Source organism: Empedobacter sp. GD03797 (assembly GCF_029842105.1).
GTDB lineage: Bacteria > Bacteroidota > Bacteroidia > Flavobacteriales > Weeksellaceae > Empedobacter > Empedobacter falsenii_C.
Genome location: NZ_JAOCFS010000002.1, coordinates 230,687 through 288,357, shown reverse-complemented (window position 1 = coordinate 288,357; position 57,671 = coordinate 230,687). Strand labels below are relative to the sequence as shown.

The 57,671-nt window shown below is 31.0% G+C and carries 57 protein-coding genes and 1 tRNA gene (2 of these 58 running past the window's edge); 26 read left to right on the top strand and 32 right to left on the bottom strand.

All coding sequences use genetic code 11. From position 1 onward, the window contains the following. A protein-coding gene (locus N5D90_RS03335) for a RagB/SusD family nutrient uptake outer membrane protein (RefSeq protein WP_280061548.1) crosses the window boundary here: on the bottom strand, positions 1–653 show its beginning. 1,171 nt of this gene lie to the left of the window's left edge; the window shows 653 of its 1,824 coding nt (coding positions 1–653); it begins with the start codon at positions 651–653; its stop codon lies beyond the left edge, outside the window. Between the two features lie 18 nt (positions 654–671). Then, positions 672–3,905, bottom strand: a complete 3,234-nt coding sequence (locus N5D90_RS03330; protein WP_280061547.1) for a TonB-dependent receptor — start codon at positions 3,903–3,905, stop codon at positions 672–674. A gap of 460 nt (positions 3,906–4,365) precedes the next feature. Here N5D90_RS03330 and N5D90_RS03325 point away from each other — a divergent pair, with 460 nt between their 5' ends. Continuing rightward, positions 4,366–5,388: a LacI family DNA-binding transcriptional regulator gene (locus N5D90_RS03325; RefSeq protein WP_280061546.1), complete on the top strand. Its 1,023-nt coding sequence runs from the start codon at positions 4,366–4,368 to the stop codon at positions 5,386–5,388. 1 nt (position 5,389) lies between these two features. Here the strand turns inward: N5D90_RS03325 and N5D90_RS03320 are convergent, their stop codons facing one another. The 8 genes from N5D90_RS03320 to kduI are packed head-to-tail and all read right to left on the bottom strand — an operon-like array spanning position 5,390 to position 14,786. After that, on the bottom strand, positions 5,390–7,003 hold the full coding sequence (locus N5D90_RS03320) for an altronate dehydratase family protein (RefSeq protein ID WP_280061545.1): 1,614 nt from the start codon (positions 7,001–7,003) through the stop codon (positions 5,390–5,392). Between the two features lie 9 nt (positions 7,004–7,012). Beyond that, the gene (locus N5D90_RS03315) at positions 7,013–8,470 is read right to left on the bottom strand and encodes a tagaturonate reductase (RefSeq protein ID WP_038330471.1); all 1,458 of its coding nucleotides are present in this window, start codon (positions 8,468–8,470) and stop codon (positions 7,013–7,015) included. A gap of 19 nt (positions 8,471–8,489) precedes the next feature. Beyond that, positions 8,490–10,010 carry an MFS transporter gene (locus tag N5D90_RS03310; RefSeq protein ID WP_280061544.1) on the bottom strand — a complete coding sequence of 507 codons (1,521 nt, stop codon included), beginning with the start codon at positions 10,008–10,010 and terminating at the stop codon, positions 8,490–8,492. Between the two features lie 44 nt (positions 10,011–10,054). Next, positions 10,055–10,729 carry a bifunctional 4-hydroxy-2-oxoglutarate aldolase/2-dehydro-3-deoxy-phosphogluconate aldolase gene (locus N5D90_RS03305; protein WP_280061543.1) on the bottom strand — a complete coding sequence of 225 codons (675 nt, stop codon included), beginning with the start codon at positions 10,727–10,729 and terminating at the stop codon, positions 10,055–10,057. A 2-nt stretch (positions 10,730–10,731) separates the two neighbouring features. After that, the gene (locus N5D90_RS03300) at positions 10,732–11,739 is read right to left on the bottom strand and encodes a sugar kinase (protein WP_115000425.1); all 1,008 of its coding nucleotides are present in this window, start codon (positions 11,737–11,739) and stop codon (positions 10,732–10,734) included. An 8-nt stretch (positions 11,740–11,747) separates the two neighbouring features. After that, a complete protein-coding gene (gene uxaC / locus N5D90_RS03295; protein ID WP_115000424.1) occupies positions 11,748–13,145 on the bottom strand; it encodes a glucuronate isomerase in 1,398 nt (465 codons plus the stop codon). 14 nt (positions 13,146–13,159) lie between these two features. After that, the gene (locus N5D90_RS03290) at positions 13,160–13,942 is read right to left on the bottom strand and encodes a gluconate 5-dehydrogenase (protein WP_280061542.1); all 783 of its coding nucleotides are present in this window, start codon (positions 13,940–13,942) and stop codon (positions 13,160–13,162) included. A gap of 7 nt (positions 13,943–13,949) precedes the next feature. Continuing rightward, positions 13,950–14,786, bottom strand: coding sequence for a 5-dehydro-4-deoxy-D-glucuronate isomerase (kduI, locus tag N5D90_RS03285; RefSeq protein WP_280061541.1), 837 nt, complete (start codon positions 14,784–14,786; stop codon positions 13,950–13,952). Between the two features lie 334 nt (positions 14,787–15,120). Here kduI and N5D90_RS03280 point away from each other — a divergent pair, with 334 nt between their 5' ends. Continuing rightward, entirely contained in the window at positions 15,121–16,845 is a 1,725-nt protein-coding gene (locus N5D90_RS03280) for a glucose transporter (RefSeq protein ID WP_038330483.1), read from the top strand. Positions 16,846–17,126: 281 nt separating this feature from the next. On the opposite strand, the gene N5D90_RS03275 is transcribed toward N5D90_RS03280, so the two are convergent. The 3 genes from N5D90_RS03275 to N5D90_RS03265 form a co-directional block, all read right to left on the bottom strand. Beyond that, positions 17,127–17,759: a response regulator transcription factor gene (locus N5D90_RS03275; protein ID WP_280061540.1), complete on the bottom strand. Its 633-nt coding sequence runs from the start codon at positions 17,757–17,759 to the stop codon at positions 17,127–17,129. Between the two features lie 3 nt (positions 17,760–17,762). Then, positions 17,763–20,033 carry an ATP-binding protein gene (locus tag N5D90_RS03270; RefSeq protein ID WP_280061539.1) on the bottom strand — a complete coding sequence of 757 codons (2,271 nt, stop codon included), beginning with the start codon at positions 20,031–20,033 and terminating at the stop codon, positions 17,763–17,765. A 112-nt stretch (positions 20,034–20,145) separates the two neighbouring features. Next, positions 20,146–20,739, bottom strand: a complete 594-nt coding sequence (locus tag N5D90_RS03265) for a hypothetical protein (RefSeq protein WP_280061538.1) — start codon at positions 20,737–20,739, stop codon at positions 20,146–20,148. A 153-nt stretch (positions 20,740–20,892) separates the two neighbouring features. Here N5D90_RS03265 and N5D90_RS03260 point away from each other — a divergent pair, with 153 nt between their 5' ends. Further along, a complete protein-coding gene (locus tag N5D90_RS03260; RefSeq protein ID WP_115000418.1) occupies positions 20,893–21,366 on the top strand; it encodes a lipocalin family protein in 474 nt (157 codons plus the stop codon). 46 nt (positions 21,367–21,412) lie between these two features. On the opposite strand, the gene N5D90_RS03255 is transcribed toward N5D90_RS03260, so the two are convergent. Genes N5D90_RS03255 through N5D90_RS03235 form a run of 5 tightly spaced genes read right to left on the bottom strand, consistent with a single transcriptional unit; the run spans position 21,413 to position 24,680 of the window. Further along, a complete protein-coding gene (locus N5D90_RS03255; RefSeq protein WP_280061537.1) occupies positions 21,413–21,973 on the bottom strand; it encodes a hypothetical protein in 561 nt (186 codons plus the stop codon). After that, complete coding sequence (locus tag N5D90_RS03250) at positions 21,970–22,152, bottom strand: YqaE/Pmp3 family membrane protein (RefSeq protein ID WP_171622766.1); 183 nt, start codon at positions 22,150–22,152, stop codon at positions 21,970–21,972. Before N5D90_RS03250 ends, N5D90_RS03255 begins: the two co-directional genes overlap by 4 nt. After that, complete coding sequence (locus N5D90_RS03245; protein WP_280061536.1) at positions 22,149–22,820, bottom strand: NAD(P)H-binding protein; 672 nt, start codon at positions 22,818–22,820, stop codon at positions 22,149–22,151. The genes N5D90_RS03250 and N5D90_RS03245 overlap by 4 nt, the downstream gene beginning before the upstream one ends. A 3-nt stretch (positions 22,821–22,823) precedes the next feature. Beyond that, the gene (locus N5D90_RS03240; protein WP_038330496.1) at positions 22,824–23,702 is read right to left on the bottom strand and encodes a flavin reductase family protein; all 879 of its coding nucleotides are present in this window, start codon (positions 23,700–23,702) and stop codon (positions 22,824–22,826) included. Between the two features lie 9 nt (positions 23,703–23,711). After that, positions 23,712–24,680, bottom strand: a complete 969-nt coding sequence (locus tag N5D90_RS03235; RefSeq protein ID WP_115000416.1) for a fumarylacetoacetate hydrolase family protein — start codon at positions 24,678–24,680, stop codon at positions 23,712–23,714. A gap of 439 nt (positions 24,681–25,119) precedes the next feature. On the opposite strand from N5D90_RS03235, the gene N5D90_RS03230 reads away from it, so the two are divergent. Together N5D90_RS03230 and N5D90_RS03225 are read left to right on the top strand one after the other, a co-directional pair. After that, positions 25,120–25,602 carry a hypothetical protein gene (locus tag N5D90_RS03230; RefSeq protein ID WP_115000415.1) on the top strand — a complete coding sequence of 161 codons (483 nt, stop codon included), beginning with the start codon at positions 25,120–25,122 and terminating at the stop codon, positions 25,600–25,602. A gap of 61 nt (positions 25,603–25,663) precedes the next feature. Continuing rightward, positions 25,664–26,482, top strand: a complete 819-nt coding sequence (locus tag N5D90_RS03225; protein ID WP_115000414.1) for a metallophosphoesterase — start codon at positions 25,664–25,666, stop codon at positions 26,480–26,482. Positions 26,483–26,793: 311 nt separating this feature from the next. On the opposite strand, the gene N5D90_RS03220 is transcribed toward N5D90_RS03225, so the two are convergent. Together N5D90_RS03220 and N5D90_RS03215 are read right to left on the bottom strand one after the other, a co-directional pair. Then, positions 26,794–27,435: a DUF6266 family protein gene (locus tag N5D90_RS03220; RefSeq protein ID WP_115000413.1), complete on the bottom strand. Its 642-nt coding sequence runs from the start codon at positions 27,433–27,435 to the stop codon at positions 26,794–26,796. Continuing rightward, entirely contained in the window at positions 27,378–27,536 is a 159-nt protein-coding gene (locus N5D90_RS03215) for a hypothetical protein (protein WP_221408246.1), read from the bottom strand. Before N5D90_RS03215 ends, N5D90_RS03220 begins: the two co-directional genes overlap by 58 nt. A 288-nt stretch (positions 27,537–27,824) precedes the next feature. Between N5D90_RS03215 and N5D90_RS03210 the strand changes: the two genes are divergently transcribed. The 4 genes from N5D90_RS03210 to N5D90_RS03195 all read left to right on the top strand — a co-directional run bounded on the left by N5D90_RS03210 (position 27,825) and on the right by N5D90_RS03195 (position 30,658). Beyond that, entirely contained in the window at positions 27,825–28,295 is a 471-nt protein-coding gene (locus N5D90_RS03210; RefSeq protein WP_115000412.1) for a hypothetical protein, read from the top strand. Between the two features lie 239 nt (positions 28,296–28,534). After that, positions 28,535–28,984, top strand: coding sequence for a hypothetical protein (locus N5D90_RS03205; protein WP_115000411.1), 450 nt, complete (start codon positions 28,535–28,537; stop codon positions 28,982–28,984). 205 nt (positions 28,985–29,189) lie between these two features. Continuing rightward, positions 29,190–29,756: a hypothetical protein gene (locus N5D90_RS03200; RefSeq protein WP_038330508.1), complete on the top strand. Its 567-nt coding sequence runs from the start codon at positions 29,190–29,192 to the stop codon at positions 29,754–29,756. A 266-nt stretch (positions 29,757–30,022) separates the two neighbouring features. Continuing rightward, the gene (locus N5D90_RS03195) at positions 30,023–30,658 is read left to right on the top strand and encodes a hypothetical protein (protein WP_038330509.1); all 636 of its coding nucleotides are present in this window, start codon (positions 30,023–30,025) and stop codon (positions 30,656–30,658) included. A gap of 62 nt (positions 30,659–30,720) precedes the next feature. Here N5D90_RS03195 and N5D90_RS03190 read toward each other — a convergent pair whose 3' ends face one another. Beyond that, a complete protein-coding gene (locus tag N5D90_RS03190; RefSeq protein WP_280061535.1) occupies positions 30,721–31,770 on the bottom strand; it encodes a phytase in 1,050 nt (349 codons plus the stop codon). A gap of 6 nt (positions 31,771–31,776) precedes the next feature. Then, the gene (locus N5D90_RS03185; protein WP_280061534.1) at positions 31,777–34,575 is read right to left on the bottom strand and encodes a TonB-dependent receptor; all 2,799 of its coding nucleotides are present in this window, start codon (positions 34,573–34,575) and stop codon (positions 31,777–31,779) included. A gap of 216 nt (positions 34,576–34,791) precedes the next feature. On the opposite strand from N5D90_RS03185, the gene N5D90_RS03180 reads away from it, so the two are divergent. Further along, complete coding sequence (locus tag N5D90_RS03180; protein WP_280061533.1) at positions 34,792–36,321, top strand: SulP family inorganic anion transporter; 1,530 nt, start codon at positions 34,792–34,794, stop codon at positions 36,319–36,321. A 29-nt stretch (positions 36,322–36,350) separates the two neighbouring features. Here the strand turns inward: N5D90_RS03180 and N5D90_RS03175 are convergent, their stop codons facing one another. After that, on the bottom strand, positions 36,351–36,842 hold the full coding sequence (locus N5D90_RS03175; protein WP_280061532.1) for a DinB family protein: 492 nt from the start codon (positions 36,840–36,842) through the stop codon (positions 36,351–36,353). Positions 36,843–37,060: 218 nt separating this feature from the next. Between N5D90_RS03175 and N5D90_RS03170 the strand changes: the two genes are divergently transcribed. From N5D90_RS03170 to N5D90_RS03150, 5 genes are all read left to right on the top strand, one after another. Next, a complete protein-coding gene (locus N5D90_RS03170) occupies positions 37,061–38,701 on the top strand; it encodes an AMP-binding protein (protein ID WP_280061531.1) in 1,641 nt (546 codons plus the stop codon). Positions 38,702–38,798: 97 nt separating this feature from the next. Beyond that, positions 38,799–39,968: a sigma-54 dependent transcriptional regulator gene (locus N5D90_RS03165; RefSeq protein WP_280061530.1), complete on the top strand. Its 1,170-nt coding sequence runs from the start codon at positions 38,799–38,801 to the stop codon at positions 39,966–39,968. Positions 39,969–39,978: 10 nt separating this feature from the next. Continuing rightward, on the top strand, positions 39,979–40,407 hold the full coding sequence (locus N5D90_RS03160) for a hypothetical protein (RefSeq protein ID WP_280048904.1): 429 nt from the start codon (positions 39,979–39,981) through the stop codon (positions 40,405–40,407). Next, positions 40,404–40,922, top strand: coding sequence for a hypothetical protein (locus N5D90_RS03155; protein WP_280061529.1), 519 nt, complete (start codon positions 40,404–40,406; stop codon positions 40,920–40,922). Before N5D90_RS03160 ends, N5D90_RS03155 begins: the two co-directional genes overlap by 4 nt. 52 nt (positions 40,923–40,974) lie before the next feature. Further along, positions 40,975–41,433: a GNAT family N-acetyltransferase gene (locus N5D90_RS03150; protein ID WP_280061528.1), complete on the top strand. Its 459-nt coding sequence runs from the start codon at positions 40,975–40,977 to the stop codon at positions 41,431–41,433. On the opposite strand, the gene N5D90_RS03145 is transcribed toward N5D90_RS03150, so the two are convergent. Then, positions 41,434–41,889 carry a DUF420 domain-containing protein gene (locus N5D90_RS03145; RefSeq protein ID WP_280061527.1) on the bottom strand — a complete coding sequence of 152 codons (456 nt, stop codon included), beginning with the start codon at positions 41,887–41,889 and terminating at the stop codon, positions 41,434–41,436. Positions 41,890–41,912: 23 nt separating this feature from the next. On the opposite strand from N5D90_RS03145, the gene N5D90_RS03140 reads away from it, so the two are divergent. Beyond that, positions 41,913–43,073 (top strand): histidine kinase, encoded by a 1,161-nt coding sequence (locus N5D90_RS03140; protein WP_280061526.1) that lies wholly within the window; start codon positions 41,913–41,915, stop codon positions 43,071–43,073. Further along, on the top strand, positions 43,070–43,765 hold the full coding sequence (locus tag N5D90_RS03135; protein WP_280061525.1) for a LytTR family DNA-binding domain-containing protein: 696 nt from the start codon (positions 43,070–43,072) through the stop codon (positions 43,763–43,765). Before N5D90_RS03140 ends, N5D90_RS03135 begins: the two co-directional genes overlap by 4 nt. 42 nt (positions 43,766–43,807) lie before the next feature. On the opposite strand, the gene N5D90_RS03130 is transcribed toward N5D90_RS03135, so the two are convergent. Beyond that, positions 43,808–44,857, bottom strand: coding sequence for a nucleoid-associated protein (locus N5D90_RS03130; protein ID WP_280045571.1), 1,050 nt, complete (start codon positions 44,855–44,857; stop codon positions 43,808–43,810). 231 nt (positions 44,858–45,088) lie between these two features. On the opposite strand from N5D90_RS03130, the gene N5D90_RS03125 reads away from it, so the two are divergent. Further along, positions 45,089–45,958, top strand: coding sequence for a DUF6515 family protein (locus N5D90_RS03125; RefSeq protein ID WP_280061524.1), 870 nt, complete (start codon positions 45,089–45,091; stop codon positions 45,956–45,958). Positions 45,959–46,018: 60 nt separating this feature from the next. Here the strand turns inward: N5D90_RS03125 and N5D90_RS03120 are convergent. Beyond that, a tRNA-Met gene (locus tag N5D90_RS03120) sits at positions 46,019–46,092 on the bottom strand. Between the two features lie 115 nt (positions 46,093–46,207). On the opposite strand from N5D90_RS03120, the gene N5D90_RS03115 reads away from it, so the two are divergent. Next, a complete protein-coding gene (locus N5D90_RS03115; RefSeq protein WP_038330532.1) occupies positions 46,208–46,591 on the top strand; it encodes an START-like domain-containing protein in 384 nt (127 codons plus the stop codon). 11 nt (positions 46,592–46,602) lie between these two features. Then, a complete protein-coding gene (locus N5D90_RS03110; RefSeq protein ID WP_280061523.1) occupies positions 46,603–47,412 on the top strand; it encodes an aminotransferase class IV in 810 nt (269 codons plus the stop codon). A gap of 4 nt (positions 47,413–47,416) precedes the next feature. Here N5D90_RS03110 and N5D90_RS03105 read toward each other — a convergent pair whose 3' ends face one another. Further along, complete coding sequence (locus tag N5D90_RS03105; RefSeq protein WP_180904473.1) at positions 47,417–47,968, bottom strand: YqgE/AlgH family protein; 552 nt, start codon at positions 47,966–47,968, stop codon at positions 47,417–47,419. Positions 47,969–48,043: 75 nt separating this feature from the next. Here N5D90_RS03105 and pdxH point away from each other — a divergent pair, with 75 nt between their 5' ends. After that, a complete protein-coding gene (gene pdxH, locus N5D90_RS03100; RefSeq protein WP_280061522.1) occupies positions 48,044–48,691 on the top strand; it encodes a pyridoxamine 5'-phosphate oxidase in 648 nt (215 codons plus the stop codon). 22 nt (positions 48,692–48,713) lie between these two features. On the opposite strand, the gene N5D90_RS03095 is transcribed toward pdxH, so the two are convergent. Together N5D90_RS03095 and N5D90_RS03090 are read right to left on the bottom strand one after the other, a co-directional pair. Then, positions 48,714–50,777: a M48 family metalloprotease gene (locus N5D90_RS03095; protein WP_280061521.1), complete on the bottom strand. Its 2,064-nt coding sequence runs from the start codon at positions 50,775–50,777 to the stop codon at positions 48,714–48,716. 56 nt (positions 50,778–50,833) lie between these two features. Further along, complete coding sequence (locus N5D90_RS03090) at positions 50,834–51,607, bottom strand: helix-turn-helix transcriptional regulator (RefSeq protein ID WP_280061520.1); 774 nt, start codon at positions 51,605–51,607, stop codon at positions 50,834–50,836. A 465-nt stretch (positions 51,608–52,072) separates the two neighbouring features. Between N5D90_RS03090 and N5D90_RS03085 the strand changes: the two genes are divergently transcribed. The 4 genes from N5D90_RS03085 to N5D90_RS03070 all read left to right on the top strand — a co-directional run bounded on the left by N5D90_RS03085 (position 52,073) and on the right by N5D90_RS03070 (position 54,202). Further along, complete coding sequence (locus N5D90_RS03085) at positions 52,073–52,648, top strand: hypothetical protein (RefSeq protein WP_280061519.1); 576 nt, start codon at positions 52,073–52,075, stop codon at positions 52,646–52,648. A 118-nt stretch (positions 52,649–52,766) separates the two neighbouring features. Next, positions 52,767–53,306: a hypothetical protein gene (locus N5D90_RS03080; protein WP_280061518.1), complete on the top strand. Its 540-nt coding sequence runs from the start codon at positions 52,767–52,769 to the stop codon at positions 53,304–53,306. A 16-nt stretch (positions 53,307–53,322) separates the two neighbouring features. Next, positions 53,323–53,562, top strand: coding sequence for a hypothetical protein (locus N5D90_RS03075; RefSeq protein WP_280061517.1), 240 nt, complete (start codon positions 53,323–53,325; stop codon positions 53,560–53,562). A 205-nt stretch (positions 53,563–53,767) separates the two neighbouring features. Continuing rightward, positions 53,768–54,202, top strand: a complete 435-nt coding sequence (locus tag N5D90_RS03070; protein WP_280061516.1) for a hypothetical protein — start codon at positions 53,768–53,770, stop codon at positions 54,200–54,202. Between the two features lie 56 nt (positions 54,203–54,258). Here the strand turns inward: N5D90_RS03070 and rocD are convergent, their stop codons facing one another. The 3 genes from rocD to hemW form a co-directional block, all read right to left on the bottom strand. Next, positions 54,259–55,491: an ornithine--oxo-acid transaminase gene (gene rocD, locus N5D90_RS03065; RefSeq protein WP_280061515.1), complete on the bottom strand. Its 1,233-nt coding sequence runs from the start codon at positions 55,489–55,491 to the stop codon at positions 54,259–54,261. 63 nt (positions 55,492–55,554) lie between these two features. Then, positions 55,555–56,364 carry a glutamate racemase gene (murI, locus tag N5D90_RS03060; protein ID WP_280061514.1) on the bottom strand — a complete coding sequence of 270 codons (810 nt, stop codon included), beginning with the start codon at positions 56,362–56,364 and terminating at the stop codon, positions 55,555–55,557. Between the two features lie 17 nt (positions 56,365–56,381). Further along, positions 56,382–57,509 (bottom strand): radical SAM family heme chaperone HemW, encoded by a 1,128-nt coding sequence (gene hemW / locus N5D90_RS03055; protein ID WP_280061513.1) that lies wholly within the window; start codon positions 57,507–57,509, stop codon positions 56,382–56,384. A 127-nt stretch (positions 57,510–57,636) separates the two neighbouring features. Between hemW and N5D90_RS03050 the strand changes: the two genes are divergently transcribed. Then, on the top strand, positions 57,637–57,671 hold the beginning of the coding sequence (locus tag N5D90_RS03050) for a cold-shock protein (RefSeq protein WP_038330556.1). Its footprint extends 157 nt past the window's final position; the window shows 35 of its 192 coding nt (coding positions 1–35); the start codon lies at positions 57,637–57,639; its stop codon lies beyond the right edge, outside the window.

Here is a 57,671-nt window from a genome sequence, read left to right as displayed (position 1 = left end):
ATACGTGTTGTAGGATCTCCAGATTCGGCTCTCCAAGGAATAACTTTTGAAGCTGTTTCTAAATCATTTAATAAAACCTCATACACTTCATCACGATCAGTTTTCGGAAGGAAAATATGTTCGTATTGAGAAGATGGTTTATCTTGAAATGGAACATCTCCAAAGTTTCGGATTAATTCGTAATAATATTGCGCTCTTAACGTCAATGCTTCTCCGTAATATCTGTCCATTAACTTTTTGTCGCTATCACTTCCAGATTTGTAGATATCAGATGTCGGAATATTATAGATTAATAAATTCGCTCTTTCAATTCCTGTGTATAATTGACGGAAAGGTTTGTCTAATTCTGGATTTGTAGGACAAGCATTATACATACTAATTCCACGACGATCATTACAATTGTAATCACCAGATGTTTTGAAATCATCAGCTGCTTGTCCAATGATAGAAGAAATTCTGTTTCCGTAACCATTGTCACCAGCCAATTGATTGTATACACCAACCAAAGCGGAGTAGGTATAACTTGCATCGTTGTAAACTTCTATTTCGGAAGTGTTGGAAGGGCTACTAACATCCAAATAATCATCACATGATGTTGTTGTTAATAAAACGATGCTAACGCCTAATATTTTTATAAATGTTTTTGTTTTCATTTTTAGTGTGTTTTGAGATTAGAAAGTAACATTAATACCTGTTAAGAAAAATCTGCTTCGTGGATAGGCAGCATAATCAACTCCAGGAGTTAAAGGACTTGTACGTCTTGTATTTGCTTCAGGATCATAACCTGAATAACCAGTAATTGTAAATAAATTATTGATTGTTGCGTAGATTCTTACTTTGCTAATAAATTTCGTTTTTGCTAACATATCTTCTGGTAAAGAATACCCAACTGTAACATTGCTTAATCTTAAATAAGATCCATCTTCGATGGCATAAGAATGTAAAATATAGTTTCCAGAAGGAGGTGACCAAAATGTAGCATTTGCGTTTAAAGCTTCTAATTGTGTAGGATCTGTTACTCGATTTCCGTTGTCGTCAAAATTTCTCCAAGCTCCAGCAACAGCTTTTAACATATTATTGTCGCGGTATAAATATTGTGTTGTAAATTCAACTTTATTGGCATTGTAAACTTTATTTCCAACAGAATAAGTGAAGAACATACTAAGATCGATGTTTTTCCATTGAAATTGTTGATTAAATCCACCATAGAATTTTGGTTGAGCATTTCCTAACACTGTTTTATCATTGTCATCAATTATTCCATCGTTATTTAAATCTTTCAATTTTAAATCTCCAGGTCTAACATCTTTTGAACCTAATGCCGCAGCAGAATTGCTTGCAACACCAGCTTTCAACGTATATTTTTGAGTTGATGGATTGTAATCAAAATCGCTCACTTTGTACCATCCATCTGTTACGTAACCATAGAATTGTCCAATAGGTTTACCTACTTCAACTTTGAAATCTTGCAAATTGTTTACCCATCCAGATGATTGATAATAATATTGTAGACCATCACCAGTTACATCTTTACCTAAAGATTTGATAACATTTTGATTATGAGAAATATTGAAGTTTATATTCCATTTGAAATTTTTAGATTTCGCAATATCAGCACCTATTGTAAACTCAATTCCTTTGTTTTCCGTTTCACCAGAGTTTTGGTATTGGTATTCGTATCCACCTGTTTGAGGAATTTTAGCCAATAATAACAAATCTTTTGTATTTGTTACATAAGCATCAATACTACCATAAACACGTTTATTGAATAAAGTATAATCTAAACCAATATTTTTAGAAATTGTTTTTTCCCATTTCGCACCCGAATTTGCCAACCTTTCATTAGGTGCTAAACCTGGAACTACAGCATTATCAAATGAATATCCCCAGTTACTTGAACTACTAAAGAATGTTGAATATAAGAATGGCTCGATGCGATTATTACCCGAAGTACCATAGCTTAAACGTAATTTTAATTCGTCAATCCAAGAAGAATCTTTTAAGAAATTTTCTCTTGCAACATTCCAAGCAAAAGAAGCAGAAGGGAATGTCGCATAGCGATTATCAGGAGAGAAAACACTCGATCCGTCTGTTCTGACAGAAAGCGTTAACATATATTTTTTATTGAACGAATAATTAACTTGCCCAAAAAACGAAGCCAATCGATCTACATTTACTGATGTCGAAACTGGATCTTGAACCATTCCTGCTGGAGGAACCGCACTTTGTAAATTAGAAAATGCTTGATGAGCCAAAATATTTTTTGGTAACCATTTGATATATGTTCTTGATGTTTCTCCGTCTGTTTTTACAATTTCTTGTCCAATCATCACATCTAATTTATGATTAGAACCTAATTTCGGTGAATATTGTAATGTATTTGAATTAGAGATTCTTCTTGTTTGACTTGCGCGTAGATCAACCACAGGAAGATTAGCGTTTGCCATTGCGACACTTGTGATATTCCCATAAAAGCTATTGTCATTACGATCTGTTTGTACATAACCAAAAACAGATTTGAAGGTTAATCCTTTAACAATTTGCCAAGACAAATAACCATTCATCAAAAGGTTTTGTCTTTCGTCTTCTCTTACTTCATTATTCGCTAACAAAACAGGACTTGTAAGGTTTGTTTGCGCGTAATAATCTGGATCGAAGAAGTCTACGTATGACTCGTTTCCTGGAGCAGCAAAAGGTTGATATCTCACTGAATTACGAAGTCTGTTATTTGATTGAGAACCTGTATTTGATGTACCAGGTCCCATGATTTTATCTTTACTATATCTAAAACTAACGCCAGTTTTTACTTTGTCGCTGATTTTATGATTTAATTTGAAGTTTGCTAAATTTCTTTTGTAACCAGAATTTAGCATAATTCCATCTTCGTTGATGTGATTTAAATTTAAACTGAAATCAGTCGATTTATTTCCACCAACAAGCGAAACGTTATGATTTTGAGAAAAAGCTTTTCTTCCAAAAACTTCTTCTTGCCAATCTCTCGCTTCCATACTTTTATAGATGTCAATATCGCTAAAATCTCCATATCTTTTTCTAAAAGAATTTGCTAATTGTTCATCATTATTAATATTATACAATTCATACTGATAACGTACAAATTCATATGGAGTCATTACTTCTAATTTATTCTGAATTTCTCTAAATCCAGTGTAATTAGAGTAAGTAACTTGTGTAGGCATGTTAAAACCACTTTTTGTCGTAATAAGTACAACACCATTTGCACCACGCGCACCATAAATTGCAGTAGAAGCAGCATCTTTCAGAACATCAATACTTGCAATTTCTTGAGGAGATAAAATAGATAAAGCATTTTCTACTTGTATTCCGTCTACGATATATAGAGGGCTGTTGTCTTGTGTAATCGATGTACCTCCGCGAACTTTAATTGTAACATCAGCTCCTGGCGCACCTTCGGACATACTAACTTGTACACCAGCCAATCGACCTTGTATCGCTTCAGCAGCAGAGTTTACCGCCATATCTTTTATTTGATCTGCATTTACACTTGCCACAGAACCTGTTAATTCATCACGTGTTACAGTTGTATATCCAATTACAACAACTTCATTTAGATTTTGTTGTTCTGTTGCAACAAGATCTTTCAGTTTTATATCGATTATTCCTTTTTTATTAACAGGAATAGTCTGTATTTCATAGCCATCATAGGTAATGGTTAAAGTCGAATTATCTGGAACAACAATTTCATAAAAACCATTTTCATCTGTAATTGTTTCGTATGTGGTCCCATCTACATAAATATCTACTCCATTTAGTGGAGAATTATCAATAGATGATTTAACTGTTCCGGAAACTTTTATTTCTTCCTGCGCAAAACTCGCGATTGGTAGAAGCAAAAGCGTGAATAATTTAATTTTTGATATCCTCATATGTATGGTTTTGTGTTTCTTTTCAAACTGTGTCAATTATTAAGTTGCAATATAATGTAATCGATTGCAATAATAAATTTAAAGGTGTACAGAGAACACTAAAATATAACTATTTTTTTTAAAAAAAATATAAACTTTAAAATTTATAAAAAAAATATTTTAACTTTTGTTAATTGTTGATAATCAAAATTATATATAATATAAATTATCATATATAATGATTGAGTATGCAATAATCAAGAGATGACTTTTTAAAAAATGTATAAATTTGTGTTAGTTTTTTCTAATTCTTTGATTTTAGACTTTTAAATATTTAAATTTGTAATCGATTACAAATGCGTTTTGAACGCTTTTAAATAGTTTTAGAACCATTGTAATTTATACATTACTATATAATACTATTGAGATTTAATTTATATTTACTGCAAATCTTGATAACGAACTTGAATTTTACCTTATTATGAAAAAAAGTGCTACAATATATGATATTTCTGAAAAATTGAATATTAGTGCAGCTACCGTTTCGAGGGCTTTAAATGATCATCCTAAAATTAGTCAGAAAACGAAAGAGTTGGTTATGAAAGCTGCTAAAGAGCTTAATTACAAACAAAATACTTTAGCACAGGCTCTAAAAAGTGGGAAGACAAATAATATTGGGATTATTGTTCCATATATTAATACAAATTTTTTCTCATCTCTAATTCGTGGGATAGAAGAGGAGTTGTCTCCACATGGTTACCATGTTATTATTTGTCAAAGTCACGAAGATGTAGATTTAGAAAGAAAACAACTAAATACATTATTGAATGCACAGGTTGATGGTATTTTTATGTCTGTTTCTAAAACGACAGAAGATATTTCGCATATAGAAGCTGCAAAAGAATCAAAAACTCCCATCATATTTTTTGACCGTAAAAAGGATATTGCGGGAATTAGTACTGTAACAATTGATGATTATAAAGGTGGATATTTGGCGACTGAACATTTGATTAAACAAGGTTGTCGAAAAATTTGTCATTTATCTGGTGATTTGCGTTTAGAGATTTATCAGAATCGTTACAATGGTTATATTGATGCGTTGAAAGATAATAAGTTAACTTTTAAAGAAGAATATGTTTTTCCAATTAAAAGTTCGATAGAAGATGGAGTTGAAGCAATAAAAAAATTGTGGAGTTTGTCTTTGCCACCAGATGGAATTTTCTCAGCCAGTGATTATGCAGCATTGGGTGCTTGTCAACAATTGAAAAAGAAAAATATAAGTATTCCAGAAGATGTTGCAATAATAGGTTTCAGTAATGAACCATTTACGCAATATATGGAATTGCCTATTAGTAGTGTTGATCAGACACCAGATATAATGGGAAAAATTTCCGCTCAAGTATTTCTGGAATATATGAACGAAAATTTTTCAGGGATAAGCATAGAAAAAAAGGTTGTTTTAAATCCTCAAATTCATATTCGAAAATCTTCGAAAAGAAAATAGGTTATAATGAAACACCTCTTTTCCAAGGGATAAAATCGTTTTGATTTAAAATTTTAGCTTTTACTTTGACTTCACCGCTAGCAACTTTTATGATAAATTCTAAAAGTTCGTCAGCGGTTTCTTCAATTGTTTTATTTCCTGTGATGATTTCTCCTGTGTTAAAATCTATAATATCAGGCATTTTTTCTTGTAATGCTGTGTTTGAAGAAATTTTTACAACAGGGGCAACAGGATTTCCAGTAGGCGTTCCTAAACCTGTGGTGAACAAAACAATATTAGATCCAGTTCCGACCAAAGCGGTTGTACATTCTACATCATTTCCTGGTGTGCATAATAAGTTTAATCCAGGTTTTTTGATATATTCTGTATAATCTAACACATCTTGAATAGGAGAGGAACCGCCTTTTTTGGCTGCACCAGCAGATTTCATCGCATCTGTTATTAATCCATCTTTTATATTTCCAGGAGAAGGATTCATGTCAAATCCAGAACCAGCTGCAACAACAGAATCTTCGAAATCTTTCATTAATTGTAAAAATCTTTCGGCATCTTTTTCGTCCACACAACGGTTGATTAATTCTTGTTCAACTCCGCATAATTCAGGAAATTCGGACAAAATTGTTGAACCTCCAATTGCAGCCATAATATCTGATAAATAGCCTAAAGTTGGATTAGCAGAAATACCAGAAAAACCATCTGATCCTCCACATTCTAATCCTAAAACTAATTTAGATAATGGAGCTGGTTTACGTTCAATTTCATTGGCTTTTTTGATTGCTTCGAACGAATCTTTAATAATTCCGTTTAACATATTATCAACCGTTCCAGATTTTTGTTGCTCATAAACGATAATAGGTTTTTGATTATCAGGATTGATTTTATGTAAAGCTTCTTTAAAGATATCAACTTGTAAATTCTGGCAACCAAGGCTCAAAACTGTTGCACCAGCGACATTGGGATTGTTTACATATCCAGCAAGTAATCTTCCCAAAGCTTCAGCATCTTGACGAATTCCACCACAACCTCCTTGATGTGTAACGAATTTAACATCAATATTTTTGAAAACTCTTGTATCTTCTTCATCTATTTCTTGCTCGTTTTCATCAGAATTCTGAATTAACGAACGTAAAAGCAACTGATGTTTTGATGGTTTTTCGAATAATAATTCTTTTTCGAAAATATCTTTCAAAATTTCCACATTTCTGTTTTCACAAAAAACCAAAGGAAAAAATAGCCAAATATTTTCAGTTCCAACCTGTCCGTCTTCCCTGTGATAACCCATAAATGTTCTGTCTTTCCATTTATCGATATTTGGAGCGGTCCATGACGTTGTAGTTGTTTTCTTTTCGACTTTAGAACTTTGATGTTTTACATTTTCAGTCGTAATAACTTCACCTTTTTTTATGTTGCAAACGGCTTTTCCGACAGTAATACCATACATTGTAATCGTATCATTTTCTACAAAATCTATTGCAGCAAATTTGTGTTTCGCATTTGTATCTTTCTGAATTTGATATTCAGCATTATCAACGACCACAATTTCATTTGCTTTTAGGTCAACTAATGCAACAATTACATTATCCGTTGGATTAACTTTTATAGCTTTTTTCTGCATTTTTCTCTCTTAAATCGTTTGGTTGCTATACATTTCATAAGATTTTTCAATCCCATATTCATCAATCAGTCGAAGAGCTTTTTCAACTTCATTCTCTAATTGATTAACCTTTGTCAAATCTTGTTCCCAAAAATTTATATTTTTCAAAACAGAATGACTTATTTGTTGATAATCATTGTTTTCCCAAATATTTCTGAACTCATTTATAATCGCTTCGTCATCATTCACAGGTAATTTTTGATTGTTCCAATCACCTTTATAAAAACGAATTAAACAAGCCAAAGAAAATGTAATTCCTTTCGGAATTTGATTGAATTTTTCTACATAATCTAATAAACTAGGTAAAACACGAACTTTGAATTTAGAAATTGAATTTAACGCAATACTCGATAAATAGTGTTTGATAAATGGATTTCTAAATCGATCTAAAACATCTTCTGTATATTCTTTTAACTGTTCTTCTGGTAAATCAAGGATAGGAATAATTTCATTATAAATAATATTTTTAATAAAACCTCCAGCTACTTTGTTATCGATTGCATAACGAACAGTTTCTATTCCTAACATGATAGAAAAAGGAACCATTGAAGTGTGAGCGCCGTTCAAAATTCTGACTTTAGAAGTACGATATGGCGCTATATTTTCGACAAGCAAAATCTGTTCATTTGCTTTACTAAAAGGAATCTTTTCTTCTAATTTTTCATCACCTTCAATTGCCCAAAATAAGAACGCCTCTGAAACAACAATCAATTCATCTTCATAGTTTAACTGATTTGTGTAACTCTCTAAATCATCCTTTGGAAATCCTGGTACAATCCTATCTACTAATGTATTATGAAAGTTATTTGAAGTGTTAATCCAAGTAATAAAATCATTTTCTAAGTTCCATAATTTAGCATATTCTAAAATATAATCTTTCAGAATAATGGCGTTATTCTCAATTAATTCACATGGAATAATAGTTAAACCTTTGTCAGAATCTCCATTAAAATAAAGATATCTTTCATATAAGAACGCGGTTAATTTTGCAGGAAAATTTTCGTGTGGCGCATTTTCTAATTTATCTTCTGAAGGATCAAATACAATTCCAGATTCTGTTGTGTTAGAAAAAACAAATTCCAATTGGTCTTCTTTTGCTAATTTCAAAAAATCTTGATATTCTTTATAAGGATTAATCGATTTCTGAATCGCAGAAATAACACGATTTTCATCAATCAATTCACCTTTTTTAATCCCTCTAATAAATAAAGTGTACAGATTATCTTGTTCTTCAAAAGTATGAAATGAACTTCCAGAAGGCGTAACTTTTATGTTTGCGATTCCTGCATTAAAATTGGCATCTTTATTCAGTTTATCGATTACATAGTCTGTAAAAGCGCGCATAAAATTTCCACCTCCAAATTGAATAATTTTTATAGGAAGTTCATTTTCTTGATGATATAGTTTTTTATTTAATTTTGTTTTCAAGTTATTGAATTTAAATTGATTATTTAATCACTTTGTATTTTGGTACTAATATTTTCATGACAATCCATGCTGTTAAATATGCAACTCCACAAATTGTAAAAATGATCATATAACCTTTATTGATTCCATCAACTATAATTGCTCCCGATTTTTCTAAATCTGAAAGTAAATTTTCTGGTAATCTTTCGTTAATGTATTGAGGATATTTTTCTAATAATGGTGTGCCATCGATAGTTGTCCAGTTTTTGTGCGAATAATCAAACAAAACTCCTGATGATTTGTTGATCAAAAAAGAACCAATTCCACCAGCCATACCACCGATTCCAACTATTGTAGCAATAGCGCTTTTAGGAAACATGTCTCCAACAGTAGAGAAAATATTTGCAGACCAAGCTTGATGTGCTGCTCCAGCAATACCGATGATAATTACAGGAATCCAAAAAGAGGTTGCACCAAGAGGTTGAGCTAATAATGCCAATAATGGAAAGAAAGCAAAAATTAACATTGCGCGCATTCTTCCTGAATATGGATTCATGTTTAATTTATCTACAAAATATTTTGGTAACCATCCTCCAATAATTGAAAGTAATGTGATGATGTAAAGTACAAATAAAGGTAAGGCACTTTGTGTGCTATCCATCTTGTATACTGAGCTTAAGTAGGCTGGAGTCCAGAAAAGATAGAACCACCAAACACCGTCTGTCATAAATTTTCCGAAGATAAAAGCCCATGTTTGTTTGTATTTAAAACATTCAGAAAAAGTTAGTTTTCTACCTTCTGTAGATACTCCTGTATTTTCTTCTATATCTTGTTGAATATATTCTAACTCAGCACTATTAACCTTTGGATGTTTGTGTGGTTCTTGGTACAAATAAATCCAAAATCCCATCCAAATAAATCCTAATGCTCCGATGATGATAAAAGCCATTTCCCAACCCATCGATTTTGCAATAAATGGAATTGTAAGAGGAGCAGCTAACGCACCAACAGTAGCACCAGCATTGAAAATACTTGTAGCAAACGCACGGTCTTTTTTCGGGAAATATTCGGCTGTAGCTTTGATTGCTCCAGGGAAATTACCTGCTTCGCCGATTGCTAAGATTAATCGAGCAAAAATAAATAAGCTAACACTTGTTGAAATAATTAATGAAGTGTTACTTACTTTTTCTAAGACTTCTTTTGCTCCAGCAAATCCTAAAAACCAATTATCTGTAATAAATCCTGCCGTTGCAATTCCACAAAAAGCGTGTAAACATGCACCAATCGACCAAATTGCAATAGCATATAAGAAACCTTTTTTAGTTCCCATTTTGTCAATAAATCGGCCAGCAAATAACATACTTACAGCATAAAATATTGAAAAAAGAGCGGTGATATTTCCGTAATCATTATTATTCCAGTGAAATTCTGGAACTAAATAATCTTTCCAAGTTAATGATAAAACTTGACGATCTAAGTAATTTATGGTTGTGGCAACAAATAGTAAACTGCAAATAGTCCATCTAAAACTACTTGGTTTAATGGAAGTTTCGTTCTTCATTTAGTGTGTTTTTTTGATTTATTATTTTGACTTCTTCCTTTAAATCATATATTTTTTAATTCTTTATAGATTTGTATTGATTCTCCAACTGTTCGTTCAATTTGTGAGTAATCATATTCATTCGATGAATTTTTTGTGAACAATTGTGATCCAATTCCAACACAATAAGCGCCAGCATTTATCCAACTTGCTATGCTTTCTTTTGTAGGCATAACACCTCCGCTTGGCATAATATCCGTCCAAGGCATTGGTCCATTTACAGCTTTTATAAAATCTGGCCCTCCAACTTGGCTTGCTGGAAATATTTTGATGATTTCAGCTCCTAATTCTTCTGCTAAAGATATTTCCGATACAGATCCACAACCAGGTATCCAAGCTACTTTTCTTCGGTTACAAACTTTTGCTACTTCAGGATTTAATGAAGGTGCAACAATAAAATTTGCTCCTAATTGTAGATATAATGCAGCAGTTGATGCGTCTAAAACAGAACCTATTCCTAAGATTAATTCTGGTAATTCTTTTGCGGCATATTTATTTAATTCAGCAAAAACTTCGTGCGCAAAATCGCCTCTGTTTGTAAATTCAAATAATCTTGCGCCACCATTGTAACAAGCTTTTATTATTTTTTTAGAAATTTCGATGTCTTGATGGTAAAAAACAGGAACAATTCCAGTTTCTTTTGCTTTTAAAGCGACTTCTATTCTTGTAAATCGTGCCATTTTTATCTTTTTATTCTTCCTCCAAAATTCCCATTAACTAACTCTAAAATATCATCAACAGAAGCTAAATTTGTATCTCCTAAAATGGTATGTTTCATTGCGCAAGCGGCATTTGCAAAGTTTAAAGCAAATTGATCATCGTGATTAATCAAACCATAAATCAAACCTGCAGCAAAAGCATCGCCAGTTCCAATTCGATCAACGACATGGTTGATTTGAATTTCTTCTGTTTCTAAGTATTCATTATTAATCCAAGCTCTACCTTGTGTTGCTTGCGAACTTGCATTAATTCCAATTCTAACTTTATCAAATACTTTTTGAATTGATGGAATTTCTTTCATCAATGTTTTAGATGCTTCAATAAATCCATTCTTATCTGTTGAGAAGTTTGTTTCTAAAATTTCATTGATTTCATTCACTCCACCAATAAAAATGGTTGAATATCCGATTAATTCTTTCAAAATATTTTGTCCTTTTTTACCGTAATTCCATAAATTACTTCTATAAGCAGGATCAGTTGTGATATGAATACCTTTGGAATAAGCCAATTGTAAACCTTGCTTCAACGTTTCATAAGCAGATTCTGAAATTCCAGGTGTAATTCCTGTCCAATGGAAAAAGTTACAGTTTTCTAAGGCTTTATTCCAATCAACTTCGTTTGGTTTTATATTTGAAAAAGATCCATTTAATCGATTATAAGCAATACGACTTGGTCTGACGTCAGAACCAACTTCTAAAAAATATAATCCTAGCGGATGTTCATTTTTTGTGATAAAAGAAACATCAATTCCTAAACTCTTCATGTAAGAAATAGCTGCGTCTCCGACAAAATCATTCGAAACATTTGAGATGTGCTGCGTTTTACAACCAAAAGTTGACAAAGAAGCCGCAACATTCATTTCTGTCCCGCCAAAAAAGAATTCTACTTCTTTACTTTGTTGCAAAGTTTTATGATTTGATGGAGAAATTCTCATTAAAACTTCTCCAAAAGTCAAAATATTATTGCTCATAAATAGATCTAAAAATCAAAATATTCTTTTGCATTGTAATAACAGATATCTGATATTGTTTTTCCAACTAATTCAATATCATTTGGTAATTCTCCATTTGCCATTTCTTCTCCGAATAAATTACAAATAACTCGTCTGAAATACTCATGCCTAGGGAAAGATAAGAAACTTCTCGAATCTGTCAACATTCCAATAAAGCAACTTATTAACCCCATATTAGATAGGGCATTTAGTTGTTTGATGATTCCATCTTTTTGATCTAAAAACCACCAACTTGAACCAAATTGTACTTTTCCTTTTACGCTTCCATCATTGAAATTTCCAATCATTGTTGCAAAAATTTCATTATCAGCTGGATTCAAATTATAGATGATTGTTTTTGTCAATTTATCATTTCCATCTAGTCTATTTAAGAATTTAGAAAGATTGGCTGCTTGTTTAAAATCTCCGATAGAATCCCAACCTGTATCAGGCCCTAAAACACGATGCATACGAGCATTGTTATTGCGAAGTGCGCCTAAATGATATTGTTGAATCCATCCAAATTGATGATACGTTTCTCCTAAAAATAAAAGTAGGGCAGTTTTGAATTGTTCGATTTGAGTATGATTTAATGGTTGGTTATTTCTTTTTGATTCGAAAATTGTATTGATTTCATTATCAGTAAATTCTTCGTAAGAAATATTATTTAAACCATGATCACAAATCTTGCAACCGATTGCATTAAACGCTTCAATTCGATTATATAATGCATCTTTCAAGTTTTGGAATGAATTAATTTCGAAACCAACAACTTCAGAAAGTTTATTAATGTAAGAATTATAATCTTCATTTTCAATCAGAATTGCTTTATCTGGTCGGAAAGCTGTACTAACTTTTGTCTTGAAATTACTTTCATTCAACGTTTTGTGATATTCTAAAGTATCTATCGGATCTTCTGTCGTACAAACTGTTTCAGCATTTACTAAGCTTAATAAACCTTGACAAGATTTATCTGCTTGTTGTAATTGAACCGAAGTATTTTCGAAAATTTCTTTCGCGTTATTTTCGTTCAATAATTCATCGATTCCAAAATATCGTTTTAATTCTAAATGAGTCCAATGAAATAGAGGATTTCGAAGTGTATGAGGAACAGTTTTCGCCCAAGCTTCAAATTTTTCTAAATCAGACGCATTTCCTGTGATGTAATTTTCATTAATTCCTAACGTTCGCATTGCGCGCCATTTGTAATGATCTCCAGCTATCCAAACTTTCGAAATATTTTCAAAAACTCTATTTTCTGCAATGTCTTTTGGCGATAAATGATTGTGATAATCTATAATAGGAAGTTTTTCAGCATAGTTGAAATACAATTCCTCGGCATATTTATTTTGTAATAAAAATGTATCAGTAATAAATGATTTCATATAGTATTTAAATTTTACTCGTTTGATGGTTTACCTATTGTTGCTAAAATTCCTCCATCGACATAAATAATTTGTCCATTAACAAAATTACTTGCTTCCGAAGCTAAGAAAACCGCTGTGCCAGCTAAATCTTCGGGATTTCCCCAACGACCAGTCGGCGTTCGATTGATAATAAATTCGTTGAAAGGATTTCCATCCACACGAATAGGTTCTGTTTGAGAAGTTGCAAAATAACCAGGTCCGATTCCGTTAACTTGAATATTGTGTTTTGCCCATTCTGTCGCTAAATTGCGCGTTAACATTTTCAATCCACCTTTTGCCGAAGCGTAGGCAGAAACATTGTCTCGTCCCAATTCGCTCATCATCGAACAAATATTAATTATTTTTCCAGCTTTACGCTCAATCATTCCTTTTGCAACCAATTGTGACATAATGAAAGGACCAACTAAATCGACATCGATAACTTTTCTGAAATCTTCGACATCCATATCTACCGCAAGAACTCGTTTGATAATTCCAGCATTGTTGACAAGAATATCAATTTGACCATGATTTTTTTCGATTAACTCAACTTGTTCTTTTGCTTTCAGTTGATCAGTTACATCAAAAATATATCCTGATGCCGTAAATCCTTTGTTTTTATAATATTGTAAGGTTTCCTCAAGTTTTGATGGAGTTGTGCTTGTAATAACTAATTCAGCACCAGCTTGCGCCAATCCATCTGCCATTGCTAATCCTAAACCGTGTGTACCGCCAGTGATTAAAGCTACTTTTCCTGATAAATCAAATAAATTCATAATTCTATTATTTTAATTCATCCGTATTTACACCATCCATATCACCATAATCCATATTTTCGCCAGCCATACCCCAAATAAAAGTATAATTTGAAGTACCTACACCCGAGTGAATAGACCATTCTGGCGAAATAACAGCTTGATTGTTTTGTAAGAAAATGTGACGCGTTTCATTTGGTTGTCCCATAAAATGGCTAATTGATTGCCCTTTTTCTAAATCAAAATAGAAATAAGCTTCCATTCGTCTTTCATGTGTATGAGCCGGCATTGTATTCCATACACTACCAGGATGTAATTCGGTCATACCCATTTGTAATTGGCAAGTTTCTAAAACACTATTTACAATAAGTTTATTGATTGTTCTTTTATTCGCGTATTTAGAGTCGCCTAACTCAACAATTTCAGCTTCGTTTTTTGTTATTTTTTTAGTTGGAAAAGAGTGATGAGCTGGAGCAGAGTTGATATAAAACAAAGGTTGTTCGTTATTTAGTTTATCAAAAACGATTTCTTTATTCCCTTTACCAATATAAAGAGCTTCTTTATTATTCAATTCATAAGAAGTTCCATCAACAGTTATTTTTCCTTTTCCACCAACATTTATAATACCTAATTCTCTTCTCTCTAAGAAAAATTCTGCTTTAAGATCTGTTGTAGGTTCTAATGTTAGCGCATGATTAGCTGGATAAATTCCACCAACAATCAAGCGGTCATACATCGAATACACTAATTTCACCTGATCTTCTATAAATATATCAGGAATTAAAAAATGTTCTCTTAGTTCTTCAGTTGTATATTTTTTAACATCATTAGGGTGATGTGCATACCTAAATTCAGAATTTATCATAATTGTTATTTATTAAAATTAATGTAATCGATTACATTTTGTATTTAAAAAAATACATCGAGATGATGTTTTGTAAAAGTATTAAAAAGTTTTTTAATAATGTACATAAAACACTATAAAAATTTCTTTACAAGAGATGACGAATGTAGTTGTTTGAAAATTATTAGTAATAAAAAAAACTTATACCATTTACTTACAGAAATATATAAATGATTTATAATTATCATTAACATAAAATGAAATCATATTTGTTTTTTAGAATAGAAATAAACTATATTTATAAGCTTTTTAAAAAGCTAATCATCAAACATTATTAATAATTATATCAAAACACATGAGTCAAACACAAAAAACTAATTATCCAGCACTTTATACGCTGATAATTGTATTTTTTTTCTGGGGTTTTATAGCAGCGGGTAATAATATTTTTATTCCATTTTGTAAAAATTACTTTGAATTAGATCAATTTCAATCTCAATTAATCGATTTTGCTTTTTATACAGCCTATTATATTGGTGCGCTTTTATTATATATATTGAGTGTTGTTAAAGGAAAGGATTTAGTAGGAAGATGGGGGTATAAAAAAAGTATAGTTTATGGACTTTTATTTTCTGCATTAGGAGCTGGGGCTATGATAATTGCAGTTCAAGTAAATATTTATATTGGGATGCTAATGGGATTATTTATTGTTGCTTTAGGATTCTCATTGCAGCAAACTGCTGCAAATCCATTTGCAGTTTTATTAGGTGATCCTAAAACAGGAACTTCTCGAATTAACTTGGGAGGTGGAATAAATTCTTTTGGAACTACAATTGGTCCATTAGTAATTGGTTTTGCATTGTTTGGTACTTTTGATCATGTGTCAGACGATGTAATTAAGAGCTTACCATTAACAAAGGTAGAATATCTATATATAGGAGTAGGTTTATTATTTGTTATTGCTGCGGCAATTTTCTTCTTTTCTAAGAAAGTTCCAGCAGGAATAAATAATGAACCAATGGAGAAATCAAACAAAGCATTAACAATGTTAATTGTAATGACAATTTTACTATTAATCATGTTTGTTCCAGTATTTTTAAGTTATAAGAGTGTCGAAGCTTTAAGAATTGAAGAATTAAATAACTTAATTAATAATACGACAAACATAACATTAATAGATAGTTATAAAGCAGAAGTAGTTACGTTAAAAAATCCTTTAGAATTAAAAAGAATGGCTTGGCTTTTTGGAGCTTTATCAGTTGTTATAATTGGATTATTGTATGCCTATTTCAGCGCAAAGAAAAAGTCGGAAGGATGGGGAGCTATGAAATATCCTCAATTAATTCTAGGAATGTTAGCATTGTTTTTATATGTAGGTGTTGAAGTAGCTATAGGTTCTAATCTAGGAGAATTGTTGACACTAAAAGAATTTGGAAGTCTTAGCTCATCACAAATAACTCCATATGTAACGATGTATTGGGGAAGTATGATGATTGGTAGATGGGCAGGAGCTATAAGCGCATTTAATTTGACTAAATCCAAAAAACAATTCCTATTAATAATTGTTCCGGTTATTGCTTTTTCAATTGTTATAGGTGTTAATACTATAGCTGGATTTGATATGTCACATTTATATTTTTATATCATATGTATAGCCTTACAAATTGCAGCATTTTTCTTATCTAAAGATAAACCAGCTCGTACATTACTTATTTTCGCAATCTTTGGAGCGATCGCAATGACAATTGGTTTACTTTCGACAGGTATTGTTGCCATTTATGCATTTTTAGCTGGAGGTTTAGCTTGTTCTATCATGTGGCCCGCAATTTTTAGTTTATCTATTGTAGGTTTAGGTAAATATACAGCACAAGGTTCTGCATTTTTAGTAATGATGATTTTAGGAGGAGGTATTATTCCTCCTATACAAGGAAAATTATCTGATATTATAGGAATTCATAATTCATATGTTATTCCATTAATTTGTTTTATTTATTTAATATCTTTTGCAGTAATGGTCAAAGGATTTTTAAAGAAACAAGGAATTAATATAGATGAGATTGAATCTGAAGGAGGACATTAAAAAGAATAATGTTAGTCATAAAAAAACGGAAGAATAATATTATTCTTCCGTTTTTTTTAAGTTTTAAATTATATACTTTTTTATTAAGTATTTAAGATAATATAAAAAAAATCGCTTAAGTAGAGAACTAAGCGATTTTTCAATAGATGTAGTTAAGGTAATAAGAATTGGTTAGTAATCTTATTTTGGGTTGTTTAGTTGGTTGAAATATAGGTTGTTATTTCTTTTTCAAAATTGATAAAAATTTTAGAATTAAAATATCCCTATTTATAGGTATTTTTTTAAGGTTTTGAAATCAATCCATATTCTATGGCTGATGTGATTGCCGAACTTAAATTTGATGTTTTAAATTTTTCAATCAAATTCTTGCGATGACTGTCCACCGTATGCGTACTAATAAACAGTTTATCTGCAATTTGTTGTGTTGTTAATCCTTGCGCAGCTTCAATTAAAACCTCTTTTTCGCGACGTGTCAATTTCGGAATCGTATTCAAACCATCTTTTTCTTTCTTATTCATCACATTTTTAGTTTGTGAACAAAGAAATTTCTTTCCATCAAAAATAGAATTAATCCCTTCTAATATTTCGTCAACAGAAGCGTTTTTCTGAATATAGCCAGAAGCACCTTCTTCCAAACAACTATTAATCACAGCGTATTCATTGTGCACGCTCAACATAATAATGTGCATTTCAGGATATTTTTTCTTGAAAGGTTTAATCAATTCAATACTATTGGTATCCGATAAATTGATATCTAACAAAAGAATATCAATTTCTGTGGTTTTTAAGGCTTCTTGTAATTGTTGAGACGAAGCATAACAATCAACTACTTGTAAGTTTGGCTGATTACTCAAAATATTTCGTAAACCTTCTAATAATAAGGGATGGTCGTCTGTGATTGCTATTTTTATCATAAGTTATATTTTAGGAAATTGGAACTCTATACTTGTTCCTAAATCGATTTCTGAATGTATATTTAATTGTCCTTTCAAAAATTGGACACGCGATTGAATATTATGTAAACCTGCTGATTGCGTTAGTTTTGTATTATTCATATCAAAACCTTTCCCGTCATCTTCTACAGTGACAGAATAATTGTTTTCATCTTCAACAAATTGAATGATAATTTGTGTCGAATGTGCATGTTTAATGGCATTATTTACTAATTCTTGAATAATACGATAGACCAATAATTGATGCTCTTTGTCAAGCGAATTCGTATAGCTCAAAAATTGAACATCAATATCCAATTGTTCATTCGACATTCGGATTGCATATTCTTTTAGGGCTTCTTCCAAACCATATTTCAATAACAAATCAGGCATTAAATTATGAGCTACACGGCGTAATTCATCAACAGCTCCATCTAATTGTTGAATAGATTTTGCCATGTCCTTTTTAGAATGATCGTCAATCTTATCGTTTAAATGAGTAAGCTGAATTTTTGTTCCAGAAAGTAAACCGCCCAAACCATCGTGTAAATCGCGTGCAAGTCGTGCGCGTTCTTGTTCTTCGCCATCAAGAAGAGCCGTTAACGTAGAGATTTTAGAATTTTGACGTTCTTGTTCTATTTCCAACTTGTATAATTCTTCGCGTTGCTTTAGATGTTTGTTACGTTGTTTTAAAGCATAAAGCAATAATCCAAGTAAAGCAATAAAGAAGATGATAGAGAAAATGTAATATTTGTTTAATTTATTCTTGAAATTAAGTTCGGTGATATAATTAACCAATTCATCTTTTCTATTTTTATTTTCGAGTTTAGAAAGCCTTAAATTTTGTTCAGAAATAGTTAATTCTTGAGAACGCTTATCAGATTCTAATCGAGTTAATTTTAATTGTTTACGTTGAAATTCTTCACTTAATCTAGAATTTTCTAATTCTTGTTCTTGTTGAATTCCTAACGAATGCATTAGTTGAATTTGTTGTTCTTTTTTCTCGGCTTCTAATTGCAAACGAATCATTTGTTGTTGTTGACGTTCTTTATCAAACTGAGCTTCCAAACGTTTGCTGATCTGCGCTTGCTCGTTATCATAGACTTCTTTGTAAGTAGAAGTGTACAATTTATAATAACGCAAGGCTTCTTTGTAATTTCCTTCGCGATCTTCAATATCAGATAAACTCAAATACAGCGAAAGCAGAATATTTTTGTCTGGAACGGTGTTTTCATTGACTTTGATAAGCGAATTGAGTAAATAGTTTTTTGCAGTAGAAACTTCATTATTTTGCAAAGATAACTCCGCCAAAATACCATTGGCAGCAGCAACGTGATCCGCTTGATGATTTTGTTCAGCAATTTCTTTGGCTAAATACGCATATTTGATAACTTTTCCTTGGTAAGTTTTTGGATAATGTTGAAGATATAAATTCGCTAAATTGATGGCAACAAACGACAAATCTGTTGCTGTAGCCATTTCATTTTTGTTTTTATAATACGTATCAATTGCATTAGAATAATATTTTTCAGCCAAATCTCGCACAAAAATATTCTTCTCATTTTGCATAAATTTTTGCTCATACATGTATCCAATCGACATATAAGAAGTAAAAATTAAATTAGGATTATTTTGTTTAAGGGCTACTTCTAAAGCAAGTTTGCTGTATTTTTCTTGTAATTCGTAATCGTCCCATCTCGAATAAATTCCAGTCAATTCATTATAAATAGAACTCATTCGCGTAAGAACAGTTGGCGTAACAGGTGCTTTGTCCAAAAATTTGAGCCCATCTATAAAGTTTTTTACAGCTTTTGCTTCTTCATTGTTTCTTAAATTCAACCAACCTTCGCAATATTTTACATATCCTTTTGTTGAATAATCAGTTGTGCGTCCGCTGTAATAAATTGCTTTTTGCAAATTATAGTTTGTTGCATTCAAATTATCATCAATTCGATTATTCATCGCAGAAACCGCATGCAAATAGGCAGCATATTTTCCATCACTCAGTTTTTCGGCGCTCGCAATATTTTGTTTCAAAACAGCGAAAGCTTTTTCTTTTTGGTTATTAAACAATAAAGCTTGCGCATATTTTCCTGTTATTTCGTATCGTTCTACAGAATTTGGAGCTGTTTTATTATATTGATTTTCAAAATTAATAAGTACTTCTTGTGCATTAGCAATTCCACTAATAGCGCATAAAATGATGACTATAAGTTGAAAAAAAAGATTTTTTAAAGCACTATTACTTTTTAACATATTGTGATGTTGAGGTTTTATTTAAGCTAATATAATGTCTTTTGTAGAATCGAAGAAACTAAAACAATCCGAAGACTGTTTTAGTTTGTATATAAATTGAGGTAGGTTATTGTTATTTTTTAAAATTAATATGAACGTTGAAGAATTCACCTTTTTGAAGAATTCCGTCTAAATTTCGATCAATAATTAAAGCAATATGTACTTGATCGTTGTCGTAAATATTCCAATCCATTTCAGCGTCATATTGATAAACACCTTTTAATGTCCATTTGTAGATGTCCCAATTTCCAGAAGTTCCAATTTTATCCACACGTTTTTCCTTATTTGAAACATAGTATAAATATTGATGCCCATCATACGATAAAATCGGATAATGTATAACTTGGTTTTTTTCTACAGCAAAGCCAGTTCCAGCTTCAAAATATTGAATACTTTCTATTTTCGTTCCTTCTTGTAAATTAACATCAGCCGAACTATCAGTCACTAATGCTTGTGCAGCATAAAACAGATTTTTCTTCTCTTGATAAGGTTTATTCAGGTATTCAATACTAAACTCTTCAGGGCGAAGCGTGATTGTTTGCTCAGCTTCATTAATAGTATATGTTTTATTTCCTTGTTTTATAATAAGATTGTTAGTTGTATATTCTTGTGCATTTCCAAAAGAAGCCAAAAGACTACAAACCATTAGAACCATTATTTTTTTCATCTACTTTTCTATTTTGATACTGCTAAATTATCCCGAAAATTGTTCAAAAAACTCACTATAATTATTGAATTTACTAGATTAAATCGTAAATAAATTATTATCCAATTTCTAATTTCATGGTATATTTATAAATCAATTAAAACCAATATAATTATGAAAAAGAATTGCTTATTATTTCTTGTAAACTTTATTATGTTTGCTCCGTTAAGTTTTGCCAACGAGCAGCATCATACTGTGTCAAAACCAGTTCAGGTGAAATTTGATACATCTTGGTTGATAGGAAAGTGGTATCCTACGCATTATTTTGTTGATACTGGAGATGGGAACGAAGAAAAATATGATTTTGATGAATGTACAAAGAAATCTTCGATAGAGTTTATGGCAAAAGGTAAATTTGTATCGATGTATGCAACAGGTAAAGATTGTTCTTCGTATTTGGATCCTGTTAAAGGCAAATATTCGGTAAATGAAAATAATAACGAATTTAGTTTAACTTATGGTACAAGAACAACAACTGTGTATAAATATCAAAAAGTAGACGAAAATACGCTGGTGTTGATAGAATATCGTGATAAAAATAATGATGGGAAAGAAGATAAAATCTTAAATTATTATGAACGTAAATAACGCAAAAAGACAACTTAATTAGTTGTCTTTTTTATAAAAAATTATTTCAATTTTGCGAGAAAACAATATAATTCCTTGCTAATTTATCTTTGTCAATATCAAACAAATGCAATTCAATTTCTTGTTGAATTTTCTTTAAATCATCAATTGGTATTAATATCGAAGTCTGAAAAATAACTTCTGGTAATTGAGAATCTTCTAAATAATCAATGAAAACTAAATCTCCAACATCTAAATCATTTTCATTTTTAATTTTCTGAATTGCAAAATCTAATTTTGAATACTTAATAGAAGAATATTTTGTTTGATATAAACCAAAATCTCGATTATAACTAATTGTCTTATTATTGATAATAATATTCTCTTTTCCATAAATATTCCACAGAAAATATCGAATAATAAAATAGAAAATAAGGAAGCTGATTATAGAAATTGGAACAAAGAAATTTTGCGGCTCCGAATCAATTATTGTGATTAAACTAATCGGAATTGAAATCATCAATAAAATGCAAAAGAACAAAAAGAATTTTCTCCTTTTAGAAGGATTAATTTCTAAAGTGACGTACAAGTTAATGTTATCTTTTGCTATTTTATATTGATTTATCATCTATTCAATTCTTTTATCCTTGCTTTGTTTCTTCCGTCCAAAAGTGACGCAACAGCCCAAATTGCTGCGGGCAACCATCCAATTAAGGTGATTTGTAAGATTAAGCAAATAACGCCTTGTATTATTTTTCCTCTTAAAATGAATGATAACCAAGGTAGGAGTACGGCTAGTATGATCATTGTGTTGTATTTATCGAATTAATTATTTCGTTGTAATGTAAAATTGAAACTTTATTTGATGTTGAATGCAAATCATTTTCAATAAGTGATTGAGCAACTTTTCCAGCTTCAATTGATTTATATTTAGATAAGTTTCCTCGTAAAAATATATTAATCAAAGGAAAAACTTTTGCACTGATATTCTCAGCTAAACGATATTCCGTTCGATTGCCAATTAACAAAGATGGACGATACAAGAACAATTGTTTGATAGTATTCTTTTGCAAAGTTTCTTCGGCTTCGCCTTTCATTTTTAAATAAAAATTAGACGAGTTCGCATTTGCACCAACTGCCGAAATATAATGAAACTTAGTTAGTCCTTTTTGACTCCCAAGCTTTGCAAACTGATTCGGAATATCGACTTCAATTTTATGATAAGCATCTAAATCAGGCGTCTTTTTTCGAGTTGTTCCCAAACATGAAAAAATAGAATCAATCTGCTCAATTTCATCTAAATTAATTTCTGAATTAAAGTCAGTTACGATTTCAATTAACTTTGGGTGATTGATTTGTTGAGGTTTTCGAACAATTGCGACAATAGTAGCATAATCAGGATGATTGAATAACTTTTCTAAGAGAAGAGAGCCAATTAAACCTGAGCTTCCTAAAACCAATGCAGTTTTGTTCATCGTCTAAATTTTCATCAACAACCAATACCACGCACCATTTACATCTCCTTGTTCCAAAAGTTTTGCTGCAACTTGATGACGAACCTCTGCAGATTTAAATTTCTTAATATCTAATCGTTGCGTCAATTGTTCTTTGAAATTACGAATCATTTCATTAGTTGGTAATTTTTCCACATTCCCTAATTGACCTAAATTATTGCCTGTTAAATAATTAGAATGCTTCACTTCATCAGGAAGTTGATCTATTCCCAAACCAATTGTGCGCGTAGGTTTTTCGACTTCGAAGATAGATTCCGGAATAACTCGGCAATAATAATCACCACCCATGCGAGCAACTAAATCCAAATCATAAGGCGAAACTTTATCATTTTCATCTAATAAATCCTCTTGCACATGCATGCGCACAATTTCTGCAATCACCAAATTAGCTGCACCTGGTTGATCTGTAACAGAAATTACTTCACGCACTTTACATTCAAATTGAATCGGAGACTCTGCTACACGAGGCGGTTTTACCAACTCTGAAGGTAATTCTGTAAAACCTGCTTTCTCAAATTCATTTACACCTTTTGGATATTCCACACTTGCCAACGATTGTTGCTGAACCATGTTATAATTGACAATATTAATCACACATTCTGGGTGTTCCCAAATGTTTTCTAATGTATGTTTTGTCGATCCATCTCTCATTTTTCGAAGTGGAGAAAACACGCAAATAGGTGGATTTTGTCCCATCATATTGAAGAATGAAAACGGACTCAAATTCACATTTCCATCTTTATCTACCGTACTTGCAAAGCAAATAGGACGTGGGGAAATGGCGTGTTTGAAAATGTCATCAAATTGACTTGTATTTGGCTCAAAAGATTTTGTATGTTGCATAAGTTGAGTTTATTGGGTGTAAAGATGAACAGAATTTACTAATTTTCCTAATCCTGTAACAGACATTTCGATGGTATCATTTGGTTGTAACCATTGTTCTTGATAAGCTGGATTCTGACGTTTTCCAGTGCCATTCAATTCAAGAAAACAACCTGTACCAACAGTTCCAGATCCTATAATATCACCAGGATAAAGTTTGACACCATACGAAATGCGCTCGATAATCTCGGCGAAAGTCCAATGCATATCTTTGAAATTTCCATGAGAAACTTCGATATTATTAACAGAACAAGACATTTCTAAATCATAGCAATTTCCGATATGTCCTTCTTTAGGCTCAACTTTGTATTTTTCGATTTCGGTTGGAGTGACTAAATATGGACCAAACATAGAGGCAAAATCTTTTCCTTTTGCTGGACCAAGATTCAGTTTCATTTCTTCCATTTGTAATGCACGTGCGCTCAAATCATTCAAAACCATAAAGCCACCAATATATTCGTCCGCATGTTCTGCTTTGATATTGATGCCTTCTTTTTTGATGACAATTGCGACCTCAAGTTCAAAATCCATTCGATCGAAATGTTTTTCCATTGCATAAACTTTTCCTGGACCTTGAATAGCTTGATGATTAGAGAAATAAAACACAGGAAATTGATCAAATTCGGGAATCATATCCAAACCTCTGTTTAAGCGAGAAGTTTCTACATGTTGGCGAAATGCATACGCATCTCTAAAACTTGCTGGATGAGGTATTGGAGCCAAAATTTGTGGTTCTTTTACCACCGTATTTTTATACTCACCACGTGAAATTTCGTTTGTAATCTGTTGACAGATTAATAGTGAAAACTCGTCATCTGCTAAGATTTCGATTAGAGTAGAAGGTAAGTTGTGATTAATTTTTGTCAAATCATAGATAGCATCTTGCCAAATAAGACCTACTTTTTCTTGCTGATTTTCTAAGAAAGTAACGAATTTCATTATTTGTTGTTTGAGAGGTGAAGATACGAAGATGATTTTAATGTTGAGGTAATTTGTATCATTAAAGATTTTAAAAACCTATAGGCTAAAATCTTTTTAACGTTACATTTAATTATTTTCTTAACGTTATAGATTTAATGTCAACTTTTATATTGTTTTTAAGTAGAAATTTTGACTCTTGTCTGTAAATCATATGACATTTTTAAAATCCTTGCTTGAATAAAATTTGTATTTAATCTATTACATTCTTAAGTGATAGATTTTAAAACGGAGTTTAGTTTTATTTCCTTTTTAATTGAATTGGTGTGTGTGTGTCAATAATCTTTATTCGTTAAGTTTTTAAGATTCAATAAAATAATTATATTTGAGTATAACGATGCGAAACATCACAAAACGTGTTTTCGTAAAAAATAATGTTTGCAAATATTTTATAAAGATTATGTCACAAAATTATACTGGTTTAATAGGCTTGTTTGATGAGGAAAATGATAATATTCGGGTTCCTCATATTATAAAAAATGGATATGTTTATATTGCTTTTGAAAACAATGAATTAGAAAGGTTTATTTTTGAGGCATTAAGATCATTGAAGACAAACATCAATGACTATGATGATTATGAATTTATAGATATTATAATCTCTAATAATTTAAATAGTTTTGTAATTTATCATACAAGTGATTGGGCCGATATTCCTATTGATGAAATGGATTTTGCTGTAAAAGATAACGAAGTTAATTTAGAAACAATATCTTTTTGGAGTTATAACAGGGACTTAAAACTTGAAAATATAGAAGATCCTTTTATTGAAATTCCTAAAAATCATATTGATTCATTTGATTTCTTAAAAATTGATCGAATCAATTATAGAGATTGGCAAAGTTATGATGATTTTCTTAAGGAATGTAATACAATTAAATAAAAAACTATAGCTAATAATTTATTGGCGAAATACATGAGAAAATAATGTTAGTTGAAACTTTATGCAAAAAATAAGGATAAATGAAATTTTAGAAAAACCGATTGAAGAAATTCCTTTTTTGACAATATCTCAAAACTCTTTTGAACCACAAATCTATAACTTACCAATTTATGTCGGTTTTGTTGAAAATTTACCAAAAACTGTTGATGCTATTGTTGCAACTTCCGATTTACAAGGAATAGTTATTCAAAACGATAAAGAAATTCTTTTAGGGGAGATTCTTGCTAAAACTTTTCCAATTTTATTTGAAATGTATTTTCCAAATTTAGAATTGAAAAAAAGTATTGCAATATTATGTGGGGATTTGTATACTAATTTGTTAAAAAGAGGAACAAGTGGAAATCCAATTAATGTTTGGAAAGAATTTTCTGAAATATTTAAATGGACAATTGGAGTAGCTGGAAATCATGACGATTTTGGAGATAGAATTGACGAATTGAATCAATTAACTAATGTAAAATTACTTTTAAATGAAACGATTAGTGTTGATAAATTGACAATAAGTGGGTTGAGTGGAATTATAGGAAGATCAGATAAAAATTTTAGATTAAGAGATATTGATTATTATAATTCGATAACCAAACTAATTAAGAAAAATCCTGATTTCTTATTAACTCATTTGTCACCTGCAATAAATTCTAAACAATTTATTGGTGATGAAAAACTTACAGTCATTCTAGAGAATGGAAATCCATTAATTTCTTTTTGTGGACATGTACATTGGGATACAAATCATCCAGTTGTATTAGCAAATGAAACACAAGTTTTGAATTTAGATACAAAAGTTTATATTTTAATAGATAAAAATAACTTCGGTTAAAAGGCATAATAGAAAGGTTTGTAATATTTTTTCGTCACTGCTTTTATCTCAGTATTCCTCAAAAATAACCACATAGAAACATAGAACCAAATGATTTTGTATTGAAATTAGTTGCTTAACTATTCGTATTTTCAACTAATCTTTACAAACCATCACGATTGAATCTATGTCTCTATGTGGTTAAAATAAATTTGAACAACATCTATAAAATTCTATTTTCGATACAATTTTTCTTCATTCTTCTACGTCGTTAATTAAAGTATTGTACCGAAAAATTACTCCAATCAACGAACTGCATTTCACAACTAAGCTTACACAACTGTATGCTCGCCAAGGTAGATACTGGTACTCGCCATCGTCTTTGTTTCACTATTCAGAAATGCCCAAAAATTCACTTTTTTGCCATTGTAATACGTTGGTAAAGCAATATCTATAATCATAGAATTACGAGTCTCAATACTTTGAAATACTTCAAACGAATTTAGTTCTTCACAATAGCAAATAACATTCACAAGATCCGAAGGCTGCGCATTGCCTTGCCCAGAATTATCTTCCCAATTCATTTGGAAAGTATCCCCTCCAGCCGTATCTATCGTAGGTTGCAAAAAGCCAACCAGATCACCTTTTGATACCAACACACGCTCCAACACAATAACAGGCAAATCATTCACCATCTCCAATGCATTGCTCAGCGTATAAGACGTCGCAATGTTGTAGCGCGATTTTAGCCCAACTCTATTCCCAAAATACAGATTAAGAATAGGACGAATTGGTTGCAAGAAACCAATCACTTTCTTGAATTTGATCTGTTGCATCAGTTGCAAATCAGTTGGTCGCCTTTTCGATTTTTTTGGTAAACTGCGGATAATGTCCTTACCGCGCCAATTAACCCCTACTACAGTTCCCACTTTTCCTGAGAATCCACCAAGGATTCCTTTTTTAATTTCTGCCATAATTGCAAGTTTTTATGATTAATATTCATAAAGTTAGCAACAGAAACAACACCATTTACAAAAACGCTATTTTGTGTCCACATTTGTCCGCTTCTGTCCACATTTGTCCACTTTTGTCCGGTTGCTTTTTATTCAATAATAGTATTGTAGCAAAATAAAATCCTCGCTAAACCTCTATTCATCATAGATAGATAAGATTCGTGTTTTTGGTCGATTTTTAGCTTGTTCGACCATCGTTCGACCATTGTTCGACAAATCTTCGGAAAAACGGCATTCTCGTCGAAGAACGGTCGAAGAAAACACGGATGAAAGTGGGAGGGCGTTTGTAGAATTGTGGTTTTGCAATAAAGGGTTTGATTGGAATATTTTGTATATTAGTTTTAAGTTTTATGAAATTAGTCTATTTTTTATTTCGTAAAAATAATGTTATCAGTAATTTTATGACAATCGTGTTTGATAAAAGAATTTTTGTAGTATTTATTATTTTAATTATTCAATTATTTAGTTGTAATAAATCAGAAAAACTTAATTATAGATTTTCAGGCAAAGATTTATGCAATGAGAGTAATGGAATACCAATTAAATTTATTTCAGAAGAGGATATTAAAAATCATGGAATTAATAAAATTTATAATTTTGATAACATTGACATTAAAGATAGTATTAAAATAAGTTATAAAGTTTTAAGTGATTGCTGTCAAGAACCAAAGGATAGTTTAATAATTACAGACAAAGAAATTAAATTAATTAATGCTTTTAAATCTTCAAAACTTTGCGATTGCTATTGCGATTATCACTTCCAATATGTTTTTTCAAAAGAATTCATTAACAACCGAAAAATAGTAACCAATAACTATTAATAAAACTGCTGATAACATCGTATTTTTCGAAATGTGGGTTAAATGTAATGTAGTAAAAGTGGAAATATTGATCCGTCGCTATTTTTCCATTCACATTGTTTTTTTTCTTAGTTTACACAATCTGAAAAAGCATCGGCTCCGCTTGGTCTAAACTTGAACTTTTGTTCAAATTAAGCTTGCATTTTGTCAATACTTTTTCCGTTAGGAGCCATTTTCAAACACTTTCTAAATTAGAATTTATGGAATTTAAAGAAAAAAATTATTTTCCGATAGAAAACTTTAAAAACAGGGATAAAAAGAAAACAAACCCAAAATTCATGGAAAAATATAATCAAAGAAGTATTGAATGGAGTATTTTTAACACAACGGAAAGTGAAGAATCAATAAACCATGGAAGAATGATTATGCCGTCATCTAGAATCAATGATAAAATTAACAATGAAACGGTGCTTAATTTATTAAACTCCAAAAATCTATTTGAAAATTATGCTCCAAGCTTGGGTGATATTTTAACCCTAAATATGGCTTATGTTTTAAAAAATATAAAAAAATTAACCAGAAGTCCGCTCAATCCTGGGTATTTATGCTTTGAATACAAAGAGCATATCTGGACAGAAAGTTCAATGATTTACAAAGGCGAAATAACGCTTTTAAGAAAGGGTTGGCTCATAGAAGAAAACGGCTCCTAACATCGTATTGGTGAAATGGCGGCTTAAGTGCTAATTGAAAGTTTCGTCTTTCTATGTCGCAAAAATCCAATTACATTGACTTTTTTTTCTTAAATTTATTCAATGAATTGGCTTTTGCTTAACGTGTCGCTAAATTGAACTTCTCGCTTCAATTTCCACCACTTCGCCAAGCCCCGAAACGTTAACTGTAATATTTCCCCCGAAAATGAAAAAAGCAATTTTATTCTTACTAATCGTTTTAAGTTGTGATTCTAAACAACAATCTAATAACTATAAAATCTTGAATTTTAAAAGTTTTTCAATACAAACCCCCAACGAATGGAAAAAAATAGAGCTTCAAGGTATAGATAGTTATGTAGGAGGGCTAGTTACAAAAAACAATGATACCATTACATTTGATATGGGATATTATTCTAATAATTTAGAAGATAAAATGCCAATTATAATGGATAGTGTATTATGGGAATCTACTAGCGTCGAAATGAAAGAAAATTATGAAAAAGAAGGGTTTGTTATGGTTAAAGATTTTCAGAAAGTTGATAATGATATTTATAGAACGACAAACATTATATGGGACACAATAGATGGACTAAAATGTAAAATTAAATATCCAATAATATTTGGAAAAGGCATTACAGGTGTATATTTTGATAGTATATCTCAAAATAACTATAATATGAACAAAAAACTAAGACTTTCTGGAGAAAATTTAAATATAGAAGAGCAAAATGAACTTATAAAAGCAATTCGAACTATAAAATTTAAAAATTAAATACTACAGCTAACATAGGCAATCTGTTGTACAACATGATTTTTACAAATATCAGTATTTAGCTTTTTTAACAGTATTCTCGTCGAAGAACGGTCTAAGAAAACACGAAGGAAAGTAGGAGGGAATTTGTGGGATTGTGGTTTTGTAATAAAGGTTATAGTGGTTTTTTCTTTAAATTAGTTATTAAGAAATATTTAAATCAATTAAACTCTAAATCAAACAATTTTAATTACTACAATTAATTTCTGATTTGTCAAATACCAAAAATGACAAAGTTGTTAGCACAGCTATTGAATGGCTTTCTGAATGATATAAATTTTTTTAGTAATTACACTCTAAATCATATAAAAATGAGACGATTAAATATGTTTTTACTTTTGTTACTTCCAATATTTATCTTTAGTCAAACAAATGAAGAATTTTCTATTTTTTCACAAATACTCACTGAAAAAATAGAAAAAAGTAAGAAGAAAATAGTATTACAAAAAGAAACTTATGTTTTAACATCTGAAAAACAAAAAGAGTTTAAATATAAGTATCTTAAAACTAATTTTAAAGATCTTGAATTAGAGACTTTTAATGACTTTAAAAACCTAAATAATAAAAAATTTATCTTTGAGAATAAATTTGATAAAAAATTAAATGTAACATTTATTGATAATGAAGAAATTACTGCTCTTTTTAAAAGTCATACTGCTTGGGAAGATTTTTATAAGAAATATAAGAATGCAATTGGAATTATAGAGTTTTCTCGAATAGGCTTTAATAAGAGTAAAACCCAAGCTTTACTCTATTATAGTAAAACCTCTGGTTTCTCAAATGGTCATGGTAATTACATTTTCTTGAAAAAGATAAATGGAAAATGGATTAAAGTGTTAGAAGTAATGGCATGGATTTCATAAATAATTAGTGCTAACAAAAATCCGAGTCAACAACTCGGATTTTTTTATGGTTAAATGTCTAATTATTTCGCTTGTTTATCAATTTCGTTTTGAATGATTTGCCAATCATAAAGTTGAAATGTTTTTCCGTTGCTCATGGCAACAAAGAAACCTTTAGGAAATTTAGTTCCAAAATTGAAATTTATCGCATCAGCTCCGTCACATTCGATAGTAGAAACTGGGATTTTAGCAATCAATTTATGTTCATTTGGATTTGAAGGATCGCCTTGTCGCTTGTACACATTAAAATAATTCGCTTGTTGATCCGAAATCAAGATATAACCATCTGTTGCATTGGTTTTGTAAATCGCAATTCCTTCATGATCGCGTTTAAAATCTTTTTGTCCAAAAAATGCAATTTCCTCGTTTCCTTTTTCTGGATCAGCATAATATTTTCTAATTCCAGCTGTTTCGTCAGCATAATAAATAAAGCCTAATTCTTCGTCAACAGCAATGGCTTCAATCTCTTTTTTACCTGAATAATTTCCAAACTTACGCACCAAAGTCGCTTCTATTTTTCCATTATTGTTTTCTAATGCATATTGATGCAGATATTCTCCGCTTGTACCATCTTTACGACCAACGATTGCGTAAAATTTATTGTCTTTGCTTTTATATAAAGCAATTCCCATTGGGTCGCGTAATGTTTCGTCTTTGAAAACTTCGATTCCGCCATCATCAATCAATTTAAAATAAGGAAGAGAAACTACTCTAATTTTATTGTTTGCACGTTCGGTAAGCACTGCAATGTCAATCTTTTTTCCATTAAGAGGAAAACCGTACATAACATCCACATTATTTGGACGATTAAGCGGAACGATTTGGTTCACGATTTTACCATTCAAATCATAGGCGTATAAACCGCCCGTTTCTTCCTGTTTATCTGTTCCAATAATTAATGATTTTTCAGGATTCTGATAATTGATCCAAATCGCAGGATCATCAGTATCATTTGGCGTTTGTTCCGTTGTAACAGTTGGTTTTACTGCATTTGTAGGAACTGGAGCCAGTTTAGAGGATTCACAAGAAAATAAAATTGTGAAGAGTGATAATGTGATGAATATTTTTTTCATAATTGTTTAGAAATCAAATTTTAGACCTAAAGTAAAACGTGGTTGATAATATTCGAGTTGCATTGTTTGACTCGAAACTCCTTGGTAGTAACGTAAAGGTTGATTTGTTAAATTGTTTGCTTCTGCAAAAATTCGTAATTGCTTCGAGAATTTATACGACGCATTTGCATCTAAAAATAATTGTTTGTCATAGTAACTATCCTCGAAAGCATTTCCTCCAATTTCGTCTAAATAAGCGGCTGTATAATTAACCGAAATACGTGCAGAGAACTTTTTGTTCTCGAATGCTAACGAACCATTGAACATGTGTGGAGCTGTTTTAGGTAAATCAAGATCTTCTCTCAAATCACCATCTTCATTGGTAATTCCTTTGGCTTTTGAATCGGTGTATGTATAGTTAAGATAAATTCCCAAATGTTTGAAAAATTCGCCTGGAATAAAATCTAATTGACGCTGAAATGCTACCTCAAATCCGAAAACATTCACGTGATCTCCATTTCTAGCTTGTGTCATTTTCCAATTTTCTCCAGCAGGAACTGGGTTTGCTATGTCAGGAAAAAGCGTTTGGAAATCATTTGTTGTAAATGTATTGTTTTTGTAGGTATAGATGAAATCGTTTAATTTTTTGTAGAAAAATCCTCCCGAAACAATTCCGATATTTTCGAAATAGTTTTCAACCATCAAATCATAATTCATGGCATAGGTCGCTTTCAGATTTGGGTTACCTGCAAAAAGCTCTGCATCTTCTTTCAAAACACTTACAAAAGGCGCTAAACTGTAATAATTTGGTCGTGCAATACTTGTTGTGAAAGCTGCTCTCAGAATAAAATCATTTGTAAATTTATGTTTCAAAGAAAGACTTGGTAAAACATTGGTATAATCGTTTTTGTGCTTGATTTCTCCAATTAAATCTTCTTCATCTTGTACATAATTCCCTGTATAATCTATCGAAGTATTTTCGATACGAACACCAACTATTAAAGATGTTTTAGATGATAAATCTTGATCCCAACGAATATATCCTGCCGAAATATATTCTTTCGCTTTATAGTTAGAGGCTAGATATTTAGAAGGCTCTAAGTTAGATTTGAATAGATTTGTATTGTTTAAATCTAAATTTCCTAATTGATGATTTGAATAGAAATATCCAGCTTGATATTTTTTACCAGCATTGAAACGATTGCTTGACCAATTTACAGGATTTTGAGTACTCAAATTTCCCATTCCATCTATGCTCTCGTACGAATAGAAAATATTTTCGCGCTCTTTGTCTTTCAAACGAAGGCGACCACCAAAACGTAAACGACCTTTTTGATTTGAGATAACACTTAACGGAACTCTGAAATTAAGCTTTGCACCGAACTCTGTTTCATCTGTATAATCGTGTTGTTCTGATAACGAACCAACTTTGAATTTTGTTAAATCTTCTGCAGAAGTTGTCGTTACATTCGGATATTTTGCATCAGATAAATCTTCATTAAATGTAACACCTTTTACGCGATAATCAATGTAGCGCTCATTTGGTCTATCTTCGCTCGCTTTTGAGTAAGAAACCGCCCAATCCATATCGATTTTTGGTGATAATAAATGCTCTCCTCGCAACGAAACATTGTAAACGCGTTGATCTTCTAAACGCGCATTTTTATTGCGGTTATTATCAATTCCACCTTTTGTTTCACGACGAATATTTCCTTTGTAAGTTCCTGTTTTTTCATCAAATTCTAAATCGCGATAAGTTACTCTATAACGGTTTTCTCGGTCGTCACGCCAATTGTAAATAGCAGAAAGATCAATTCTATTGTTTTCATTAAACTGATAATCTGCAGAAAATGAAGCACTCCTTCTTACACGTTGAATGTCATATTTACGAATCTGAAATTGTGATAAATAGGATTTATTTTCATCTTTATCCCAAACAGCTTCGATATTATCCGAACCAAAATTTTGAACTTGATAACTTCCAGAAACTACCACACCCAATTTCTTGTCAAAGAATCTATTTCCATATAAAAAAGCCGAATTATACAATCCTTTTTCGCGAATAGGCGCATAACCACCAGAAGCCGTTACCGAAATGCGCTCTTTGTTTGGAACAGCTCGCGTAATCAAATTTACAGATCCACCAATTGCGTCTGCATCCATATCTGGCGTCAAAGTTTTGTTCACCTCGATAGACGAAATCATCTCTGCAGGAATCAAATCCATTTGTACATTTCGGTTATCACCTTCGGCAGACGGAATACGATCTCCATTCAACATAACCGAATTTAACTCAGGTGAAAGACCTCTAATGATAATATTTCTGGCTTCTCCTTGATCATTTTGCATCGTTACTCCAGTCACACGTTTCAACGCATCACCAATGTTAGAATCAGGGAAACGACCAACTTGATCCGAAGAAATAATATTGGTGATATTTCCGTTATTTTTTTGTTGATTCAATGCTTTTGCTTGCCCTTTTAAATAATCTCCAACTACAACAACTTCATTCAGTTCGTTGTAACCTGCATTTAAAGAAAAATCAATAACAGCCGTTTTATTTTCGGTAACTTCTATTTGCTTGGAAATGGTTTCGTATCCTAAATAATCAATATAAATGGTATAAACACCAGGTGTAAGATTTAGAAATTGATAATTACCATTTTGATCAGATACAGTATATTTATTCGAATTTTCGATGCGAATTGTAGCTCCAGGTAACGAAAATTGATCGTTAGAATCTACAACTTTTCCTGAAATAACGCCACTTTGAGCCAAAACAAATGGACCTAAAATGAATAAGGAGAGTTTTAAAAGATGTTTCATGAGAAATTAATTTCCTCAAAAATACATTTGCTATATATCCTAATTGTTAAATATTTATTATGAAATATTTAACATTTGTAAAGTTTATTTAATTATTGCTTATTTTGATTTGTTGAATCACTTTAATCATTAGTATGTAATTGGATATTTTATCTAGCTTTTTACTAATTTTAGATGCGTAGTAATTGTTACTTTTGCATCAAATAAAAACTTCTCATGTCGATTGCTGAATATTTAAAATTCAATCAAAAAATAAATTATAAAAACGAAATATTAGCTGGCTTAACTGTTGCTATGACAATGATTCCTGAATCGCTTTCGTTTGCAATTTTAGCTGGTTTATCACCTTTAATAGGTTTGTATGGTGCATTTATCATGGGAATCGTTACAGCTATTTTCGGAGGAAGACCAGCAATGGTTTCAGGTGGAGCAGGCGCAACTGTTATTACTTTAATTGCTTTGAATGCTACATATGGTGAGCAATATATTTTTGCTGCGGTTGCTTTAGCAGGAGTTTTTCAGATAGTGGTTGGAGTTTTCAAATTAGGAAGATTTGTTCGTTTAATTCCTCAATCTGTGATGTATGGTTTTCTGAATGGTTTGGCGATTGTTATTTTTATGTCACAAATTGAACAATTCAAATCAACTACAAACGGAATAACGAGTTGGTTGAGCGGTACACCTTTTTATACGATGGCAGGATTGACGCTAATTACAGTTCTGGTAGTTTATTTCTTTCCGAAATTAACGAAAATCATTCCAGCTTCTTTGGTCGCAATTCTTGTGACTTTTCTGTTGGTTATCGGATTTAATGTTGATACAAAGACTGTTGGTGACATTGCGAGTATCAAAGGAGAATTGCCAAGTTTTCATATTCCGAGTGTTCCATTTACGTTAGAAACCTTGAAAATTATTTTGCCTTATTCAATTATTATGGGTTCGGTTGGATTAATCGAAACTTTGCTAACGCTTACGTTGGTAGATGAAGTGACTGAAACGAAAGGTTCGTCGAATAAAGAATGTTTGGCGCAAGGTGCTGCAAATATTACAAATGGATTTTTCGGTGGAATGGGAGGTTGTGCAATGATTGCTCAGACGTTTGTTAATTTAGATGCAGGATCTCGCTCGAGATTAGGACCAGCAATTGGCGCAATAACAATCTTGATTATTATTCTAATTGGCGCTCCAGTGATTGAGAAAATCCCAATGGCAGCACTTGTTGGTGTAATGATGATGGTTGCAATTTCGACTTTTAAATGGGGCTTTTTTAAATTAATAACAAAAATGCCAAAATCGGATGTGTTTGTGAGTATTTTGGTGGCGATTATCACGATTGTGTTACATAATCTTGCTTTGGCTGTTTTTGTTGGTGTTATCGTTTCAGCTTTGGTTTTTGCTTGGGATAATGCAAAACGTATTCGAGCACGAAAAACTGTGGATGAAAATGGACGAAAAATATATGAGATTTATGGACCTCTTTTCTTTGGTTCAACTTCTACTTTTTTAGAGAAATTTGAAATTAATTCTGATCCAAAAGAAATTATTATAGACTTGAAAGAGAGTAGAATAGTTGATATGAGTGCAATTGAAGCTTTAAATATTATTACATCTAAATATGCACAACAAGATAAAATTGTAATTTTGCGACATTTGAGTAAAGATTCTATTCGATTATTAGAAAATGCTAAAAGCGTTATCGAAGTTAATATCGAAGAAGATCCGACTTATAATGTGATGCCAAAATAAAAAAATCAGCTTCTTAGAAGCTGACTTTTTTATAAATATCGTTCATTAATCACATTCATATGATGGATGGAATGACCAGCCATAACATAACCAATTTTCTCAACAGAAAACTCTCGATCACCAACTTTTCCTATTTTGTTTAATGTTTCATCATTAAAAGATTCAAACTGAAAGTAAGTTGCTTTCATCAAATTTGTCCATTCTTTTATCAACTCTTCAGGCTTTCTTTCATTTGCGTTCGAATTCAACACATAGGCATTTTCATCAAAGAAATTCAACGTTTGAGAATCTTCTCTCGCAATATGTTGCGCACGATAAGAAAAAATACGTTCACAATCTATACAATGTTGTATCATTTCTTTGATAGTCCATTTTCCATCTGCGTACGCATAATCCCATTTATCTAATTCTGTTACAATTATTAATGTTTTCTTGATATCAGCAATACGTGTCTGTAAAGCATCTACAACTTCTATTCCATCGTAAATAGAAGTATAATTGTCGTGGTTTATTGTATTCAATTTTCAGTAATTTTTTACAATTTAAGGATAATTTGACTGAGTTATTTTAAGTATTTGTTAAAAATAAACCTTCATTTTTTTGAATTTATTTCCGATTTTAATAAAAAAATACGATTCTTTTAGAAATTTAGAATCTTGTATCTGATAAATTTATTTTCCTGAAAATCGTTGCTAAGTTTGAGTTGGAAAGTAATTTTAAAAACATAGAATATAAGCACATGATTTCTAACTTATCATACTCAAGTGGGGCATCACAATATCCTCTTTTAGGAGAAACGATTGGCGAAAATTTACGAAATACAGTTGCAAAATATCCGCAGCAAGAGGCTTTGGTTTGCGTTGATCAAAATTATAGAGCGACGTACACAGAGTTTTATTCACAAACTGAACAAATTGCAAAATCATTGATTGCTATTGGTTTGCAAAAAGGTGATCGCGTAGGTATTTGGGCGCCAAATCGTGCAGAATGGACGTTGTTACAATATGCAACGGCTCGTGTGGGAATGATTTTGGTTAATTTGAATCCTGCTTATCGCGAAAATGAACTCGAGTTTGTATTAAATCAAGCGGAAATTTCAGCTGTTTTTGCTGCTTTATGTTTCAAAACAAGTGAATATAAAGTGATGTTGAACAATGTAAAAGACAATGCGAAATCACTAAAACATATCATCATTTTTGAAGAAAATTGGGATAATTTCTTGATCGAAGGAGAAGAAATTTCGACTTCAGAAGTTCATCAAATAGAGCAAGCTGTTCAGTTTGATGACGCTGTAAATATTCAGTATACTTCGGGAACAACTGGCTTTCCAAAAGGAGTAACGCTAACACATCATAATTTATTGAACAATGGATTTTTTATCGGTGTTCGATTAAATTATACACATCGTGATCGTGTTTGTATTCCTGTTCCGTTTTATCATTGTTTCGGAATGGTAATTGGAAATATGGCGTGTACTTCTCATGGTGCTTGTATGGTAATTCCTTCGGATAGTTTTGATCCAGCAAAAACGTTGAATGCAGTCGAAATGGAAAAATGTACGTCACTTTACGGAGTTCCGACGATGTTTATTGCGGAATTAGAATTACCAAATTTTGATCGTTTCGATTTAACATCTTTGAGAACAGGTGTAATGGCAGGATCGCCTTGTCCGATTGAAATCATGAAGAAAGTGCAAGCTAAAATGAATATGAAAGAAGTTTCGATTTGTTATGGGATGACAGAAACTTCGCCAGTTTCTACTCAAACCATTATTGGAACGCCTTTAGAAAAGCAAGTTTCGACAGTTGGAACAGTTCAAGATCATTTAGAAATTAAAATTATTGATCCACAAACAGGAGATATTTTACCTCGTGGAATTGCTGGTGAATTTTGTACAAGAGGTTATTCGGTCATGCAAAAATATTGGAACAATCCAGAAGCAACTGCGCAAGTTATTGATGAGAATAATTGGTTGCATACCGGTGATTTAGCGACAATGGATGTAGACGGATATATCAACATTACGGGGCGCATTAAAGATATTATCATTAGAGGAGGAGAAAATATTTCACCAAAAGAGATTGAAGATTTTTTGTACGAACATGAATCAATTTCTGATGTTCAAATTATTGGCGTTCCAAGTATCAAATATGGAGAAGAAGTAATGGCTTGGGTGAAAGTGAAAGAAGGTATTACTGTAACCGAAGACGAATTGAAGGCTTATTGTTTATCCATCGCTCATTTCAAGCGTCCTAAATATTGGAAATTTGTACAAGAATTCCCAATGACCATTTCAGGAAAAATTCGAAAAATAGAAATGAGAGAAGTTTCTATAAAAGAATTAGGTTTAGAAAATGCACGAAAAGTGAAAACATCTTAAAAAAGTATTAAAATCTATTTAAAAAGTAGACTTAAAAATAATTATTTCAATTATCTTTGAGTCTATTTTAATTATATAAAAATAAACGATCTAAACGATGTCAAATATCTTATTAATCGAAGATGAACAGGCAATCCGCAACGTTTTGAAAAGCATTTTAATGGACGAAAATCCAAAATGGAATGTGGATGAAGCTGAAAACGGAGCTGTTGGGCTTGAAAAAATAAAAGAAAAAGAATACGACTTAATTATAAGTGATATAAAAATGCCATTGAAAGATGGAATGGAGGTTTTGTCAGAAGCGATGGAATATAATCCAGACCTAACAATGGTGATGATTACGGGGCACGGAGATGTTGATTTGGCTGTTGATGCGATCAAAAAAGGTGCGTACGATTTTATCCCAAAACCTCCAGATCTTAATAAATTATTGACGACTGTTCGCAATGCTTTAGACCGTAAATCGTTGATGTCTTCGAACAAAGAATTGAAGAAAGAAAACAAAGCATTAAAGAAAAAAGTTGCGAAAAAATACGAAATGATTGGTGATGCTCCTGCAATTGCAGAAGTGAAACAAATTATTGATAAAGTGGCTGCTACAGACGCTCGCGTATTGATTCTTGGTCCAAATGGAACAGGTAAAGAGTTGGTTGCACATCATTTGCATGAAAAAAGTGATCGTAATGTAAAACCTTTAGTTGAAGTAAACTGTGCGGCAATTCCTGCTGAATTAATTGAAAGTGAGTTGTTTGGTCACGTAAAAGGATCATTTACTGGAGCTGTTAAAGACAAACAAGGTAAGTTTGAATTGGCAAATGAAGGAACAATTTTCTTAGATGAAATAGGGGATATGAGTCTTTCTGCTCAAGCAAAAGTTTTGCGTGCGTTACAAGAAGGAAAAGTATCGCCAGTTGGCTCTGAGAAAGAGATTAACGTGAATGTTCGCGTAATTGCTGCAACAAATAAAGACTTACGAAAAGAGATTGAAGAAGGTCGTTTTCGCGAAGATTTATACCATCGTTTGGCGGTAATTATTATCAATGTTCCAGCGCTTAATGATCGTAAAGATGATATTCCTTTGTTGGTAGAACATTTTGTAAAAGATACGACAAGTCAAAAATCTTTTGATAATTCGGCTTATGATGCGTTGAAAGAATTGGACTGGACAGGTAATATTCGTGAGTTGAGAAATGTTGTTGAACGTTTATTGATTTTGGGTGATAATCCAATTTCGAGAAAAGACGTTGAGCAATTCGTGAAAAAATAATTCATCTCAGATGAAAAAAATTGTCTTTCTTCTATTTATCAGCCAATTCTTTTTATTTTCATGTAAAAAGGATAATGTAGAAGTTGATAAAAGTTCGGATGGTTTATCGCATGAAGATGTATTGTCTTTAGAGAAAAATTCTGTTTTTACGAGCGAAACGCTTATTTACAAAGGAGTTTTTGAAGGAAAATATTTTGGAGATAAAATCGTTTTGAAATTAGCAGATGACAAATTTACTGCTGAATATAAAGGTCAATCTTATGATGGAGAATTGTTCAAAAAGGATGATGGATCGTTGATGGAAATCGATTCGAAAAAGAAAAAATTACCTTTTCAATTTTTACGTTGGTCAGACAATTCGGAGATTATGATTCTCAACGAAGATGGAATGGCTGATGATAATGGTGAAAATTATTTAACAAGAATTTCAGACAAATGAAAATAAAATTTACGTGGATTTTAAGTCTTATTGCAATTACTTTTTTAGTAAGTTGTAATTCTTCTTCAGCCAGTAAAAATGATGAATTAGGAAAACGTTTTTTCGAAAATTATTCATCTCGAAAAGATTACAAAAAAATGTTATCTTTTTACAATGATAGTTTGCTGTACGAAAACGTGGCGCAATATTCAGGAGGTTCTACGGTAGATCCGCGTTATTTATTGAATGATATTATTCGTTGGAGTGATCAAACAATGCAATATGAAAACAATAAATTATTGAAAGTAAATGAATTATTTTCTAACGATTCGATGATTATTGCAAACGGAGAATTTTCGCCTTATACATACAATGGAATGAAATTTCCAGCGATGAAATTCACGACATATTTGTATTTAGATCAAAATTCGAAAATCAAAAAACAAGTCGATTGGTTCAATTATCCGATTGAGGATATTATCGAGTTGTATCAATTGCAACAAGGTCAAGACAAAATAAAATTAGATAAACAATAGTTTTTAATAAATCCAGTTAGAGTTTTTTAACTGGATTTTTTTATTTTTAGATATGATAAGAATTGCTACAGAAAATGATATTCCTGAATTGAAAAGAATGATGATAAAATTGTTACAACATCATCAAGAGTTTAATGCGTTGTATCAAATAGATTTGACTTACAAACATGATATTGATGATTTTTTCAAGGGAATTTTGCAACAACAAAACATAAAAGTATTTGTAGCCGAAATAGAAAATAAGTTGGCGGGATATATTATTTGTTCGAAACATTTTCGTCCGAAATACTTTGCGATAAAATCAAAAGGAAGAATAGATTCGTTGTATGTTGATGCAAATTATCGCAATCAAAATATCGCTTCTAAATTGGTTGAAGAAGCGATAAATTTCTTGAAGGATCAAGCATATATTGAATTAGAATTTACAGCGGAAAATCAATCTGCAAAAGGCTTTTGGTTGAAAAATGGTTTTGAGATTTTGAATTATCAATGTATTTTGAAATTGAATTAATTACAAGAAAAAAGCCATTGTACAAACCATCAAAGCTGTGATTCCTGTATAAAAAAGTCCGATAATTACAACATAACCTAACTTGCGATGAATCGTTGAAAATTTTCCTGGTAATTGTCTCTTTTTATTTTGATTTTTTGATTTGAAAATTGTAAAAGCCCAAACAATATACGTTAAAACAGCACCAATAATATGCGCCCAAAGTGTGGTATGGAAAAATGTTGTCGCTAAATATGGACTCACTTTTACCAAACTACCAGAACCTCCAGAAAAACGAATCGTTAATTCCAATAAAATAACGCCTGTAACACAAGCATAAAATAAGTTTTTTTGAACTTTTATATGTTGCTCATATTTTCCTTGTTTTACTAATTTTATCGCATACAAAGCAATAAATGGAGCAAAGATTGATAAAATTAACATGCTGTAAACGACGATTTGACTAATTGGCATCATGAATATTTTTTATTCAAAAGTATTTGCCACAGCGGAATTGGACAATTTTTTTAGACGAACTACAAATTTTTCACGACCAAATTAGTTCGCTTTCCAAAAGCTTTTTCGTTACTTCGCTAAAAGTTTTGATGATGCAAGATTTCGTAAAAAAATATCCACTTATTTTCCATTTATTGGGATGGATCGGAATTGCATTTATCTTTTTCATCATTTTTCCGCTTACCTATCGCATCAATTTACCAATAGAACACTACGTTTATCATGCAATTTTACTTGTCTTTTTAATGATATTGTATTATTTGAATATAGGTTTTTTATTGCCAAAAATTAGTTGGAGAAAAAATGGCGTTTTGTATATTTTAACGTTAATAATTTTGACCATTTTTCTGATTCTTGTGATGAATCAAGTAGAAGAAATGTTGCAATTAAATCAAAAACTTCATCAAATATTACATCCAAATCAGCCAACAAATGCGAAGCAAAATTCATTTTTCATTTCGATTTATATTTCAATTTTTGCTTTACTAATTTTCGCGATTGGAATTTCATCTCATTTGATTAAAAATTGGAACAAAGAAGAAAAGAAAAAACTTTTGTTGAAAGAAGAAAAAACCAAAGCAGAATTAAGTGTTTTGAAAGCGCAAATTAATCCGCATTTCTTTTTCAATACATTAAATACGATTCATTCGTTAACTTATTTTGAAGTTGAAAAGTCGAGAATTGCAATTCAGAAAATGGCTAAAATGATGCGTTTTGTGTTGAATGAAGAGCAAAATGATAAAGTTTTGCTGAAAGATGAAATTAGTTTTATCGAGAATTATATTGATTTGATGCGTTTTCGGATTCCAGAAAATGTAACGTTAAAAGTTGAGATTTCTACTTCTGAAAATGAGTTGGAAATTGCACCAATGATATTGTTGACGTTTATAGAAAATGCTTTTCAATATGGAATTTCGACGACGAAAGATTGCGAAATTTGTTTGAAGATTAATGTTGAAAATGGATTATTAATTTTAGAAACAGCAAATGAAATCTTTGAAAATAAACGCATTAATCGTTCTAAAAATATTGGAATTCAAAATACGCTAAAACGTTTAGAAATTATGTATTCGTCCAATTATGAATATATTGCGAAGACAGAATCAAATGTTTACAAATGTTTACTAAAAATTAAGTTGAAATGAAATTAACCTGTATTGCGATTGATGATGAGCCTTTAGCGTTGAAATTGTTAGAGAATTTTATTCGTCATTCTGATGATTTAGAGTTGGTTGCGAGTTTTAATTCTTCTCAATCTGCCCAATTATTTCTACTTAAAAATCAAGTTGATTGTATTTTTTTGGATATTGAAATGCCCGAGTTAAATGGAATTGATTTTGTAAAATCGTTGTCAGAAAATGATGTAAAAGCGTCAATTGTTTTTGTGTCTGCTTATAGCAATTATGCGATAGAAGGTTTTAAAGTTTCGGCAACAGATTTTTTGCTTAAACCTTATAGTTTTGAAGATTTTGAACGAACAATTTCTAAAATAAAACATCAAAAAAATCTTGAAAATTTATTGAAACAAAACGACGATATTTTCATTAAAATTGATGCAAAGCAAGTAAAAATAAAGCTTTCGTCTATTTTGTATATCGAAAGTATGAAGGATTATTTGAAAATATATTCTGAGGAAAAGGAGTTACCGTATATTCCGTTGATGACATTGAAAAAAATGAAGGAAAATTTACCTGATAATTTTATTCAGATTAATCGTTCGCATATTATCAATTTTAATAAAGTGACTTCTTTTGGGAAAAATAATTTAATAATAGGAAAGAAAGAATTTAATTTATCAGAGAAATATAAATCTGATTTTGAGAAGTATATCAAATAAAAAAGCTCCAAAATTTTGGAGCTTGTAATTGTTATTTAACTATTATTGTTCTGAGTTAAAGTAGACTTTATAATAATACATTTTCTTTTCTTCGTCAAAACCACGCTCCAAATATTCTTCGGCTGCATCTGGATTTGTCAAATCTAATTTGATATTAATCTTCGTGTCTAATTTAATTTCACTTTTAATTTTCTTCGATTCTTTCATCAAAGTTGGAACTGAAACTTCGAAAGCTTCTACAAATTCAACACGATTATTTTCGCTATAATCTTTCTTATATTCTTTGAATTCGTCAATAATTTCGAAAGGTTTCAAAACTTGATCTTCAAAAATTTCATTCGTTACAACTTCATTTGAATTCAATACATTTATCGAATTTGAGATAAATTCTGCTTGTTGTTTTTTGTCCGTTTTATCCAAAAGAAAATCATTCGAGAAATCTGTAATCAACTCCATATATTTCTTTGTATGGTAATTGTTATCCTTAATCAAATCAATTTCTAAGAAATTTTTCTTCCAATATTCTGACTCCACATTTTTATCATCGATAGAGTAGACGCGGAAACCTTCGTCGCGATAAGCATCAAGAATAAGACAGGCTTTGTCGATTCCTTCTAACTTGTAACCTTTCCAAATGTTGTAATCTAAACCACGCGATTCGTCGAAACGCAAGAATTTTTTCTTATTCTCTAATTTATAAATTCCAATTCCACGACAAGGAATTCCGTCGAACATCATATTCTCGAAAAGCGCAATAAAAACTTCACCACTTTTGATCTGCGGATGCAATGATTTCTCGTATAAATGACTTAAAACTTCTTGCGAAAAATCGATAAAATCTGTTTCTTCATCAAACATTTGCTTGCATTGATTATACAAAACATTAAATTCTAACTTTTCTGTATAATGCGTGAAACGATTAATTTCGAGCGTTTTTTTGAAAGGACTTAATAAGAAAGGAACCAATTGTTCTTCCTTAGATTCGTCGTATTCTAGTGTTTTATCGGCAAAAATGTTAGCTTCTTCTCGAACTTTATGTCCAACTTTTTGTAAACTAATAAAGGCGATGTAAGCATTTTTAACGTCAATCATTTTATATAATTTCTTAAAAACAAAAGTAATCAATTCACAAATCAATACAAACGATGTCAGGAATAAAAATATTTAACAAAATTGTCAAACAAAATTGTTAATACAATTCATTGAATATTAATAATTTATAAATTATTTTGATGATTTATTGATTTTGTATGCTTAAAATTTATAATTATGGCACGGAAATAGTATTAGGAGAGATGTCTTAATTTATTAAAAAGTTGGATGATGAAAAAAATTAGATTTACACTTTTAGGAGTAGCTTTTACAGCCATGTTAGCTGTTGGTGTAAATGCTCAAGATAGAGGTCAAAGAGGTGGTGAGAGAAGTTCTTCTTCAAGAGAAGCAACTTCAAGAAGTCAAGGAAATGGACGCTCTGAAATGGCTAGAACAGAAAATAGAACTAGTCGTATTGAAGGAAATAGAACAGAAAGAATAGATCGCGGTAATTCTACGAACGAATCTTGGAAAAATTCTACAAATAGAACAGAACGTGAAACGAGTACACGTATAGATAGAAACAATACAGCGATTGTAAGTAGTAGACCAAGTTCTAACAAAGATTGGAATAATAGTAGAAATAACAGAGAAAATAGCCAAGGAAATCAAGGCAACAGATCTGAGAGTTTAAAAAACAGAGATTTCTATAACAATCCAGTTCGTATAAATTCTAGCTCATACAACAGAGGAAACCGACCAGTTTCTAATGTGAATGTAAGAAACTATAACAAGTATTCGTACAACAGTTATAATTTCTACGGAAACAACGGTATTTACTATCGTCCTTATAACAATGGATATGTGAGATATATGCCATACGTAGGATTTAGAATTAATATTTTACCAGTAGGTTATGTAACAATTAATATTGGTAATAGAAATCCATATTATTTCTACGAAGGTGTTTATTACAGCCCAAATAGAAATTATTATGAAGTAGTTCAAGCTCCGCTCGGTGCTATCGTATATGCGTTACCAGCAGGATATGAAAGATTAGATTATGGAGGAGAATATCTGTATGAATTTGGAGGTGTTTTGTACCAAAAAATTTACAACAGAGGAACAAGAGCTTATCAAGTAGTAGGTTATTTAGATTAGTATAGGTTTTAGTAGTTAAGTAAAAGCCCAAACAGATTATCTGTTTGGGCTTTTCATTTGTAGCGAAGAGCAGAATCGAACTGCCGACCTCAGGGTTATGAATCCTGCGCTCTAACCATCTGAGCTACCTCGCCTAAATTTTAATTTTTGCAAAGGTAATTTTTTTTTGATTTTATAACAAAACTTATTTTGATTTTCTTTGGTAGATACAATTCATTTTATATCTTGCGACTTCAATAAAATAGAATTATGCCAAAAAAGAAATATCAAGTAGAATTTTCAATCAAGTCTTCACCGTCTTTGCTATATAACTATATTTCAAACCCTTCAGGTTTATCAGAATGGTTTGCAGATAATGTAAATTCTCGTGGAGAAAAATATACTTTTATTTGGGATGGACACGAAGAATCTGCATTTTTGATGAAATCTAAGCAAGATGGATACGTGCGCTTTCAATGGGAATATGATGAAGACACGAAATATTTCTTCGAATTAACAATTGTAGAAGACGATTTAACGAACGATGTATCATTAGTTATTACAGATTTTGCTGATGAAGACGAAGTAGAAGAATCAAAACAATTGTGGGAAAGTCAAATTGAAGATCTTAAAAAAATCTTAGGATCTGTTTAAAATCTATTATTTTGAAAATTAACTTAGGTGGCGTTATTGTCGAAAAAGCAAATGCAGAAATAGGAATTCAGAACAGAGCTTTTCGTAATGGTGATGCTGTAAAAGAAATTTTACGATTTGTAAATGGTGAAATTATTGATTGGGAAGATCATTATTTCAATCTAATGGCTTCTATGCGTATTTACCGCATGAATATTCCGTTAGATTTTACACCAGAATTTTTTCAAGAACAAATCAATTTATTAGCAGAAACAAATCAATCGAAATCAGGAAAAGTAGAATTTTTTGCTTTCAGAAATGATGAGGAAGATTATCTAAAAGCATCTATCAATTATTTGATTTCTATCGAAAATAGTGAAAATGATTGGGAGTTTTTACAAGCTGAAAACGAGATTGATGTTTACAAAGATTATGCGATTAATACTGCATTTTACTCACTTGTGAATACGTATCGTCCAGAAGAAAATATTGCAGAAATCTATCGTTTAGAGAATGATTATGCTGATATTATTTTGCTAAATGCAAACAAAAAAATGGCACGTTCTTTACGAGGAAATATTTTTGTGGTGAATGGAGAAACGATTCGTACGCCGAAAAAAGAAGAAGGTGTTATTACAAGTGTTTTGAGAAATAATTTCATTACAAAAATTAATAAAGCCGAAGAATTTAAAGTAGAAGAAGTAGAAATTTTTCCATTCGAAATTCAGAAAGCAGAAGAAGTTTTCATTTTGATTGATGGAGTTGGAATTTTACCAATTACCAAAAATCGTAAAAAAGAATACACTTTAGACAAAACAAAATCGATTTTTAAGTATTTATAATCGATTAATTCATAGAAGGATCAGCGGGGGTGTTTAGCCAAATTAAGTTTTCACCTCCAAGCTGTTTCATCAATTTCTTCCACAAATCAGCATCCCAACGCTCAAAAATATCAAAATCTAAATCGGTTACAGCCCACGAATTATCGTTTAATTCATCTTTGATTTGTTTTGGCGCCCAACCACAATATCCAATAAAAAACTTGATTTCATCTTGCGTAATCAAATTCTGATTTACCGCATCGCGTACATCTTCATACACACCAGACCAATATAAATTGTCAGCAATTTTTTCGCTATTTCTGATTAAATCAGGGCGTTTGTGAATATAATAGATATTTTCTTTATCGACAGGTCCACCTTCAAAAACAATAGAAGCAGATTCTATTTCAGATACAAAAATACTAATCGGAATATGAGAAGAATGATTAAGAATAAAACCAATACTTCCAGATTCTAAGTGTTCTGTAATTAAAATAACACTTCGCTGAAAAATATCGTTACTTAATGTTGGTTTTGCGACCAAAATAGCTCCTTTTTTTATACTTTTGATAGACATTTTTGTTTCGGTTTTATTGAGTAAAATCTTAACGAAAGATATGATTAGCGGTTTAAAAATATAAAATAATCATTAATGAAACAAGATTTAAGTTATAAAAGAAAAGTTTACGAAAAACAGTCGATGAATTTTGATTCGTTAAGAGAAAATCCGATCGAACAATTTCGTGATTGGTTTTTGCAAGCTGAAGAATCGGATGGAGTAGATGAAGCGAATGCGATGTCTGTTGCGACGATTGGTGAAGATGGATTTCCGAGAACGCGTGTTGTTTTATTGAAAAGATATACGGACGAAGGTTTTATTTTTTATACGAATTACAACAGTCAGAAAGGAAAAGCTTTGTTAGAGAATCCACATGTTTGTTTGTCATTTTTTTGGCCATTTCTCGAAAGACAGATTATTATAAAAGGTGTAGCAGAAAAAACATCGGATAATAATTCGGATGGATATTTCGAAACGCGTCCAAGAAGTAGCCAGTTAGGCGCTTGGATTTCGGCGCAAAGTTCTGTGATTGATGAGTATGAGGATTTAGCAGCAGAAGAATTGGAATTAGAAAAAAAATACGAAGGAAAAGAAATTACGCGCCCAGCACATTGGGGAGGTTTCTTGATTCGTCCAACGGAGATAGAGTTTTGGCAAGGACGTCCAAGTCGTTTACACGATAGAGTTCGTTATGTTTTACAAGACGATTTTGATTGGAAAAAAGAGCGATTAGCGCCTTAAGATATAAAACAAAAGCCTCTAATTAAGAGGCTTTTGTTTTTGATGTATAGTTTAACAATGGTTCGTATTCTTTTAGAAAAGCAGATTTCTTTTGAAACAATAAGTTATTTGAAACTTGATCTACAAAGTATAAATTTTCAATCAAATTCTCAAAAGCATTGTTGTTATAACCTGTAGAGTCAAAAAAGAAAATCCAATCTTCATCTATAAAATATTGCGCATTTTCAACTTTTCGAATTGTTATTTTTTCCTTTGCTATTTCACTTTGTAGAATATCTTTTGTTACATTTTTTAGTTGTTCAACTTGATCATTCAAAACTGTTAAAGCCTCAATTCTTAGCTTTTCGTGAATAGGTTTTGTTGCAAAATTAATATGAGTTCTAATTTCATCTACCAATTGAATATTCGCTGATAAATCTGCTTCAACTTTGATACAATCTTCTAATAAAATAGCTTTTTGTTCATCTAAATTAGATCTGAAAAATATTTTGATATTGTCTAAATATTCAGAAAACTCAGCTTCTTTTTCCTTATTTATTTGCTCCAATTCTTCTTTAACTTTCAGTACATCTTGTTTTTTATTGTAAACAACATTGTTGTATTTGAATGGTTGCGGCTTTTTTTGACTGGAAAAAAAATCTAATTGCAATAAATCAATTTGTAAAGCTAAATATTGTTTTGCAACTATAATATTTTCATCCGAAAACAATTCATTCGTAGGAATATTTTGTTGTTTATCCGTTAAATCAGCTTTTTTAATTCGATCAAAAGGTAAATCATAATTTGAAAAAAAATGATTGTAAACTTTAGGGTAATTGTATTTATTATGAATGCTTTTAAACGTTTCAATAAATTCTGAATTGTCTATTTCATTGACACGATATAAATTTAATTGAAAGAAAAAATTGAATGTAAATTCTTCTTCAAATTCATTATTTTTTTGAAGTAATGTAATGGCTTTTGGAGATTTGTCTATCTCAGAATGATGATTTGTAGACGCTATATTTGCTAAACGTTTGTCCATTTCTGGATGCGTCGACCATAAATCTTCAAATTGTAGTAAAGAATGATTTTGATTAAATTCATTAATTCCAACAATTGCTAAATTATTTTCTAAAGAAAGTTCGTAATCATCGATATAAAAGTCAACTAATTGATTCATATTTTGATAAATATTAGTCGAAAACTTTTTATCATCTTGTAAACTTGTATAAAAATTGGCTAATTCTTGGTAAACAAATTGATACAATTCTATTCTCAATAATGGTTTGCTCATCGTCTCAATTCCCACAACATTTGTTGCAATTTGATCCGCATGAAATTCCATTTCTCGACTTAATTTTAGATAATTAAATTCTAATTTTTTGTGAATTATTTTCAAAATAGATTCAATCATTTTATTGTAAGCAACAGCGCCCATCGAAATAAAACCAACAATTCCATTAATTTGACCTAAATTATCGACATCAAATCTCAAGGTTTGATTACTGTATAAAATATCTTCCATAATTTTGGTCGCATTTCCAACATGACTACCAATTGTCATTGATTTTTGAGAAAAATGCCCAAATTCGTGCGCAATTATTCCTTTTAATTCGTTTTGAGAAATACCATGAAGCAAACCAATACCAATCGACAAATTTTTTCTCGTCGGAAAAACTAAACTTTGCAAATTGTTCGAATAGGAAACATATGCATTTACATCATCAATAATAAATACTTTTTTTGGATGTTTTGTGCCAACTTTATCTGCGGTTTCTTTTATTAATTTGAATAATTCTGGTTGATCTATTTCAAAAATTTCAATTCCATTTGTAACTGTTTTTTTGAAAATATTCAGAATAAATTTAATGTTATAGTAAACGATTAAACCTCCTAAAGCCAACAGTCCCAAACCTAAAATAATGGTAATCCACATTGGTTTTGCTATGACAATAGCGATTCCTCCACAAACACAAATTATAAAAATGATGATGCTCAAAATTGTAGAAAAGAAAAGAGTAATCAAGAAAAGAGCAATCCAAACTGCCGATTTTTTTTGCGCCTTTTTGTACGTTTCAGAAACGTTTATTTTAAAAGAATTCATAGTGTTAATTAAAGTTTCGAATATAAAAAAACCTGATGAAATTTCATCAGGTTTTTTTATAAATAACCGTTTTCAAGACTGCGTTTTAAAAGGTCTAAACTATTTTTAGATTTTGTCTTATATAATATTTTTTTATGATGGGTATGTACCGTATGATACGATATATATAATAAATTGGCGATTTCTTTATCTGAAAAACCTTTAAGCAGTAAACTTAAAATTTCAATTTCCCGTTTTGTAAGTCGTTCTTTGGGTTCACCTTCTATTTTTTCTACTACAATTTTTTTGGAATAAAAGTCGGTTCTTGTTCCCAAACCCGAAACCGTGGCTACGTAATTATTAATAGGTGTAATATGCTGAATATTGGTATGAATGTTTACCGCTTGTAATAATTCACCTTTATCGTTTTTTAAACTATGAAAGGCTTGATGATAAAATAGTTCATAATTACCCTCAGCTGTTTTCATCCTAAAACAATAGCCCGTTTTTAAATGTAATTGATGTTTAGGTCCTAATATTTGATATATTTCCAAAGTCCAAGCTTCAGCCTCCATCACAAAAGCCAAATCATCGGGATGTATTAAATCAATAATATCTTTTAAATGTTCTGGATAAGCATTTAAACCATGAATTGACAAAATATTCTCATGTACATTACTTAATGTACTATTATTAAAATTTAAAATATAATAATAAAAAGATCCGACACTAAAAACATTAGCAAAGAAATGCTCTAAGTCTGGTATTACAATCTCATTTGTATATTCATTAGAAATGACTTCAGGAAATTGATTCCATACATCGTTAAGTAAATGCTTTTTAGGTTCCATAAGCATTGTATTTAATATATATAAAAATAGTTAAATTATGTTAAAAAATACCTCTTTTGAGGTATTTTTTTGCGTTTAGAAATTATGGTACTTTGATATAACACGAATAAAAGTAATTATGAAAAAGCTAATTACTTTACTATTCTTAATTTTTTGTGGACAAACATAGAACCACAATTAACCAATGACGCTATATGCGATGGCTAAATAAAACTTTGAATTGTATATAGAAAATTAAAATGCAGCTCTTATAACCACTAATGTTTATAAAATAACTTGATACCAAGTTTTTAAAATTAATAACAACTTATTCTATATAAATTTTACAAAAACCGAAACCCTTACAAAATGCTTTTACTTAAAAGAAAATAAAAATTGAAATATCCTATTGGAAAGATTAAATACAAAAGTTAGAAATCAGAAGTTAAAAGTTGAAAACTGAAATAACTATTAAAAATAAAAACTATGAAAACAATTATTAAAACCTTTTGCCTATTGTTATTTGTAGCTGTAACTACAAAAGCTTATGCACAAACACTAACCAATGGAAATTATACTTCTGCCGATGGATATTATACGGTTTCTGTCGTACATCAAAATAACGAAATTACTTTAACCGAACCTAATAAAGTAAATGTGTACCAAAATGCGGGTAATAATATGTATTATCATACCGAACCAAAATATGCCGATTATTACCTAAAAATAACTGGTACGCAACAATATTATACTGGTAAAAATGGAGGGACAGAATACCTTTTTACTTTTTCGGGAAGTAATACATTACAAGATGATTTAGCAGGAGGTATTGACAATTGTCCGTTATATGATAAATATGAAAATCTTGCAAGTGAAGATGAGCTAAATGCACAAGTATGGACATTTTGCGGTGCAGCAGCTTTGGTGAAATGCACCTATAACGAAGAAGGAGCTAGCAAATATATAAAAGATGTTATTGTAACACTAAAGCTAATAATGACAGATCCTTCTACTTGCCCGTGTACTGATGTAATTTCCCAAGCAGTTTGGAATGCTAATTAAAAAATAGATAAAGAATGATGGCTTTGTTAATGTAGCCAGAAATCAGAAGTTGTGTCACTTCGAGCCTATAGAGAAGACTTATAACAAATCACAAATAACAATTAAAATTATAGAAACTATGAAAAAACTACTCACACTATTCGCCATATTCTTAGGTTTAGGAATAGCGAATGCACAAAAAATGTTTTCCCTATCTTATGCACCCGATAAAGAAACTGAAGACAATGTATATGGTTTCCCAGCAGAATTTAAGCTCAGTGCTTCTATTTCAGAAATTGGCGAAGCAGTAGTTGTTTTGGAAGATTACAAAATAGACCAATCCAAAGGTTTCTTCAACAAGTTTGGATCAGAAAAAAAAGGAAAATTTTATCCTTGTAATTCTTTAAACGATCTTTGCAATCAATCGAAAATACCAATATCTCTTTGGGTAGCTGCAGTATGGGAATATGCAGGAAAAACATACATCAGTGGAGCAAACCAAATTAATACGCATATACCTCAATACAAAAATAATATTTCCCCACCTGGAGAAATAGGATATAATGCGGTGAAAGAAGGTAAAGCAAAACTAGTAGGTATAAATTTCAAATCGTATTCTGTTAATAAAATCGATGCAATGATGAATATTATCTACAAATTGAAAGAGAATACAAAGTAAATAAATGTATTATTCTATGTCCTCACGTTTCCAAGACCAAAACAAAACCATTCAAGATTTCTACAACGAAGTTTGGGTAGTTTGCCCATCTTGCGATAAAAAAGCGGTGGCAAAAGTTATCGAAGAAAACAACCAAGTAAGTTTGTACTGCAAGCATTGTGGTTATAACAAAAAAAAATCTACAGAAATTTATATTTCGGGTACAAAAGGCATTTTAGAAATGCCCGCACACCGTTTTTTTGATACAGAACTTTGATTGCAAGCATCTTTCAAAAATGAAATGTTTTATGCATACAATGACGAACATCTTACGTATTTAGAAAACTACATTAGCGCCAATTTACGCGAACATAAGGGTAGAAGCCATTTCACACTATTAGAAAAGTTACCCAAATTTTACCACGAATCTAAAAACCGTGAGGCATTATTGAAAATTATTCAAAAATTAAAAAAAAAATAAAATGAAAAAATTAATCATTCTATTCGCAATATTCTTAGGATTTGGAATAGCGAATGCACAAACAAAATTAGAAAAAATAGAATTAAGAGGTAAAACGTATACTGTTAGTAAAGAGTTTCCTTCAGAAATATTAGGTAAATATCTGTATGATAAGGTAGGCGAACCTATTGTAGAACTCAACGCAAATGGAGAAGGTCTTTTTCAGTACCACGGCAGACCAGCTACCAAGATGCAATTTTGGATAGATTGTGATGAAAAAGGGGTTCCTAGAACAAAACCTTACGGAGCCGATCGATATGAATATACGTTACTTGTTCAATATTTGGAAGGTAATGATAATCAAATTTCTGTTGACAATTACACATTGATGGATGTCTTTGTAGCAAAAGACTTAGGATATACCATCATTTATAGCGAACGATATAAATCTCTCTAGTAAAAAAAAACCTGATGAAATTTCATCAGGTTTTTTCTATATCATTTTATTGTTGATTATTTTTTAAACTCTTGCGCAGTTTTACGAATAATAGCTAAACATTCGTGTAATTGTTCTTCGTTCATCACTAAAGGAGGAGCGAAACGAATGATGTTTCCATGTGTCGGTTTAGCTAATAATCCGTTGTCTTTCATTGCAACACAGAAATTCCATGCTGTTTCAGATTCTGGTGTATCGTTGATTAAAATTGCATTTAATAAACCTTTTCCACGAACTGATTTGAATAACGGAAATTCTTCAGCCATTTTCGTGATTTCTGCTCTAAAAATTTGTCCTAATTTTTCAGAATTTTCAGCTAATTTTTCGTCCAAAACAACTTGCAAAGCTTCTGTTGCAACAGCCGCAGCTAATGGATTTCCTCCATAAGTAGAACCGTGTTGTCCTGGTTTGATCACATTCATGATTTCATCATTTGCTAAAACTGCAGAAACTGGATAAGCTCCACCTGAAACGGCTTTACCTAAGATTAAAACATCAGCATCAATATTTTCGTGATCGATTGCTAACATTTTTCCTGTACGCGCAATTCCTGTTTGAATTTCGTCTGCGATAAATAAAACATTATGTTGTTTACATAATTCTTCACAAGCTTTCAAATATCCTTCAGAAGGTACATTAACACCAGCTTCTCCTTGAATTGGTTCTACTAAGAATCCACAAATTTTATCTGCTTTTTCTTCTAAAATTTGTTTTAAAGCTTCAACATCATTGTATTCTACAGCTTCGAAACCGCTTGTGTAAGGATTAAAGTTTTTGCGTGCATCTTCATCATTCGAGAAAGAAATAATAGTAGTTGTACGACCATGGAAATTGTCTTTACATACCACAATAATAGCTTCACCAGTTGGAATTCCTTTCTTTTCGTAACCCCATTTACGAGCAATTTTTAGCGCTGTTTCTACTGCTTCTGCACCCGTATTCATTGGTAATACTTTATCGAAACCGAATAATTCTGTGATAAATTTTTCGTATTTTCCTAATTTCGCATTATAAAAAGCACGAGAAGTTAACGTTAATTTTTCGGCTTGATCTTTCAACGCTTTGATGATTCGCGGATGACAGTGACCTTGATTAACAGCTGAATAAGCTGATAAAAAGTCGAAATATTTTTTCCCATCAACATCCCAAACGTAAACACCTTCACCTTTTTCCAATACAACTGGAAGCGGATGATAGTTATGCGCTCCGTATTTTTCTTCTAATGCAATTAATTCTGCTGATTTTTCCATGTAATGATTTGTTTTTGTTTGTTCGTAATATTTTATAAAAAAACCGACAAATAATGGTCGGTTCTATTTCGTTCCTAAATTTTTCTCAATTAATTGAATATCTTTTCCAAAGAATTTTTTTGCAACTTTTATAATATTATCCGTATTGTCAGAAATATAAAATGTATAGTTTGCAACAGCATCTTTAGCAGCCAATTTTCCTTCTTTTGCTAATTGATAAATCACTTGATTCACGACAATTAAAGGTGAATTTACAATGTCAACTTTTCCTTCAAACACTTGATTGATTTCTTTTCCTAGATGCGTATAATGTGTACATCCCAAAATAATCGAATCAATTCCTTCTAATTTTTTGTTCAACAAATAGGTTTCTAAAACTGCTTTCGAAATCGTTGAATTTGTAAAACCTTCTTCGATAACAGGAACTAGGAGCGGAGTTGCCATTTCAATAACCGTAATATGTTTATTTCGACGACGAATTGCTTTCTTGTAAGCGCCCGAATTTACAGTTGCTTTTGTTGCAATAACACCTATTTTTTCTCTTAATTCGAACGAAACTTTCTCTGCAACTGGCGAAATAACATCGATAACAGGAACATCTTTTCCTGCAGCTTCTCTAATTTCTTTCAACGAATTAGCTGTTGCAGAATTACATGCAACTAAAATCGCTTTACAATTATTGTCTATTAAAAAATTAGTAATGTCTACCGAAAATTGTCTAATCGCTTCTTTCGATTTTTCTCCGTAAGGCAAATTTTGAGTATCGCCAAAATAGACCAAACTTTCGTTTGGTAGCAGACGTTTTATTTCTTTTGCAAACGTCAAACCGCCAACTCCAGAGTCGAAAACACCAATTGGTCTGTTATCATTCATATCGCAAATTTAACAAATTAATCGATGTAAAATAATCTTGAAGCAATTCCATCTGCGAAAAATTTTGCTTCGGGTTTCAAAATAATTTTATTTTCTTTCTTTTCGACTAAATTTTCGTTGATTAATTGATTGAGTTCTTGATTAAAAGAATCAATCAAAGGTTGAGAGAATTCTGAATTAATTCGATTTAAATCTATTCCATAAATTGTTCTCAATCCAATCATTATCATTTCATTAAATTGTTCTACTTCATTCAAAACTTCAATTTCTTGAGGTAACTTATTTTCGTTGATAGTTTGTATATATTTTGAATTATTTGCAATGTTCCAAGCACGAGTTTTTCCGTTATAAGAATGTGCAGAAGGTCCAATTCCTAAATAATGAATTCCTTTCCAATAATTAGAATTGTGCAAAGAAAAATAGTCTTCTTTTCCGAAATTGGAGATTTCATATTGAATAAAATCATTTGAAGTTAAAGTGTCTACTAAAAGTTGAAACTGTTCGTTTTGACGATCTTCATCAACTGGTTTTGTGATTCCTTTTTTGATCTGATGATCTAAAATTGTTTTTTCTTCGACTGTCAAGGCATAAGAAGAAATATGTGGAACATTTAGCTCAATTGCCTTTTGCAAATTTTGTTTCCACATTTCGTTAGTTGTGGTTGTAGAACCATAAATCAAATCAATAGTGATATTTTCGAAACCAAAATCTTGAGCCAATTTTATAGAAGTTTCGGCTTCTTGTGCATTATGTGCACGATTCATCAATTTCAAATCTTCTTCAAAAAATGATTGAACGCCAATCGAAAAACGATTAATCGGAGTTGATTTTAAGAAATTAAGTTTTTCTTTGTTCAAATCATCGGGATTTGTTTCTAGTGTAATTTCTTTTAAATTTTTGGTCGAATAATTTTTATAAATCGTTTCGAAAATACTTTCTAATTCAATTTCGGATAGAATAGAAGGTGTTCCTCCTCCAAAATAAATTGTTTCTAAAGGTGCTGAAATTTCATCTTTTCTGATCTCAAGTTCTTTATTAATTGCTTGAATTAAATTTGATTTATGTTGAAGATTAGTCGAAAAATGAAAATCGCAATAGCTACATTTTTGTTTACAAAACGGGATATGAATATAAATTCCTGCCAAAATATTATGATTTGAGACAAAATTATAATGAAATTATAGGCTAAAAAAATTGTTATAAAAAAAAACTAAAAATTAATATTGGTTTTGTAAATAAATCTTATATCTTTATCAACGAAAATAAAATACTATGAATAAAGGAACTGTAAAATTCTTTAATGAAGA

Excerpts from the sequence above, each read along its gene's own strand:
- N5D90_RS03330 (WP_280061547.1), bottom strand. The coding sequence starts at position 3,905 with ATGAGGATATCAAAAATTAAATTATTCACGCTTTTGCTTCTACCAATC.
- N5D90_RS03325 (WP_280061546.1), top strand. The coding sequence starts at position 4,366 with ATGAAAAAAAGTGCTACAATATATGATATTTCTGAAAAATTGAATATT.
- N5D90_RS03320 (WP_280061545.1), bottom strand. The coding sequence starts at position 7,003 with ATGCAGAAAAAAGCTATAAAAGTTAATCCAACGGATAATGTAATTGTT.
- N5D90_RS03310 (WP_280061544.1), bottom strand. The coding sequence starts at position 10,010 with ATGAAGAACGAAACTTCCATTAAACCAAGTAGTTTTAGATGGACTATT.
- N5D90_RS03305 (WP_280061543.1), bottom strand. The coding sequence starts at position 10,729 with ATGGCACGATTTACAAGAATAGAAGTCGCTTTAAAAGCAAAAGAAACT.
- N5D90_RS03300 (WP_115000425.1), bottom strand. The coding sequence starts at position 11,739 with ATGAGCAATAATATTTTGACTTTTGGAGAAGTTTTAATGAGAATTTCT.
- uxaC (WP_115000424.1), bottom strand. The coding sequence starts at position 13,145 with ATGAAATCATTTATTACTGATACATTTTTATTACAAAATAAATATGCC.
- N5D90_RS03290 (WP_280061542.1), bottom strand. The coding sequence starts at position 13,942 with ATGAATTTATTTGATTTATCAGGAAAAGTAGCTTTAATCACTGGCGGT.
- kduI (WP_280061541.1), bottom strand. The coding sequence starts at position 14,786 with ATGATAAATTCTGAATTTAGGTATGCACATCACCCTAATGATGTTAAA.
- N5D90_RS03280 (WP_038330483.1), top strand. The coding sequence starts at position 15,121 with ATGAGTCAAACACAAAAAACTAATTATCCAGCACTTTATACGCTGATA.
- N5D90_RS03275 (WP_280061540.1), bottom strand. The coding sequence starts at position 17,759 with ATGATAAAAATAGCAATCACAGACGACCATCCCTTATTATTAGAAGGT.
- N5D90_RS03270 (WP_280061539.1), bottom strand. The coding sequence starts at position 20,033 with ATGTTAAAAAGTAATAGTGCTTTAAAAAATCTTTTTTTTCAACTTATA.
- N5D90_RS03265 (WP_280061538.1), bottom strand. The coding sequence starts at position 20,739 with ATGAAAAAAATAATGGTTCTAATGGTTTGTAGTCTTTTGGCTTCTTTT.
- N5D90_RS03260 (WP_115000418.1), top strand. The coding sequence starts at position 20,893 with ATGAAAAAGAATTGCTTATTATTTCTTGTAAACTTTATTATGTTTGCT.
- N5D90_RS03255 (WP_280061537.1), bottom strand. The coding sequence starts at position 21,973 with ATGATAAATCAATATAAAATAGCAAAAGATAACATTAACTTGTACGTC.
- N5D90_RS03250 (WP_171622766.1), bottom strand. The coding sequence starts at position 22,152 with ATGATCATACTAGCCGTACTCCTACCTTGGTTATCATTCATTTTAAGA.
- N5D90_RS03245 (WP_280061536.1), bottom strand. The coding sequence starts at position 22,820 with ATGAACAAAACTGCATTGGTTTTAGGAAGCTCAGGTTTAATTGGCTCT.
- N5D90_RS03240 (WP_038330496.1), bottom strand. The coding sequence starts at position 23,702 with ATGCAACATACAAAATCTTTTGAGCCAAATACAAGTCAATTTGATGAC.
- N5D90_RS03235 (WP_115000416.1), bottom strand. The coding sequence starts at position 24,680 with ATGAAATTCGTTACTTTCTTAGAAAATCAGCAAGAAAAAGTAGGTCTT.
- N5D90_RS03230 (WP_115000415.1), top strand. The coding sequence starts at position 25,120 with ATGTCACAAAATTATACTGGTTTAATAGGCTTGTTTGATGAGGAAAAT.
- N5D90_RS03225 (WP_115000414.1), top strand. The coding sequence starts at position 25,664 with ATGCAAAAAATAAGGATAAATGAAATTTTAGAAAAACCGATTGAAGAA.
- N5D90_RS03220 (WP_115000413.1), bottom strand. The coding sequence starts at position 27,435 with ATGGCAGAAATTAAAAAAGGAATCCTTGGTGGATTCTCAGGAAAAGTG.
- N5D90_RS03210 (WP_115000412.1), top strand. The coding sequence starts at position 27,825 with ATGAAATTAGTCTATTTTTTATTTCGTAAAAATAATGTTATCAGTAAT.
- N5D90_RS03205 (WP_115000411.1), top strand. The coding sequence starts at position 28,535 with ATGGAATTTAAAGAAAAAAATTATTTTCCGATAGAAAACTTTAAAAAC.
- N5D90_RS03200 (WP_038330508.1), top strand. The coding sequence starts at position 29,190 with ATGAAAAAAGCAATTTTATTCTTACTAATCGTTTTAAGTTGTGATTCT.
- N5D90_RS03195 (WP_038330509.1), top strand. The coding sequence starts at position 30,023 with ATGACAAAGTTGTTAGCACAGCTATTGAATGGCTTTCTGAATGATATA.
- N5D90_RS03190 (WP_280061535.1), bottom strand. The coding sequence starts at position 31,770 with ATGAAAAAAATATTCATCACATTATCACTCTTCACAATTTTATTTTCT.
- N5D90_RS03185 (WP_280061534.1), bottom strand. The coding sequence starts at position 34,575 with ATGAAACATCTTTTAAAACTCTCCTTATTCATTTTAGGTCCATTTGTT.
- N5D90_RS03180 (WP_280061533.1), top strand. The coding sequence starts at position 34,792 with ATGTCGATTGCTGAATATTTAAAATTCAATCAAAAAATAAATTATAAA.
- N5D90_RS03170 (WP_280061531.1), top strand. The coding sequence starts at position 37,061 with ATGATTTCTAACTTATCATACTCAAGTGGGGCATCACAATATCCTCTT.
- N5D90_RS03165 (WP_280061530.1), top strand. The coding sequence starts at position 38,799 with ATGTCAAATATCTTATTAATCGAAGATGAACAGGCAATCCGCAACGTT.
- N5D90_RS03160 (WP_280048904.1), top strand. The coding sequence starts at position 39,979 with ATGAAAAAAATTGTCTTTCTTCTATTTATCAGCCAATTCTTTTTATTT.
- N5D90_RS03155 (WP_280061529.1), top strand. The coding sequence starts at position 40,404 with ATGAAAATAAAATTTACGTGGATTTTAAGTCTTATTGCAATTACTTTT.
- N5D90_RS03150 (WP_280061528.1), top strand. The coding sequence starts at position 40,975 with ATGATAAGAATTGCTACAGAAAATGATATTCCTGAATTGAAAAGAATG.
- N5D90_RS03145 (WP_280061527.1), bottom strand. The coding sequence starts at position 41,889 with ATGATGCCAATTAGTCAAATCGTCGTTTACAGCATGTTAATTTTATCA.
- N5D90_RS03135 (WP_280061525.1), top strand. The coding sequence starts at position 43,070 with ATGAAATTAACCTGTATTGCGATTGATGATGAGCCTTTAGCGTTGAAA.
- N5D90_RS03130 (WP_280045571.1), bottom strand. The coding sequence starts at position 44,857 with ATGATTGACGTTAAAAATGCTTACATCGCCTTTATTAGTTTACAAAAA.
- N5D90_RS03125 (WP_280061524.1), top strand. The coding sequence starts at position 45,089 with ATGAAAAAAATTAGATTTACACTTTTAGGAGTAGCTTTTACAGCCATG.
- N5D90_RS03115 (WP_038330532.1), top strand. The coding sequence starts at position 46,208 with ATGCCAAAAAAGAAATATCAAGTAGAATTTTCAATCAAGTCTTCACCG.
- N5D90_RS03105 (WP_180904473.1), bottom strand. The coding sequence starts at position 47,968 with ATGTCTATCAAAAGTATAAAAAAAGGAGCTATTTTGGTCGCAAAACCA.
- pdxH (WP_280061522.1), top strand. The coding sequence starts at position 48,044 with ATGAAACAAGATTTAAGTTATAAAAGAAAAGTTTACGAAAAACAGTCG.
- N5D90_RS03095 (WP_280061521.1), bottom strand. The coding sequence starts at position 50,777 with ATGAATTCTTTTAAAATAAACGTTTCTGAAACGTACAAAAAGGCGCAA.
- N5D90_RS03090 (WP_280061520.1), bottom strand. The coding sequence starts at position 51,607 with ATGGAACCTAAAAAGCATTTACTTAACGATGTATGGAATCAATTTCCT.
- N5D90_RS03085 (WP_280061519.1), top strand. The coding sequence starts at position 52,073 with ATGAAAACAATTATTAAAACCTTTTGCCTATTGTTATTTGTAGCTGTA.
- N5D90_RS03080 (WP_280061518.1), top strand. The coding sequence starts at position 52,767 with ATGAAAAAACTACTCACACTATTCGCCATATTCTTAGGTTTAGGAATA.
- N5D90_RS03075 (WP_280061517.1), top strand. The coding sequence starts at position 53,323 with ATGTCCTCACGTTTCCAAGACCAAAACAAAACCATTCAAGATTTCTAC.
- N5D90_RS03070 (WP_280061516.1), top strand. The coding sequence starts at position 53,768 with ATGAAAAAATTAATCATTCTATTCGCAATATTCTTAGGATTTGGAATA.
- rocD (WP_280061515.1), bottom strand. The coding sequence starts at position 55,491 with ATGGAAAAATCAGCAGAATTAATTGCATTAGAAGAAAAATACGGAGCG.
- murI (WP_280061514.1), bottom strand. The coding sequence starts at position 56,364 with ATGAATGATAACAGACCAATTGGTGTTTTCGACTCTGGAGTTGGCGGT.